Annotated in this window: 53 protein-coding genes (2 of these 53 cut by a window edge); 25 read left to right on the top strand and 28 right to left on the bottom strand. The window is 72.8% G+C overall.

Annotated features, from left to right (window positions below; all coding sequences use genetic code 11):
* The 3 genes from ACZ6W9_RS24640 to ACZ6W9_RS24630 form a co-directional block, all read right to left on the bottom strand.
* Nucleotides 1-3,525 carry the 5' portion of a protein kinase domain-containing protein gene (locus ACZ6W9_RS24640; RefSeq protein ID WP_470119812.1) on the bottom strand. 135 nt of this gene lie to the left of the window's left edge, so 3,525 of the gene's 3,660 nt are visible here — the first part of the coding sequence; the start codon lies at nt 3,523-3,525; its stop codon lies beyond the left edge, outside the window.
* 231 nt (nt 3,526-3,756) lie between these two features.
* Nucleotides 3,757-4,494: a DUF4184 family protein gene (locus tag ACZ6W9_RS24635; protein WP_470119980.1), complete on the bottom strand. Its 738-nt coding sequence runs from the start codon at nt 4,492-4,494 to the stop codon at nt 3,757-3,759.
* 129 nt (nt 4,495-4,623) lie between these two features.
* Nucleotides 4,624-5,559 carry a GNAT family N-acetyltransferase gene (locus ACZ6W9_RS24630; RefSeq protein WP_470119810.1) on the bottom strand — a complete coding sequence of 312 codons (936 nt, stop codon included), beginning with the start codon at nt 5,557-5,559 and terminating at the stop codon, nt 4,624-4,626.
* A 254-nt stretch (nt 5,560-5,813) separates the two neighbouring features.
* Here ACZ6W9_RS24630 and ACZ6W9_RS24625 point away from each other — a divergent pair, with 254 nt between their 5' ends.
* On the top strand, nt 5,814-6,152 hold the full coding sequence (locus ACZ6W9_RS24625; protein WP_389957572.1) for a hypothetical protein: 339 nt from the start codon (nt 5,814-5,816) through the stop codon (nt 6,150-6,152).
* Between the two features lie 122 nt (nt 6,153-6,274).
* Here ACZ6W9_RS24625 and ACZ6W9_RS24620 read toward each other — a convergent pair whose 3' ends face one another.
* On the bottom strand, nt 6,275-7,300 hold the full coding sequence (locus tag ACZ6W9_RS24620; RefSeq protein WP_470119808.1) for a helix-turn-helix domain-containing protein: 1,026 nt from the start codon (nt 7,298-7,300) through the stop codon (nt 6,275-6,277).
* A gap of 248 nt (nt 7,301-7,548) precedes the next feature.
* Here ACZ6W9_RS24620 and ACZ6W9_RS24615 point away from each other — a divergent pair, with 248 nt between their 5' ends.
* Together ACZ6W9_RS24615 and ACZ6W9_RS24610 are read left to right on the top strand one after the other, a co-directional pair.
* Nucleotides 7,549-7,905: a VOC family protein gene (locus ACZ6W9_RS24615; RefSeq protein WP_389957578.1), complete on the top strand. Its 357-nt coding sequence runs from the start codon at nt 7,549-7,551 to the stop codon at nt 7,903-7,905.
* A 213-nt stretch (nt 7,906-8,118) separates the two neighbouring features.
* Nucleotides 8,119-8,520 (top strand): YybH family protein, encoded by a 402-nt coding sequence (locus ACZ6W9_RS24610; protein ID WP_389957581.1) that lies wholly within the window; start codon nt 8,119-8,121, stop codon nt 8,518-8,520.
* A gap of 11 nt (nt 8,521-8,531) precedes the next feature.
* Here ACZ6W9_RS24610 and ACZ6W9_RS24605 read toward each other — a convergent pair whose 3' ends face one another.
* The gene (locus ACZ6W9_RS24605) at nt 8,532-9,632 is read right to left on the bottom strand and encodes a winged helix DNA-binding domain-containing protein (protein WP_389957584.1); all 1,101 of its coding nucleotides are present in this window, start codon (nt 9,630-9,632) and stop codon (nt 8,532-8,534) included.
* A 472-nt stretch (nt 9,633-10,104) separates the two neighbouring features.
* Between ACZ6W9_RS24605 and ACZ6W9_RS24600 the strand changes: the two genes are divergently transcribed.
* Nucleotides 10,105-10,710, top strand: a complete 606-nt coding sequence (locus tag ACZ6W9_RS24600) for an RICIN domain-containing protein (protein WP_389957587.1) — start codon at nt 10,105-10,107, stop codon at nt 10,708-10,710.
* Nucleotides 10,711-10,779: 69 nt separating this feature from the next.
* Here the strand turns inward: ACZ6W9_RS24600 and ACZ6W9_RS24595 are convergent, their stop codons facing one another.
* Complete coding sequence (locus ACZ6W9_RS24595; protein ID WP_389957590.1) at nt 10,780-12,009, bottom strand: CU044_5270 family protein; 1,230 nt, start codon at nt 12,007-12,009, stop codon at nt 10,780-10,782.
* Nucleotides 12,006-12,551, bottom strand: coding sequence for an RNA polymerase sigma factor (locus ACZ6W9_RS24590; RefSeq protein ID WP_389957593.1), 546 nt, complete (start codon nt 12,549-12,551; stop codon nt 12,006-12,008). The genes ACZ6W9_RS24595 and ACZ6W9_RS24590 overlap by 4 nt, the downstream gene beginning before the upstream one ends.
* Before the next feature lie 281 nt (nt 12,552-12,832).
* Here ACZ6W9_RS24590 and ACZ6W9_RS24585 point away from each other — a divergent pair, with 281 nt between their 5' ends.
* Nucleotides 12,833-13,453, top strand: a complete 621-nt coding sequence (locus ACZ6W9_RS24585) for a pentapeptide repeat-containing protein (RefSeq protein WP_389957596.1) — start codon at nt 12,833-12,835, stop codon at nt 13,451-13,453.
* Between the two features lie 340 nt (nt 13,454-13,793).
* Here the strand turns inward: ACZ6W9_RS24585 and ACZ6W9_RS24580 are convergent, their stop codons facing one another.
* Nucleotides 13,794-14,039, bottom strand: a complete 246-nt coding sequence (locus ACZ6W9_RS24580; protein WP_362931512.1) for a hypothetical protein — start codon at nt 14,037-14,039, stop codon at nt 13,794-13,796.
* Between the two features lie 321 nt (nt 14,040-14,360).
* Between ACZ6W9_RS24580 and ACZ6W9_RS24575 the strand changes: the two genes are divergently transcribed.
* Nucleotides 14,361-15,200, top strand: coding sequence for an LLM class F420-dependent oxidoreductase (locus tag ACZ6W9_RS24575; RefSeq protein WP_362931510.1), 840 nt, complete (start codon nt 14,361-14,363; stop codon nt 15,198-15,200).
* A 170-nt stretch (nt 15,201-15,370) separates the two neighbouring features.
* Nucleotides 15,371-16,240: a hypothetical protein gene (locus tag ACZ6W9_RS24570; RefSeq protein ID WP_470119802.1), complete on the top strand. Its 870-nt coding sequence runs from the start codon at nt 15,371-15,373 to the stop codon at nt 16,238-16,240.
* Here ACZ6W9_RS24570 and ACZ6W9_RS24565 read toward each other — a convergent pair.
* On the bottom strand, nt 16,220-17,077 hold the full coding sequence (locus ACZ6W9_RS24565) for an alpha/beta fold hydrolase (RefSeq protein ID WP_389957603.1): 858 nt from the start codon (nt 17,075-17,077) through the stop codon (nt 16,220-16,222). The two genes, ACZ6W9_RS24570 and ACZ6W9_RS24565, sit on opposite strands and share 21 nt — an antisense overlap.
* 156 nt (nt 17,078-17,233) lie before the next feature.
* Here ACZ6W9_RS24565 and ACZ6W9_RS24560 point away from each other — a divergent pair, with 156 nt between their 5' ends.
* On the top strand, nt 17,234-17,854 hold the full coding sequence (locus ACZ6W9_RS24560) for a TetR/AcrR family transcriptional regulator (RefSeq protein WP_470119799.1): 621 nt from the start codon (nt 17,234-17,236) through the stop codon (nt 17,852-17,854).
* Nucleotides 17,855-18,000: 146 nt separating this feature from the next.
* On the opposite strand, the gene ACZ6W9_RS24555 is transcribed toward ACZ6W9_RS24560, so the two are convergent.
* A complete protein-coding gene (locus tag ACZ6W9_RS24555; RefSeq protein ID WP_362931503.1) occupies nt 18,001-18,297 on the bottom strand; it encodes a DUF1540 domain-containing protein in 297 nt (98 codons plus the stop codon).
* A gap of 348 nt (nt 18,298-18,645) precedes the next feature.
* Between ACZ6W9_RS24555 and ACZ6W9_RS24550 the strand changes: the two genes are divergently transcribed.
* Nucleotides 18,646-19,197, top strand: a complete 552-nt coding sequence (locus tag ACZ6W9_RS24550; protein WP_389957610.1) for an RNA polymerase sigma factor — start codon at nt 18,646-18,648, stop codon at nt 19,195-19,197.
* Nucleotides 19,197-20,114, top strand: a complete 918-nt coding sequence (locus tag ACZ6W9_RS24545) for a hypothetical protein (RefSeq protein WP_389957613.1) — start codon at nt 19,197-19,199, stop codon at nt 20,112-20,114. The genes ACZ6W9_RS24550 and ACZ6W9_RS24545 overlap by 1 nt, the downstream gene beginning before the upstream one ends.
* Before the next feature lie 168 nt (nt 20,115-20,282).
* On the opposite strand, the gene ACZ6W9_RS24540 is transcribed toward ACZ6W9_RS24545, so the two are convergent.
* Genes ACZ6W9_RS24540 through ACZ6W9_RS24510 form a run of 7 tightly spaced genes read right to left on the bottom strand, consistent with a single transcriptional unit; the run spans nt 20,283 to nt 28,627 of the window.
* Entirely contained in the window at nt 20,283-22,289 is a 2,007-nt protein-coding gene (locus tag ACZ6W9_RS24540; protein ID WP_389957615.1) for a sensor histidine kinase, read from the bottom strand.
* A 51-nt stretch (nt 22,290-22,340) separates the two neighbouring features.
* The gene (locus tag ACZ6W9_RS24535) at nt 22,341-23,849 is read right to left on the bottom strand and encodes an amidohydrolase family protein (protein WP_470119796.1); all 1,509 of its coding nucleotides are present in this window, start codon (nt 23,847-23,849) and stop codon (nt 22,341-22,343) included.
* Nucleotides 23,846-24,664 carry an energy-coupling factor transporter transmembrane component T family protein gene (locus tag ACZ6W9_RS24530; protein ID WP_362931493.1) on the bottom strand — a complete coding sequence of 273 codons (819 nt, stop codon included), beginning with the start codon at nt 24,662-24,664 and terminating at the stop codon, nt 23,846-23,848. Before ACZ6W9_RS24530 ends, ACZ6W9_RS24535 begins: the two co-directional genes overlap by 4 nt.
* A 3-nt stretch (nt 24,665-24,667) precedes the next feature.
* A complete protein-coding gene (locus ACZ6W9_RS24525; RefSeq protein ID WP_362931491.1) occupies nt 24,668-25,234 on the bottom strand; it encodes an ECF transporter S component in 567 nt (188 codons plus the stop codon).
* Complete coding sequence (locus ACZ6W9_RS24520; RefSeq protein WP_389957622.1) at nt 25,231-26,931, bottom strand: ABC transporter ATP-binding protein; 1,701 nt, start codon at nt 26,929-26,931, stop codon at nt 25,231-25,233. The genes ACZ6W9_RS24525 and ACZ6W9_RS24520 overlap by 4 nt, the downstream gene beginning before the upstream one ends.
* Complete coding sequence (locus tag ACZ6W9_RS24515; RefSeq protein WP_389957624.1) at nt 26,928-28,088, bottom strand: adenosylhomocysteinase; 1,161 nt, start codon at nt 28,086-28,088, stop codon at nt 26,928-26,930. Before ACZ6W9_RS24515 ends, ACZ6W9_RS24520 begins: the two co-directional genes overlap by 4 nt.
* Complete coding sequence (locus ACZ6W9_RS24510; protein ID WP_470119792.1) at nt 28,082-28,627, bottom strand: Rossmann-fold NAD(P)-binding domain-containing protein; 546 nt, start codon at nt 28,625-28,627, stop codon at nt 28,082-28,084. Before ACZ6W9_RS24510 ends, ACZ6W9_RS24515 begins: the two co-directional genes overlap by 7 nt.
* 716 nt (nt 28,628-29,343) lie before the next feature.
* Here ACZ6W9_RS24510 and ACZ6W9_RS24505 point away from each other — a divergent pair.
* The gene (locus ACZ6W9_RS24505) at nt 29,344-29,703 is read left to right on the top strand and encodes an HPF/RaiA family ribosome-associated protein (protein WP_389957629.1); all 360 of its coding nucleotides are present in this window, start codon (nt 29,344-29,346) and stop codon (nt 29,701-29,703) included.
* A gap of 24 nt (nt 29,704-29,727) precedes the next feature.
* Here the strand turns inward: ACZ6W9_RS24505 and ACZ6W9_RS24500 are convergent, their stop codons facing one another.
* Nucleotides 29,728-30,462, bottom strand: a complete 735-nt coding sequence (locus tag ACZ6W9_RS24500; RefSeq protein WP_389957631.1) for an SDR family oxidoreductase — start codon at nt 30,460-30,462, stop codon at nt 29,728-29,730.
* 78 nt (nt 30,463-30,540) lie between these two features.
* On the opposite strand from ACZ6W9_RS24500, the gene ACZ6W9_RS24495 reads away from it, so the two are divergent.
* On the top strand, nt 30,541-31,149 hold the full coding sequence (locus ACZ6W9_RS24495) for a TetR/AcrR family transcriptional regulator (protein ID WP_389957634.1): 609 nt from the start codon (nt 30,541-30,543) through the stop codon (nt 31,147-31,149).
* Nucleotides 31,150-31,174: 25 nt separating this feature from the next.
* On the opposite strand, the gene ACZ6W9_RS24490 is transcribed toward ACZ6W9_RS24495, so the two are convergent.
* Nucleotides 31,175-32,830 carry an alpha-amylase family protein gene (locus ACZ6W9_RS24490; protein ID WP_389957637.1) on the bottom strand — a complete coding sequence of 552 codons (1,656 nt, stop codon included), beginning with the start codon at nt 32,828-32,830 and terminating at the stop codon, nt 31,175-31,177.
* A gap of 303 nt (nt 32,831-33,133) precedes the next feature.
* Nucleotides 33,134-33,283: a hypothetical protein gene (locus tag ACZ6W9_RS24485; RefSeq protein WP_389957639.1), complete on the bottom strand. Its 150-nt coding sequence runs from the start codon at nt 33,281-33,283 to the stop codon at nt 33,134-33,136.
* Nucleotides 33,284-35,202: 1,919 nt separating this feature from the next.
* On the opposite strand from ACZ6W9_RS24485, the gene ACZ6W9_RS24480 reads away from it, so the two are divergent.
* Nucleotides 35,203-35,403, top strand: a complete 201-nt coding sequence (locus ACZ6W9_RS24480; RefSeq protein WP_362931472.1) for an EF-hand domain-containing protein — start codon at nt 35,203-35,205, stop codon at nt 35,401-35,403.
* A gap of 225 nt (nt 35,404-35,628) precedes the next feature.
* Here the strand turns inward: ACZ6W9_RS24480 and ACZ6W9_RS24475 are convergent, their stop codons facing one another.
* From ACZ6W9_RS24475 to ACZ6W9_RS24465, 3 genes are all read right to left on the bottom strand, one after another.
* Nucleotides 35,629-36,273, bottom strand: coding sequence for a L,D-transpeptidase family protein (locus ACZ6W9_RS24475; RefSeq protein ID WP_389957644.1), 645 nt, complete (start codon nt 36,271-36,273; stop codon nt 35,629-35,631).
* A gap of 277 nt (nt 36,274-36,550) precedes the next feature.
* Nucleotides 36,551-37,666, bottom strand: coding sequence for an FAD-dependent oxidoreductase (locus ACZ6W9_RS24470; protein WP_470119790.1), 1,116 nt, complete (start codon nt 37,664-37,666; stop codon nt 36,551-36,553).
* A 642-nt stretch (nt 37,667-38,308) separates the two neighbouring features.
* A complete protein-coding gene (locus ACZ6W9_RS24465) occupies nt 38,309-39,697 on the bottom strand; it encodes a hypothetical protein (RefSeq protein WP_389957651.1) in 1,389 nt (462 codons plus the stop codon).
* Between the two features lie 264 nt (nt 39,698-39,961).
* On the opposite strand from ACZ6W9_RS24465, the gene ACZ6W9_RS24460 reads away from it, so the two are divergent.
* Both ACZ6W9_RS24460 and ACZ6W9_RS24455 read left to right on the top strand, forming a co-directional pair.
* The gene (locus ACZ6W9_RS24460; protein WP_389957653.1) at nt 39,962-40,594 is read left to right on the top strand and encodes an IclR family transcriptional regulator; all 633 of its coding nucleotides are present in this window, start codon (nt 39,962-39,964) and stop codon (nt 40,592-40,594) included.
* 280 nt (nt 40,595-40,874) lie between these two features.
* Nucleotides 40,875-41,429 (top strand): hypothetical protein, encoded by a 555-nt coding sequence (locus tag ACZ6W9_RS24455; RefSeq protein WP_470119788.1) that lies wholly within the window; start codon nt 40,875-40,877, stop codon nt 41,427-41,429.
* A gap of 102 nt (nt 41,430-41,531) precedes the next feature.
* Here the strand turns inward: ACZ6W9_RS24455 and ACZ6W9_RS24450 are convergent, their stop codons facing one another.
* Complete coding sequence (locus ACZ6W9_RS24450; protein WP_389957659.1) at nt 41,532-41,912, bottom strand: VOC family protein; 381 nt, start codon at nt 41,910-41,912, stop codon at nt 41,532-41,534.
* A 78-nt stretch (nt 41,913-41,990) separates the two neighbouring features.
* A complete protein-coding gene (locus ACZ6W9_RS24445) occupies nt 41,991-42,671 on the bottom strand; it encodes a DinB family protein (protein ID WP_389957662.1) in 681 nt (226 codons plus the stop codon).
* Nucleotides 42,672-42,732: 61 nt separating this feature from the next.
* Here ACZ6W9_RS24445 and ACZ6W9_RS24440 point away from each other — a divergent pair, with 61 nt between their 5' ends.
* Nucleotides 42,733-43,716, top strand: coding sequence for a helix-turn-helix transcriptional regulator (locus tag ACZ6W9_RS24440; protein ID WP_389957665.1), 984 nt, complete (start codon nt 42,733-42,735; stop codon nt 43,714-43,716).
* Between the two features lie 82 nt (nt 43,717-43,798).
* On the opposite strand, the gene ACZ6W9_RS24435 is transcribed toward ACZ6W9_RS24440, so the two are convergent.
* Complete coding sequence (locus ACZ6W9_RS24435) at nt 43,799-44,497, bottom strand: SDR family oxidoreductase (RefSeq protein WP_470119785.1); 699 nt, start codon at nt 44,495-44,497, stop codon at nt 43,799-43,801.
* 113 nt (nt 44,498-44,610) lie between these two features.
* Between ACZ6W9_RS24435 and ACZ6W9_RS24430 the strand changes: the two genes are divergently transcribed.
* Nucleotides 44,611-45,246, top strand: coding sequence for a TetR/AcrR family transcriptional regulator (locus tag ACZ6W9_RS24430; protein ID WP_389957671.1), 636 nt, complete (start codon nt 44,611-44,613; stop codon nt 45,244-45,246).
* Nucleotides 45,247-45,361: 115 nt separating this feature from the next.
* Here the strand turns inward: ACZ6W9_RS24430 and ACZ6W9_RS24425 are convergent, their stop codons facing one another.
* On the bottom strand, nt 45,362-46,138 hold the full coding sequence (locus ACZ6W9_RS24425; protein WP_470119783.1) for a hypothetical protein: 777 nt from the start codon (nt 46,136-46,138) through the stop codon (nt 45,362-45,364).
* A 331-nt stretch (nt 46,139-46,469) separates the two neighbouring features.
* On the opposite strand from ACZ6W9_RS24425, the gene ACZ6W9_RS24420 reads away from it, so the two are divergent.
* From ACZ6W9_RS24420 to fahA, 3 genes are read left to right on the top strand one after another with little or no spacing between them, the layout of a single operon-like run.
* On the top strand, nt 46,470-47,639 hold the full coding sequence (locus tag ACZ6W9_RS24420) for a homogentisate 1,2-dioxygenase (protein WP_389957677.1): 1,170 nt from the start codon (nt 46,470-46,472) through the stop codon (nt 47,637-47,639).
* Nucleotides 47,636-48,697 carry a serine/threonine-protein kinase gene (locus tag ACZ6W9_RS24415; protein WP_470119780.1) on the top strand — a complete coding sequence of 354 codons (1,062 nt, stop codon included), beginning with the start codon at nt 47,636-47,638 and terminating at the stop codon, nt 48,695-48,697. Before ACZ6W9_RS24420 ends, ACZ6W9_RS24415 begins: the two co-directional genes overlap by 4 nt.
* A gap of 43 nt (nt 48,698-48,740) precedes the next feature.
* Nucleotides 48,741-49,874: a fumarylacetoacetase gene (gene fahA / locus ACZ6W9_RS24410; protein ID WP_362931450.1), complete on the top strand. Its 1,134-nt coding sequence runs from the start codon at nt 48,741-48,743 to the stop codon at nt 49,872-49,874.
* A gap of 45 nt (nt 49,875-49,919) precedes the next feature.
* On the opposite strand, the gene ACZ6W9_RS24405 is transcribed toward fahA, so the two are convergent.
* Nucleotides 49,920-50,681 carry a class I SAM-dependent methyltransferase gene (locus tag ACZ6W9_RS24405; RefSeq protein ID WP_470119778.1) on the bottom strand — a complete coding sequence of 254 codons (762 nt, stop codon included), beginning with the start codon at nt 50,679-50,681 and terminating at the stop codon, nt 49,920-49,922.
* A gap of 66 nt (nt 50,682-50,747) precedes the next feature.
* On the opposite strand from ACZ6W9_RS24405, the gene ACZ6W9_RS24400 reads away from it, so the two are divergent.
* The 5 genes from ACZ6W9_RS24400 to ACZ6W9_RS24380 all read left to right on the top strand — a co-directional run.
* Nucleotides 50,748-51,326, top strand: a complete 579-nt coding sequence (locus tag ACZ6W9_RS24400) for a CGNR zinc finger domain-containing protein (RefSeq protein WP_470119776.1) — start codon at nt 50,748-50,750, stop codon at nt 51,324-51,326.
* Between the two features lie 211 nt (nt 51,327-51,537).
* The gene (locus ACZ6W9_RS24395) at nt 51,538-51,972 is read left to right on the top strand and encodes an NfeD family protein (protein WP_362931444.1); all 435 of its coding nucleotides are present in this window, start codon (nt 51,538-51,540) and stop codon (nt 51,970-51,972) included.
* A 33-nt stretch (nt 51,973-52,005) separates the two neighbouring features.
* Nucleotides 52,006-53,157 carry an SPFH domain-containing protein gene (locus tag ACZ6W9_RS24390; RefSeq protein ID WP_389957687.1) on the top strand — a complete coding sequence of 384 codons (1,152 nt, stop codon included), beginning with the start codon at nt 52,006-52,008 and terminating at the stop codon, nt 53,155-53,157.
* A gap of 302 nt (nt 53,158-53,459) precedes the next feature.
* A complete protein-coding gene (tdh, locus tag ACZ6W9_RS24385; RefSeq protein ID WP_362931440.1) occupies nt 53,460-54,488 on the top strand; it encodes an L-threonine 3-dehydrogenase in 1,029 nt (342 codons plus the stop codon).
* Nucleotides 54,488-55,294, top strand: the 5' portion of a protein-coding gene (locus ACZ6W9_RS24380; RefSeq protein ID WP_389957955.1) for a glycine C-acetyltransferase. 366 nt of this gene lie beyond the right edge of the window; 807 of the gene's 1,173 nt are visible here — the first part of the coding sequence; its start codon is at nt 54,488-54,490; its stop codon lies beyond the right edge, outside the window. Before tdh ends, ACZ6W9_RS24380 begins: the two co-directional genes overlap by 1 nt.

Raw genomic sequence — 55,294 nt, 5'->3', positions numbered from 1 at the left:
GATGCCGCCGCGTCGGATCAGGCGCAGCAGGGACCCGTCGGCGGTGAAGGCCATCTCCAGGTCGAGATACTCGGAACCGTCGTTGACCTCGATCCTCTCCCCGATCCGCTGCCGGGTGGCGGTGTCCCAGAGTTCCAGCCCCTCACCCATGTCGAGCGTGGCGAGCACGTCCCCCCGGAGGGAGAACTCCATGTCCCCGACCGGCCCGGCCCCGACGCGCAGATCGGGTGTCAGCGCGGTCGCGGTACGGATGTCCCACAGGGTCACCCGCCGGTCCCTCTCCCCGGCCGCCAGCAGCCCTCCGGCCGGGGACACGGCGATGACGTCCGTCCCGTTCGATCCGGTGTGCCCCACCCCGGTGAACTCGCCCGTCGTCACGTCGATGACGCGGCCCAGCCGCGAGTCCATGAGCCTGCCGTCGGGCAGGTAGACGATGCCGAAGACCCCGTCGTCCACCCCGACGTCGCTGATCACCCGCCCGTCGCGCGCGTCCCGCACGCTGAGCCGGATGCCGGACGCGTTGTCGAGGTTCGGGCCGTGCACCGTGGCGAGGAACCTGCCGTCCTCGCTGAAGGCCCTCCCCATCAGGGTCCGGCCGGCGGCGATCGTGTGGGTCCACAGCCTGCGCCTCGTGGCGACGTCGTAGACGTCCGTCCGGCGGCCGTTCTCCGCGAAGACGGCCACGCTCCTCCCCGGACGGTCGAAGATCACCGTGCCTCCCCCGTCCGCGACAGGGATCTCCCCGGCGAAACGGCGTCCGGGGACGTCCCACAACCGGATCCCGCCGGCCTCGGCCGTCTCGGCCGCGACCCACCGCGCGTCCGGGCTGATCCGCGTGTAGCCCAGGTCGCCGGGGATCGGCTGTCTCCGGAGCGCGGGCCGCAGGGTGAGGGCGACCACGCGGTCGCCGAGCCGGTAGCGCAGGGTCCGCCCGTCCGGGGCGAACCAGATCCCGGAGACGTCACCGGGCGCTTGGTAGCGCAGGACCAGCCGATGCGCCTGGACGTTCCACACCCGGATGTCCGGCCCCGTGAAGCCGGCCGCGAACCGGCCGTCGGCGCTGAGCCGTATCTCCGAGCCCGTGCCGAGGAGCGGTTTCATCTCCGGCCATAGCCAGTCGTCATCGTCCGTGTCCGCGTTCACGTCGGCCGCCTGTTCGGCCCGCCTGCCCGTCACGGTGTCCCACAGCTCGATCCGCTCGCCGCCGCAGACGAGGTGGCGGCCGTCCGCGCTGAAGGCGACCACGTTGAGGGTGCCGCCGCAGCCGTCCGGGAAACGGCGGTCCTCCACCAGACCGGGCATCCGCCACAGCCGGACCTTCCCGCGCCGGGTGGCCGCGACCAGCTTCCCGGACGGCGCGACGGCGAAGTCGTCCTGCTCGTTCCCCCACCCCGTACGGACGATCTTCCCCCGGTCCACGTCCCAGATCTCCCCCAGCCGGGTGACGATGAGCGAGTCCTGCTCGCCGAAGAACGGATCCGCCCAGGTGTCTCCGTCCATGACGCCCACCCGCCTGCTCCACACCTGGCGGCCGGTCCGCGTCTCCCGCACCGTGACGCGGTCGGAGGAGATGACGGCCAGCAGACGGCCGCTGCCGCTCAGAACGGCGTCCCGCATCCCCGTGGACAGCTCCGGCGCGCTCCAGGCCGCGGCCGGCCTGCCGGTCGCCACGTCGTGGACACGCACCTCCCGCTCGCCGACGGTGGCCATGACGAGGCCGTCGCCGCTCACCGTCTGCCGGGCCGTACCCGGCGTCGGCGGGGGCCGGAAGACGCCGCTCTCCGGGCGCTGGAGCGAGGACGCCAGGCTGGAACGGCTCTCCGGGCCGGGGGCGAGCCGCCAGGCGGCGACGCTGAGCAGCATGGCCTTCACCGGGTCGGTGGTGCGCAGGCCGTCGGCGGCCCGGGCGGCCTCGCGGCCGAGGACCCGGTCGCGTTCGGCGGTCACCCTGTCGCGCTGCTCGGCGGCCTGGACGCCCTGGTAGAGCGCGGCGGCCCCACCGGCCAGGGAGAGCACCAGCAGCACGGCCAGCGCCGTGGTGAGCAGCCGCCGCCGGCGGACGCGACGCCGGGTGAGCCCGCCCGCGGCGGTGAGGAAGTCGCGTTCCAGCGGGATGAGGGTCAGGTGCCGCCGTCCGGTGGCGGCCCAGCCGAGCGCCTCCTCCAGGCGGCTGCCCCGCGGCAGGTCGGCGTCACGGCGGCCGTGCGCGTCCCAGACGCGGGCGGCCCGGCCGATCTCGGCGAGGACCGGCAGCCCCTCGCGGTCGGCCTCCACCCACGACCGCAGCCGCGGCCAGGCACGCAGTACGGCGGGGCGGGCGATGGCCACCTCGCCGTCGCTCTCGGTGATGAGGTAGCCGAAGGCGTCCAGGATGCGGCGGCGGGTCTCGGGACGCTCGGGCAGCAGCTCGTCCACGGGCGCCCGCCGTACGGTCTCCAGGCCGTCGGCGTCGATCGCGACCAGCCTCAGCAGCAGCTCGGGGACGAACTCCCGCTCGTCCGGCCCGAGGGTGGCGTAGGCGTCCTCGGCCAGCGCGCCGAGGGCCGGGTCGGCGGGGCCCCGGGCGTGCAGGGCGCCGGCGCGGCGGCGGCCCGCGCCGAGCAGGTCGCCGCCAGCCGGGCCGATCCCGCCGGAGCCGTGCGCCGGACCGGCCTCCCCCGAGCCGGTCCCGCCGGAACCGTGCGCCTCCCCGGATCCGTACGCCGGACCGGCCTCCCCGAAGCCGTACGCCGGACCGGCCTCCCCGGATCCGCCGACGAGAGCGAGCAGGAGGTCGCGGACGGCGGGCCGGCGGTCGGGGTCCTTGTCCAGCGCGGTGGCCACCAGCGGACGGACGGAAGGCGGCAGCGCGCCGAGGTCGGGGTGGTGGGTCAGTACGCGGTGCATCACCGCGCCGAGGTCGTCGGCCCGGAACGGGTCCTCGCCCGTCGCGGCGAACACCATGACGCATCCCCAGGCGAACACGTCGGCCGGCGGCCCGGCGCGCTGCCCGATGAGGACCTCGGGGGCCATGTAGGCGGGGGTGCCAGCGACGGTGCCGCTCGCGGTCAGGGACATCTCCGCGGTCCGGGCGATCCCGAAGTCGATCACCCGGGGCCCGTCCGGGCCGAGCAGGACGTTGTCCGGTTTGAGGTCGCGGTGCACGACGCCGGCCTCGTGCACCGCGGTCAGCGCGGTCGCGACGGCCGTCGCCAGGCGGTGCAGGTCGTCCCCGGTGAACCGCCGCCCGGCGTGCCGCAGGCTCACGCCCTCGACGTACTCGCTGACGACGTACGGCCGGGCCGCGTCGGGGTCGGCGTCGATCACCTTGGCGGTGCAGAACGAGGCGACGCGCCGGGCCGCGGCGATCTCCTTCCGGAACCTGTCCCGCAGCGCGGGGTCGGCGGCGTGCAGCACCTTGAGGGCCACCCGGGCGCCGTCCGCGTCGTACGCCTCGTACACCACCCCCTGCCCGCCGGAGCCGATCCGTCCGGCCAGCCAGTACCCGCCGATCCGGTCGGGGTCCGCCGCGCCCAACGCTTCCATCGCGCCTCCTCGGAGGAGTTGGACGCACCCCGGGCGCCACGGGTTCGATCGGGACGCGCGGGCCCGGGGCGCCGGGCCGTACGGGGGACGGGGATCGCGCGAAGACCGGCGTCTCCCCGGGCCGTCCGCCGAACCGGCCGGGCGGTTCCGATCACGGCCCGCCGTCTTCCGCGCCGAGGAGGTCGAACGGAGGCATGACCGGGATCAACCGGGGACACGGGGCCCGGCGGGTCAGTGTGCCGCCCGGGACGGGGCCAGGCGGAAGGCGGCACAGGCCAGCAGTACCAGCACGACCGCGTCGATCGTCAGCGTCACCAGCGACCTCAGCCCCAGCCCGGCGCCCAGTGTCGCGGCCAGGCCGGCCGCCAGCAGCCCCATCGCCGCCAGCAGCCCCAGTCGCACCCCTGGGCCCGGCTGAGGTACCGGCTCGCTCAGCGGCCTGCGCCACAGCCACCAGCCGGCCCAGCCCAGCGCCGCAAGCGTGATCAGCGAACCCACCAGATGCACCCCCTCGTCCTCCAGCAGGATCGGGTCCCCGGCGGCCCCCAGCCACTCATCCAGGCGATCCCACACCAGATGGGTGGCGACCCCGACGGCGGCGGCCACCGGCCACCACGCCCAGTGCGCCGCCCGCGGCCGGCCGCGACGCCCCAGCCGCCGGGCCAGGGTCTGGGGCAGCAGAGCGCGGGCCGGAGCGGCGCACATCGTGATCACTCCCGCCAGCACCAGCGCCAGCACCACGTCGGCGGCCAGCCCGCCCGCCTGCACCCTGTGGGTGTATCCGGCATCCAGCAGCGGCCACCAGGGCCCGGGAGGGATCACCTCGATGATCCCGCCGGGGACGAAGTAGGGAAGGTCGGGGGTCATCGCCCCGGCCGCCAGCGCCACCGGCGGCAGAACGCGGCGCAACGGCACCGCGACAACCGGATGAATCAGGGTAAAAGGCACAAAAGCCAGGTTAACGGCCATATCAATCGGGCGTGGAGCCTGATGCTCCGGCATCACTCTGTGATCTCCGACGCGGGCGATCGAGGCCGGAGGGCTGGCGGCGTGGGCGACCGCCGATGAGGCCGATGAGGCCCATGGCGAGAAGGCGTGTCATGCGGACCGCCTCATCACGTGGAACCTCCTGGTGATCTCGTAGCCCGCCTTCGTGTAGAGGTGGACGGCCGGGCTGGTCTCGCCTGTCCACAGGAACCAGGACGAATGCAGCCCTTCGGCGCGCATCCTGGTCATGGTGAGGTGGAGGAGGATCTTGCCGAGGCCGGTGCCGCGCAGGCCGGGGTCGACGCCGAAGGGGCCGAAGCGCTCGGGGATGCCGCGGTAGGCCGCGTACAGGGCGAAGCCAACTATGTGATCTTTTTTCGCGATGACGATGCGTTCGGGATCGCGGTGCCGCCGGATGGCCTCGCCCCAGTCGGGGTTGAAGGCGTCGGCCGCGAAACGGATCAGCTCGGGCAGCTCGCCGACGGCGGGGCTGCGGAAGACGTACCCCTCGCGCTCGCGCTCGCCGATCAGCTCGTGCACCTCGGGCGGGGCCTGGTAGCCGACGAGAGTGCGGTCCATGGCGACCGGCGAGTAGAGCGTCCGGAAGCCGAGCTCGCCCAGCAGCCGGTATCCGCCGGGATAGAGCTCGGCGTCCGCACCCGGCAGCACGTAGTGGGGGGTGTACGACGAGAAGTCCACCTTCGTGCGGCCGAGGCCCTCCAGGAACGCCACCGCCTCGCCCACCAGCCGCCGGCCCAGGCCGCCGCCGCGGCGCTCGGGGACGACGAAGAAGAACGGGATCCATCCGGCGTCCGGCTCCAGGTCGGTGCCGGGCGCCAGGGGGATCAGGCGGCGGACGGCGTACGCGCAGCCCACCACGTCGTCCCCGTCCACGGCCACGCGCAGGCCCTCGGGGTCGAAGTTGGGGTCGAGCAGCACGCAGTCCCTGAACCAGGCGGACGTCGTCGGGTCGGCGGACATGCTGCGGTTCCAGGCGTTGACCAGCGATGTCTCATCGCCGGACCGGAAAGGGCGGACTGTGACCATGGAGAGCGGTCCTTTCACCTTTCGACACCTCTGTCACAGCCTTCCCACCGTCAACCGGTCAGGTCAAGCGGATCCATGTGAGCACTCGTACGGTCCGAACCGGGCTGACCGGTCGCCGGGTCATCATCGTGATTTTTGCCGCCGGGCCGAACTTCCGTCGCACCACGCCCATCCAACCGGTGGAGAACGGGCTTCACCGGAGGTTCCAGCGCTGACTCCAGGTGGGGCGTCCATGGAATCCGAAGGAGAATCCGATGAGGAAACTGGGAACGTACACGCTGGCCGTACTGGCCGCCGCCGGGTTCGGCCTGTCCGCCGTGCCCGCGGCGCAGGCGTCCACCACCCACCAGGCGTCCGCCGAGTCGGCCGCTTCACTGCGAGGGAGGGTCCCCACCTGCGTGGACGTCTGGTCCAAGAGCGGGAAGGTGTACAAGACCGGCTACGCGCGGAACGGCTGCAGGGGCACCCTGCACATGAAGATCGTCTGGGCGCACGGCCCGGACGGCGCCTGCCAGACGGTCCGCCCCGGAGGGACGATCTCCAGCCGCGTCCCGAGGTACCCCCGTACGTTCGACGGCGCCAAGACCTGCTGACCCGCGGCCGACGCCCGGCCCGCGACCGGTGACCGACCGGTGACCGACCGGTCGCGGGCCGGGCGCGGGCCGGTCAGGCGAGGACCGTGACCGCGGACATGTGGAGCCGTCCGGTCACCCGGTCATCCGGTCACGGCGCGGGACCATCCACGGCGTACGGCGGGAGCCGGAGCGGAGCCGCGACGTACGGCGGGAGCCTGGGTGAGGAGGCGGCGGAGCACGGCCGGGGTGTGGCCCAGATGCTCGCGGACGGTCCGGGTCAGGTGGGCCTGGTCGGCGAAGCCGAGGTCGGCGGCCAGGGCGGCGAGGCCGGGCGAGCCGTGACCACGGCGCTCCCCGCACCCGCCGTGCGGGCCGGGCCCGTCGCACCCGTCGTGCGCGCCGTACCCGGCGGGTCCGTCGCACTCGCCGCCCTCCAGTCGTTCCATCACCCGGCCGACGCGCACCCGGTTGCGGTAGCGGGTCAGTGACACGCCCATCTCCCTGGAGAACGCGCGGCTCAGCCGGTACGGGGAGACCTCCAGGAGAGCGGCCAGGGACAGGAGCGCGCCGGCCTCCGGATGGTCGGCGAGGATCGCCTCGCGGGCCGCCGCGACGACCTGGCCCGCGGCGGCCGGTCTCGTCTCCGGGGGCGCGGCGGCGCGGCCGGCCGCGGCGACGAGCCGGAGCAGCCCCTCGGCGAGCCCGTAGTCCACGTCGCCGCCCCGGGCCGCGGCGAGCAGGCGCCGGTGGGCGAGGTCCACCCGCGCGTCGACGTACACCGTCGTCCCGCCACCGGGACCACCACCGGACCGGCCGCCTCCGGACCGGCCGCCGAGGCCACCGCCGGGACCGTCCCGGAGCCCGCCGGGAAGAATGTCGCCGAGCTCCGCCCAGAGCGAGGGCGCGAGGGTCACGGACGTGCAGAGATCGCCCCCCGCGGGATGGGCGAAGCGCTCCTCCTGCCCCGGCGCTCCGAGGTAACCCACCGTCGGGTCCAGGTCGGCGGCGACCCCGTCGGCCGACCGCCGGAACCTGCCGCGCCGTACCAGGACCAGCCTCCGGTCGTCGTGGACGTCCGGCTCCGACCACCGGGTGTGGTGGGCCCGGCAGGTCACCGACGCCACGCTGAACTGGGGCCGGGCGACGAGGGTCACAGCGGAGAGCACACCGCGACGTTAGCCGGGGGGACTGACGAAACGAGCGCAAGAATCTTCAAGACGGTAACCGCCATATGGCCGACGCTGGTTATGCACGCCACGACGGCCGGTGACGGCCGGACGTGACGGCGAACGACGGCCGGCGGCCGTCCGTACGGCTCCGCCGTACGGGCCTGTCGTACGGGTCCGCCGTACGCGCCTGTCGTACGGCGGGCGACGGCCGAACACATGACCGATCACGAACCGAGGAGTCACCCATGACCGCCATCGCGGAGCCGACCGCCATCATCCTCGACTGCGCCGACCCCCGGGCGCTCGCCGGGTTCTACCGGAAGGTGACCGGCTGGGAGATCACCCACGTCGACGACGACACCGCCTACCTCGGTGACGGCCCGATCCGGCTCGCCTTCCAGCGGGTCGAGGACTACCGGGGGCCGGGCTGGCCCGACGCGGCCAAGCACGCCCACCTCGACTTCAAGGTCGCCGACGTCGAGGTGGCGGTCAAGGAACTGATGGCGCTCGGCGCGACCAGGCCGGAGTTCCAGCCGGGCGGCGGCGACTGGACGGTCCTCGCCGACCCCGAGGGCCACCCGTTCTGCGTCGCCGCGGGTTGATCCGGACCGCTCTCAGCCCCCGCCGGACCCACCCGGCGGGGGCTGCCGGTGCCGCGCACCCCGGTCCCAGAGCGCCTCCTGGCGTTGCCGCGTCCGGATGAGTTCTACCCCACGACCCGTCGGCCGGCGGTCCGGTGGAAGGACCGGCGGCCCGGCCGTCCGGCGGCCCACGAAGAGGACCGGCCGCCGACCTTGCCGAAAGGACCCGCGCCGATGACACGACGGCTCGCCGAACGCCCCGAGGACCTGCCCGCGGTGTTCGCCGAACGGTTCAACAGCGGCGACCCCGAGGCGGTCGCGGCACTGTACGAGAGCGGGGCGGTGTTCGTCCCCGAGTCGGGCGCGGCGCTGACCGGCCCTGACCTCCACGCCGCCAACGAGCGGTTCCAGTCCCCCGGGGCGCCGATCACCGTACGGCCCCGGCACGTCCACTCCGCCGGTGACGTCGCCCTGCTGGTCGTCGACTGGGTCATCGAGGGCACCGGTCCCGACGGCCTGCCGGTGCTCGTCGAGAGCACCGCCGTCGACGTCGCCCGGCGCGGAGCGGACGGGCGGTGGCGGTACGTCATCGACAGCCCCTTCGAGGGAACCCGGGCGGGCCGCGTCCGGGGATGACACGACCCGGTTCACGCGAAGACGACGTCCGGGGAGGGGGCGCCGGGGACGACGAACGCGTGGAGCCGTTCGGCCTCCCCGGCCACGGACTCGGTCTCGTCCGCCGTCAGGGGCCGGAACGGGGAGACGACGAGTGTCGTGCCGCGCAGTTCCCAGATCCCGCGCACGAAGCCGTCGACGAGGAAGGCCGGGAGCACCAGCGCCCGTCCGGGCATGACCCGGGCGCGGTCCTCGTCGCTGATGATCCGGGTGCGGTCGGCGTGCCCGAGCAGGACGTTGTCGTAGGCGGGCAGGAACCGTACCGGAGCGGGCGCGTCGTCGGCGGCGAGCGGCGCGCCGGGGAGGTCGAACAGCTCCCTGCCCTGCTCGTCGCGGAGGACGCGGAGCTCCGGGCGGAGGCGGTCGACCACCTCGCGCAGCCGGGTGATCCCGGACCACGCCTGGGCGTCCATGACACCGGCGGGCCCGAAGGCGGCCAGGTAGCGGAGGACCATCGCCTCGGCGGACGGCGCCGTCTCGACCGGCTCGCCGATCCACGCCTCGGCGAGGGCGACCTCGATCGAGGGACGGGTGCCCCATCCTCCCCAGGCTCCGGCCCGCGGGGAGGTCACCAGCGGCACCCGAAGCTCCAGGTTCCGGGTCAGCATCATGCCGTCGCGGCCCGGGTAGCGTTCGGCGAGCAGCCCGGCCAGCCTCCGGCGCGGGACGACCCGGTCTCCCAGCAGTTCCCGGCCCGTCTCGACGAGTTCCGCCGTGTCCAGCCCGGCGACCGCGGGGGCGTAGTAGGGCCCCTTCGCGGCGCGCTCGACGAAGGGCTGGATCAGCGGGCGCAGCCAGCGGAAGTCGTCCGCGGCGACCAGGTGCTGCGTACGGCGCAGCCCGGCGGAGCGCACGACGGCGCGCTCGTGCAGCAGCGACTCCAGGTCATCGTGGGTGAAGGGGTCCATCCGCGTCCAGAGCCCGACATAGGGCCAGTTGGGCTCCTGGCCCTGCAGCGCCACCAGGTGCCGCACCACCTCCAGCGCGGGCCGGGTGGTGCGGACGGCCAGGAACTGCCGGCTCAGCAGCGTTCGGTTGAGGGTACGCCGGGAGACGACGGGCACGGCGGTCATGGGACGGGGGCTCCTTCGGGATCGGCCTCGTGGAGGCCCGCCGCGCCTGGTCCGGCGCGGCGTGGCTTCGCGAGCCTAGATCCCATACCGGTCAGTTTCTTTCCGCATTGACGGAGGTTCTTCCTGGTTCTTCCTGGTTCGGCGAAGGTTCTCCGGTAGGGGCTCTCCGGCGAAGGTTCCGGACGGGGGTTCCATCGGCGAAGACCCTTGGGCGGGGGCTCCGCCGGCGGAGGCTCAGAGGCGGCCGACCCTGCCTCATCGGACCGTCGGTTTCCGCTTCTCCGCTTCCGGGGACCGCCCGCGCGGGCGGTGTTCCCCCACCGCGGCTCCCGCCGTCCCGGTGATTCGTTTCCCTTTTCACGCCCGGCCCATTCCTTGAGGCCCGGCCGGGGCGTTGCTATGGTGCGCGGGAAAGCGGGGAATGGTGAAACGCGATTTCATCGGGGGACATTCGATGCGAATACCGCGAACAATGGCCGCGAAGGCGGGGAGAACGGGTCTCGCCCTGCTCGCGGCGGGGGTGACGGCCGCGGTCTGGTCCCAGGCCGCCTGGGCGGAGCAGGACGGGATCCGGAGCGGGAACCAGGGCCGGGAGCAGGGCCGGGAGTGGCGGGGACGGGGGCAGGAGCAGGGGGGACAGGGTTACGGCCAGGCGTCCGGACGCAACGTCAGGAACGCCAACAGCGGTAAGTGCCTGCTCGTGCGCGGGGACGCCGACGGCGCGAAGGCCGCGCAGTCGGCCTGCGCCGATTATCCCGACCAGAAGTGGCGCTTCATTCTTGAGGACGCCGATTCCAGATACAAGAGATATCGACTGGTGAATGCCAACAGCGGCAAATGTCTGCTCGTGCGCGGCCCGGAGAACACCCCCGCCCTGCAGTCCGCCTGCGGCGACTACGACGACCAGATATGGGAGGTCGTCTTCGCCAGGAACGGCTACTTCCAGCTGAGGAACCTCGCCAGCCAGCAGTGCCTGGTCGTGCGGGGGGACGAGGACGGCGCCCACCCGGTCCAGGCCGACTGCGACACCGCCTACACCGACCAGTTCTGGCGGGACGAGGACGGGTCCTCGCACTGAGCCCCGCGGCCGTGTCCCGTACCGGTGGCCCGGGAGGCGAACCGACTCGCCCCCCGGGCCACCGGGCCGTCAGGAGGCGGGACCGTCGTCGGTCCAGCCGGACTCCAGCACGACGTCGGAGTTCCACACCGTGCCCGGATCCGTCCCGGCCTGGAGGCCGCCCGGCCGTACCACGACCCTCTCGGTGGCCAGCGCCTGCCCGGTCCGCTCGTCGAAGACCAGGCGGGTGCGCAGGATTCCGTCGTCCCCGGCCGCGGCCTTGCCCATGGCCGACGCCTCCGGCTCGTCGATCGTGACCGCGGTGCCCGCGCGGCCCTCGGTGTCGACGACGTCCCGGGCGACCTCGATGGACGTGAGGCCGGCGAGCATCCTGAACGCCGCGCCGCGCACCTCGGGGGTGACGGGCATGTCGGCGATCAGTCCCGTCGTCACGGTGAACAGCCAGGCGTCCCGCGACATCGGGGTGCTCGACGACTCCGTGCCGTGCCCCCTGTAGGAGCGCAGCAGCCACGCCCTGAGGGCGTCCGGCTCGGACGGCAGGGCGCGCAGGTCCCGCACGCTGACGTTGCGGCCCAGCCAGAACACCTTGTCCCCGTCGGGCAGGGCGCTGCCCGGACCCTTCTGGACGGTCCCGGGCTCGGTGGGCAGCGACAGCTTCGCCCCCTTCTTGCCCGGCACCACGACCGGGATCTCGGCCGGGGATCCGGCCTCGCGCCACGCCGCCTCGTCCTCGGGGGTGGCGGGACGCGCGCCGAGCGACTGCGAGCTGCTGTGCTGCCGCTGCTCCGGGCCGGTGGCGGACGGGGTCCAGCTCTCGGTCCGCTCCCGGTCCGCGACGGTGTAGTCCGCGCCCTCGGCCCGGAACAGGGTCCGGCGCACCGACACCGTGTGCCACCAGGCGCCGGTCCCGTCCGGCCGGCGGGCGGCCCGGTGGGCGGCGGCCAGCAGCACGGTCCGCGCGGAGAGCCGGACCTGCCCGTCCCCTGCTGAGGACCGTGAGGACTGGGAAGAGTCCGGGGACGACGCGGCCTGCCCGGTCCGCGCGGCGGACGGCGGCGGCGCCGCACCGCCGGTTCCGGTGACCGTGACGGCCACCGCGGTCACCGCGGCGACGGCTCCGGCGAGGCCGAGCCCCCACACCGGCCTCGCGATCGCCCGCCTCCCCCGCCGCGCCTGTCCCGCGCCCCTGGGCTGCGTCATGGCGCGGGTGAGCTCCGCCGTCCGGGTGCGCTCGTCGACCGGGGTGTCCCCCAGGTGCGCGGGTCGGGCGGCTCGCAGTCTGTCGATGGGATCGTTCATGACAACTCCTCGCTGAGGTTCCTCACCCGGGGCCGCGGGCTCGCCGGGTTCTCCAGGGCCCGTCCGAGCCGTTTGCGCGCGCGGTGCAGCCGTACGCGGAAGGTCGCCTGGGAGCAGCCGACGACGCGGGCCGCGTCGCGCGGGGAGAGCCCCTGCCAGGCGACCAGGACCAGGATCTCCCGGTCGTCCTCGGGCAGCTCCGCCAGCGCGGCCAGCACGCCGAGGCGCTCGGCCACCTCGTCGGCGACGTCGGCCCGCCGTACGCCGTCCCCCGTCGCCGCGGTCCAGGACCGCAGCTCGGCGCCGAACGCCTCCCGCCGCGCCTCGGCCCGCACGGTGTCGCGCAGCACGTTGCGGGCCACTCCGAGGAGCCACGGCAGAGCCGGTTCCGGCACGTCCTCCAGCCGCCGCCAGGCGATCGCGAAGGTCTCGCTCACCACCTCGTCCGCCACCTGCCGCCCGGCGCGGCTGACCACGTAGGCCCACACGCGCTGCCGGCACTCGTCGTACATGCCGGTGAACCTGCGTGAATCATCCGTCAACGCCCGGCCCCTTCCGTCCCGGATGTTCTTCTGACACCGGGAAGTGGTCCGGGCCCGCCCGTTGTTACGGGGTGCCCCGGAGAATTTCACGGCCGCGCCGGACTCCGCGCGGGGACAGGCGCTCCGTGCCGCACCGGGACGCGGACTCCGCATCCGGGTACGGACTCCGCTCCGAGCCGGATTGTCGGACCGGGTCGATACCGTCGCGAGGGCCGGTGCCGTCCCGGACCGGCGCGGGCGCGGTCCGGCGCCCGTCCCCGCGAGCGAAGGACCCGCACGTGATGGCCGACCGCAAGTACGGCGTGCCCGCGCCCGAGACCCACTCGACCATCCGGTCGGAGGACTGGGACAGCGAGGACCTCTCGGGCCGGCGATACGAACGGGTCGCCTTCGTCGACGTGGACATGACCGAGGCGACGAGCCGGGGCGCGACGTTCCACGAGTGCGTCTTCCGCGACGTGCGGTTCAACGCCTCCGTCCACTCCGACAGCGCGTTCACCAACTGCGTCTTCAGGAAATGCGTGTTCTTCGACGCGACCTTCACCGGCTGCAAGCTGGTGGGCAGCGTGTTCGGCGACTGCTCCTTCAACCTCCTGAAGGTCGAGGGCGGCGACTGGTCGTTCGCCGGCCTCCCCGGGGCCGACCTGCGCGGGGTGACCTTCCGGGACGTACGGCTGCGCGAGGCCGATCTCACCAAGGCGCGCTGTGAGGGCGCGACGCTCCGGGACGCCGACCTGTCGGGCGCCTCGCTGCACAGCGCCGACCTCACCCGCGCCGACCTGCGGGGAAGCGACCTGTCGGCCGTCGACCCCCTCGTCGTCACGCTGAAGGACGCGGTCATCGACGTACGGCAGGCCGTCACGCTCGCCCTGGCCCTGGGCCTGCAGGTCCGCTCCGACTGACCCGCCCCGCCACCATCCCCGGCCCACCGCTCCGGCGGCACCGGCCCGATCCCGTACGGCCCGCTCAGGAGAGACTCCGGCCGGAACGGCCGATCCGGCACCATCGGCTTCTCAGCTCAACCGGAGTCCGGTGGTTCATCGGTATTCTCAGAGAAAAGGGCTGCGCGCCCGTTCCGTGGTGGAATCGGGCGCGCAGCCGGGACGTTCCCGGTTCGCCTATGTCTCGTTCAGGTGTGGTGCCGTGGATACTCCGCCTCACCCGGCACCGGGTCCTGCCGTCCGCCCGGGAGTGGGAAACGGGTTCGTCCCTGTCCGCGCGTGGTCACGCGCGGAGACGGTCTCAGTCGTCGTCCTCGTCGCCGTCGTCCTGGCGAGCGTGGTGGCCGTCGTCGAAGAAGTCCTGCAGGGCCAACGCCAGGAAGAACTCGTCGTCGTCGCCGTGGCCGTGGCCGGCGGCCACGGTGAGGCCCGTGTTCCCGGCGACCGGGGCCATGGACGTGGCCTGGGCCGGGACGGCGTAGGCACCGGCGAAAACGACTGCGCCGAGAGCGGCCGCGGCGAGCGACGCGGCGGTCTTGATTTCCATGCGATCCTCCGATTTCAGGAGGACAGATTCGTCCTCATGAGTTACCGACGTCCTAAGAATGCCCACCGTCGAATACCAAAAGAAACCGCAAAGCACTTATACTTCGGCAAAGCCAGGAAGAGGTATATAAATAAGAAGTGAATTGGACATTTCACCTTATTTCAGGGTTAATCATGCTCCGTGGGGAATGAAAGCCCGGCGCCCTCCGGTCACCGGGCCGGCTCCCGGGTCCGCGCCCCGCCGGGGAACGGATCGCAGACCTGGGGAAAAGATGGCCGGGCGCCTTCCGGGGCTGGGAACGCGGCGGGTTACGTTGGGGCGATGGACTCTGGTTTCGGGTACTTCGCCACGCACGACGCGGTCGGCCCCGACGTGATCGCCAGGCTGGTCGAGGAGCGCGGCCACCAGGCGCTGTTCTTCAGCGAGCACACCCACATCCCCGCGGGGGAGAAACTGCCGGAGCGGCCCGAGGGCGGCGAGCTGCCCCGCAAGTACTGGCACACCTACGACCCGTTCGTGGCGTGCACGGCGGCCGGGCTCGCCACCACGCGGCTGCGCGTGGGCACCGGGATCTGCCTGGTGCCACAGCACGACCCGATCGGCCTGGCCAAGACGGTGGCGAGCGTGGACGACCTCACCGGCGGGCGCTTCGAGTTCGGGATCGGGGCGGGGTGGAACGACCCGGAGATCCGCAACCACGGGGTGGACCCGGCGCGGCGCTTCGCGGTGATGAAGGACTACGTGCGGGCGATGCGGGAGATCTGGACGCATGACGCGGCCTCCTACGACGGAGAGTTCGTCTCCTTCGGCCCGATCTGGTCGTGGCCCAAGCCCGCGCAGCGCCCCTGCCCGCCGATCCTGGTGGGCGGCACCGGCCCCAAGGTCCTCGACCGGGTGCTCTCGTACGGCGACGCCTGGCTGCCGAACTACTCCCCGGGGATCCTGGACCGGGTGAAGGAGCTGTTCCGGCGGGCCGGCGACGCCGGGAAGAGCGTCGAGGTCGTCATGATGTCGGCGCCCGCCGACCCCGACGTGCTCCAGGCGATGGAGGAGGCCGGGGTCGGCCGGGCGATGGCGTGGCTGCCGTCGGCCGGGCTGGACCGCGTCCGGCGCGAGATGGACGCCTTCGAGACGGCGCTCGCGGAGGCCCGCGGCGAGTGAGGGCCCCGTCCGCCCCGCCCGGCCCGTGACGCGTGACGGGCCCGGGGCGGCCGGCCGCCGGGCGCGGCGCCCATGAGCGCGGGCACCGCGTGGGACTCCCGATGCCCGCGCGGGTCCCGGTGTGGCACGCTGTCCCGGACAGCGCACGCCAACACGGGATAAATCGCGAAATGACCGATAGGGACGCCACCGTCCAGGGCAGCGCCATGGACCTGCTGGAACGGATCGGCTCGGTGGTGCTCCCGGTGGGCATCGCGCTCTACGCCCTGCTCTACCTCGGCGTCCAGCAGATGTACGGGATCTTCAACATCAGCCCCGAGCAGGCGGGCATCGACCAGGCGACCATGTTCGGGCGCCTGGTGGGATCACTGATCCTGCTGATCCTTGGAGGCTCGCTGGTCCTGGGCGCGCTGGTGGCCCTCTGCTGGCTGATGAACAGGGCCACCCTGGGGCACGCGGCCAGGCTGGCCCGCGCCGTACGGGCGCGGCCGTGGGCGGCGGCGGCCCTGGGCGCGGTGTGGTGCGGCGCGACGTACTGGGGTTTCCTCGGCTACCTGGACCTCGACGAGGGCGCCGGGCTCGCCTCGGTCGTGCTGGTCGCCGCCGTCATCGGGGCCGTCTCCTTCCTGGTGCCGTTCCGGCTGCTGCGACGCCGCCCGGCGGGCCGGGCCGGGATGCGGGTGGTGATGGCCGCGTTCACCGGCATCGGGCTCGGCTTCGCGCTGATCGGACAGCTGGAGTCGGACGCGGAGGCGCTCGCCGCCACGGGGCGGGGGAGCATCGTGCTGAGCCTGGCCGGCTTCCAGGACCAGTGGGTGGTCGCCGCCGCCCCCGGCAAGGGGACTCCCCTGTACGGCGGGACGCCCCTGCTGCTGCTCGGTGAGCACGAGGGCACCTACGCGTTCTACGACTGCGCCCGGCGGGAGACCTTCCGCCGCCCGATGGACGAGACCGTACTCCGGCGGATCGAGCTGGAGCCTGACCACGACGAGGGCTTCACCTGCGGCACGCCCGCCCCCTCAGCCGATCAGGGCGGCTGAGCGCAGGAACTCCGCGACGGCGGAGGCGACGCCCCCGGGGTCGGCCGCGTAGACGAAGTGGTCGGTCTCCAGCTCCACGAGGCGGGTGCCGGGCCGCCGCTCGACCATGGCCCGCGCGTCCCCGGCGGAGATGACGCCGCCCCGGGTGGCGCGGATCACCAGGGCCGGGCAGGCGCCCGCCGTCCAGTCGGCCCAGTGGTCACCGCGGTTGGCCTGCTCGGATGCGTGGATGTCCTCGGGGTGGAACGGCAGGCGCCAGCTTCCGTCGGGGTTCTCCCGCAGGGCGTCGGCGAAGAACGGCGCGAAGTGGCCCATCCCCTCGATCATCGCCTCGCGGGTGGGCGCCTCGTACGGCAGGGAGAGTACGAAGGCCATCGGGTCGGGGCCACCGTCCAGGCCGAGCCGTACCGGCGCGTCGATGTTGACGAGCGCGGAGACCCGCTCGGGGTGGCGGGCGGCGAGCTGGTAGGCGTTGATGCCGCCCAGTGAATGGCCCAGGAGCACGGCGCGGTCGAGGCCGAGGTGGTCGAGCAGAGCGACGACGTCGGCGACGTACCCCTCGCGCGAGTAGTCGGACGCCCGGTCCGACTCGCCGTGCCCGCGCTGGTCGGGGGCGATGACCCGCCACTCCGGGGCCAGCGCGGCGGCCACCTCGGCGAAGCTCGCCCCCTCGGACATGTGGCCGTGCAGGGCGATGAGGGGACGGCCGGGGCCGCCGAAGTCGACGTAGGACAGGCGCCGCCCGTCGATGCGGAACCCGGCCCGGACAGGGGCGGTCGGCTGAGCTGTCGGCTGGGCTGTGGTCTGGGCGGCCGGCTGGGCGGTGGTCTGGTTCATGGCTGGCCCTCTCGCGGTCTCACGGTGTCGCGGTCACGCCCCGGTGGCGTGTGACCGGAACGCTACGCCGTTTTGCGCATTTGCGCAATGCATATGCCTAATGCATTTGCGCAACAACGGACCGCCAGATGGAGGGGAGGCCAGTAACATCCCGGCATGGGAAATCGCGAGGATCTGATCGCCGGCGCCCGGCGCTGCCTGGAGGAGAAGGGGTGGGCGCGGACCACCGTCCGCGACATCTCGGCCGCCGCCGGAGGGGTCAGCATGGCGGCCATCGGTTACCACTTCGGCTCCCGGGACGCGCTGCTCATCGCGGCGCTCATCGAGGCGATCGACGAGTGGGGCACCGAGACCGGGCGCACGCTCGCCGCCTACGGCGACACGGGCTCCTCCTCGACGGAGAACTACGAGGCCATGTGGACGCGGATCATCGAGTCGTTCACCGCCAGCCGGAGGCTGTGGCTGGCCAGCATCGAGGCGGCCCTGCAGGCGGAGCACTCCCCCGAGCTGCGGCGTCACCTGTCGGGAAGCCAGCAGGAGGGGCGTCGCGGGCTGACCGCGCTGCTGTCGGGGGTCCCGGAGGAGAAGATCGCCGACGCGGCGGCGCGCACGCTCGGCTCGGTGCAGATGGCGCTGCTCTCCGGCGTCATGGTGCAGTGGCTGATCGACCCGGAGAAGTCGCCGACCGGGCCGGAGGTGGTCGAAGGGCTGCGGGCACTGGTGGACGTCATCGGCCCGCCTCCGGCACCGGACCCGCCTCCGGCCCCGGCCTCGTGACCGGCCCCTCGATCACCTTCGGGGCCGCATGACGGGCCCCGGGACCGGACGACGGGCCGCGCGGCCAGACAGCCAGGCGGCCAGGCGGCCAGGCGGTCTGGCGGTCCGGCAGGCGGGGCGGTCTGGCGGTCCGGCAGGCGGGGCGGTCAGGCGGTCTGGTAGACGGGGTCGTAGGTGAGGCAGTCGGCCCCGCCCTGTCCCGCCCCGACGGCGATGCCGGGCGCCTGGCACTCGAACTGCTCGTTGTGCCGGCAGTCGGCCATCTTGCACGCGCCGACGCGGCCGGTGCCGGCCGGATCGCCGCCCTTGACCGAGTCGGTGAAGAAGGTGTCGCACCGCGCGTGCCGCCGGTCACCCACGGTGATCGCCAGCGCGTGGCATCCCTGGTCCCTGTTGTACGCGCAGTTCTCGGCCTGACATCGGTTCACGATGGGCATCTCCATCGGAAGTCCTCCTCGCACCCTCGAAGCATCACGCTGAGTAGAGGGTTCGTACCGAAAAGCGGTCTCCGCCAAGCCCGGTGCGGTCCCAAATCTTCGCCAGCCACCGTTCCGCCGCTCCGCCTCCCGTCCGGCCACCCCCGTCCGGCCGTCTCCCGTCCGGCCGTCTCCCGTCCGGCCGTCTCCCGTTCAGCCGCCTCCCGTCCGGTCAACTCCTGTTCAGTCGCCCCTGTCCGGCCGCTCCGCCCGACCCCCGGAGTACCGCTTTTCCCGGAAATATCGGTGGAGGCGTAACACCGCGCCGCACCCGGACAGGTGCAGGGTGACGAGTACCCGGCGAAAGGCGACAGCGTGGGTTCCCCTGACCCGAAGGGACGCTTCGAGGAGATCTACGAGGCGCACTATCCCGACCTGCTCGCCTACGTGCGGCGCCGTACCGGCTCCCCCGACGACGCCGCCGACGCGCTCGCCGAGACGTTCACCACGGCCTGGCGGCGGATGCGCGACATCCCCGACGGCCACGACGCGAAGCTCTGGCTGTACGGGGTGGCCCGGCGGGTCCTGGCCAACCGGCGGCGCGAGGAGACCCGGCGGTCCGCGCTGGCCGTACGGCTCCGCGCCGAGCTGACCGTCTGGGCCGAGGACCTCGTGGAGGACGACGCCGTCGGCGTACGCCAGGCGTTCATGCGCCTGCGCCCCGAGGACCGGGAGCTGCTCGCCCTTGCCAGCTGGGAGGGCCTGAGCGGTGAGGAGATCGCGAAGGTGCTGGGATGCTCGCACGGCGCGGTGCGGCTGCGGCTGCACCGGGCCCGCAGACGGCTCGCCAGGGAGCTGCACGCGGCCGGGTTCGACGTGACCAGGTACGGCTCGCGCGCGGTCGCGCTGGTGAGAGGGAGGATCTGATGCCCGACATCGACCGTCTCGTCGCCGGGATCGCCCCCGACCCCGGACCCGGCATGACCCCCGGCGCCAGGGAGCTGCTGGACGAGATCACCGCCATGCCGGTCCCCGCCGCCGGAGGGCTCCGCCGTCGCCTCTCCACGGGCGTACACCGCCCGCGCGTCACCGCCCCCCGCGGCCCCTCACGGCTCCCCCGGCGGTCCGCCATGCCGCTCGTTGCCGGGATCGCCGCGGCCGTGACGATGCTGAGCTGGGCGCTTCCCGGCCTGTTCGGCACCGCCCCGGCCTCCGCCACCCTCGACATCAAGCAGGAGGGCGACCACTACGTCATCACGGTCAAGGACCTCTACGCCGACCCGGGGATGTACGAGCGCGAGCTCAAGGCCCGCGGACTGGACATCACGCTCATGCTCGTACCGACGTCTCCGAGCCTGGTCGGCCAGATGGTCGTGCTCAACGGGGGACACGAGGGGATACGGCAGGGGCGGGTCATCCCCGAGCAGGACGCCATCAAGACCATCGACGCTCCGGGGGACTGCGTCCGGTTCGCGGGCTGTTCGATCGGTCTGAGGGTGCCGGTGGGGTTCAGGGAGAAAGGCGAGATCTTCCTCGGCCGGAACGCCCGTCCCGGCGAGACCTACAAGATGCCGCCCGGCATCGACATGCCCGGCGAGCCGCTTCACTGCGTGGACTACGTCAACAGGAGCGTCGACGAGGTGCGGGCGATGCTGCGGGCACGCGGCGTGGAGCCGGAGTTCACCCACTACGGCGCCGAACGGGGCGAGAAGACCTCGACGCCGGGCGACTGGTACGTCCACGACGGCGTCATGAGCGCCGAGGGCAGGGCGCGCGTACTGGCCGTCCCCACACCGAACGGCGCTCCCCGCCCGATGGACGCCCGCTGCCCCGAGGGCTCCTGAGCCGGCCGCCCGAAGCACTCCGGCCTCCTGAAGGGCTTCCTGAAGGCGGGGCCTCCGGCGGACCGGTCCCTCCCCTCTCCCGGACGCGTTCCCGGCGGGTGAGCGGACCGGTCTCCGCCCCCGGTCCCTGCCTGGCCGCCGCACTCGCCGTACGGGAGGCGGCGGAGGTCATTCGGCGACGGGTGCGGCGGTGACCTCTCCCCGCGTGGCCGTTCCGGGCGTGTTCTCCGCCGGCACGGCCGTCGGGGACCCCGCCTCCTCGGGGCCCGCTTCGGAGTCTGCGGCTCCGGAATCGGCTTCGGGGCCGGCGAGCATGGACTGCGGGATGAGGACGATCGCGACGGTGCCGCCGAAGGGTGAACGGCTGAGCGTGACCCTGATGCCGTGGCGGGCGGCGAGATGGCCGACCACGAACAGACCGAGCTGCTCGCCGTCGACGGTGTCGAACCGGGGCGGGTGGGACAGGCGCTCGTTGATCTCGGTGATCTCGTTCGAGGGAAGGCCGAGCCCGCGGTCCTCGATCTCGATCGCGAAACCCCAGCCGACCGCCTCGCCCCGGACGTCCACCCGGGTGGTCGGCGGGGAGAACACGGTCGCGTTCTCCAGCAGCTCGGCCAGCAGGTGGGTGACGTCGGCCGTGGCCGACCCGGCCAGCCTGACGTCCGGCATGGGCTGCACCTCGATCCGCCGGTACTCCTCGACCTCGGCCACGGCCCCGCGGACCACGTCCACGAAGGAGACGGGGTGACGCCAGGAGCGTCCGACCGTCGCCCCCGACAGGATGACCAGTCCCTCGGCCTGCCTGCGCATGCGGGTGGTGAGGTGGTCCAGCCGGTAGAGGTCGTCCAGCGTTTCGGGCCGGGTGGCCTTGCGCTGCATGGCGTCGAGCTGGGAGAGCTGGCGGTGGACCAGCGACTGGGTGCGTCTGGCCAGGTTGCGGAAGACCCGGTTGAAGCCGTGGCGGAGCTTCGCCTCCGCCACGGCCGACTCGACGGCCGTCCGCTGGACGCTGGCGAACGCCCGGCCGACGTCGACGATCTCCACCGTGGTTCCGCCGGTGGAGATGGCCGGGGCGTCGGCCTCCACGTCCACCGACTCACCGGCGCGCAGCCGTTCGACGACCCGCGGCAGCCGTACCTCGGCCAGCTCGACGGCGGCCCGGCGCAGGCCGCCCAGCTCCGCGGCGAGGCCGCGGCCCAGGCGCGCGGACAGCACCACGGCGCCGATGATCGCGGCGAGGCCCAGCCCTCCGGCCAGGACGATCCGCAGGATGATCCCGCCGGCGGCGTCGTCCGCGCGCTCGTTCAGCGCCCCCGACTGGGTGATCACGAGCCGGTCGAGCTCGTCGCCGACCGCGGTGACCGAGGAGGGCCAGGCGCCGGAGTCCCTGGGGAGCTTGGACGTGTCGACGATCTCGTCCTCCAGGCCGGTCAGCCGGCGGTGGACGGCGGAGTCGAGCAGCGTCTGGAACGGGGCGCGCAGCTCGTCGTCCAGGGTCGACGTGCCCTCGACGAGCAGCAGCCGCCGGTTGGGGGCGAACGCCTCGATCGCCTCGTACTCGTCATGGGCCAGTGTTCCCGTACGGATCGCGCCGGAGACCAGCGCGTCCTCCCGGGAGATGAGGTCGCGCGCGTGCGCGATCCGCTGGAGCCCGACGGCCTGCCGGTAGAGCTCGACCTCGGAGATGGTGACGAGCTTGTCCTGGAGCCGGTAGACCGCGTCGACGATCCGGCTGAACGCCTGAACGGCTTCCAGCCGGTCGGAGGCCCCGGCGTCGACGTCGCGGCGGACGGAACGCAGTTTCTCGGTCTCGGTGACGACCCGGTCGATCGCCGCGGCCAGTTCGGGCGTGGTGACCGCGTCGGCCTCCTGGGAGGTGGCCCGCAGGCGGAAGTCGGTGACGGCCTTGTCGGTCCGCCGGCGGACGTCGGTCAGCGTCCCGGGGCGGGGGGTGGCGGTGCTGAGCACGATGGCGGAGAACCTGCGCTCGTTCTGCACGCGTATGACCAGCTCGGTGGCGGGTTCGGAGATCTGTTCGTACAGGGTGGTGGCTTCGCGCAGGGTGAAGAAGTCGCCGACGACGTGGCCGGTGACGAACGTCCAGAGCGCGATGAGCGCCACGATGGGCAGGCTCAGCAGCGAGTAGAGCTTGAAGCGGATGGTCTGGGATGCCATGTCACCACGCCCGGAATATGAGCAGATACAGAGAAAAATCGGAAATTGACATCAGCCGGCGCCCGCCGGCTGGAAATCCGTGACCCCGGCGTCCGCCGCCCCGGAACCCACCGCCCCGGAACCCGCGGATCCGTGAACCGCCGGCCCGTGACCGGCCGGCCCGTGAACCGCCGGCCCGTGAACCGCCGATCCGTGAACCGCCGGTCCGTGATCGGCCGATCCGGAACGCGCCGCGTCCCAGAGCGTCGCGCCGCCGACGACCGTGGCGACGCAGCGGCCCGCCCCCTCCTCCACCAGCGCCCGGTACGGCTCCCGCCCGGCGGCGACGTCGAAGACCGCGAAGTCTGCCGGGCCGCCCGCGGAGAGCCCCCCGGTGATCCCCAGGGCGCGGGCGCCGCCCAGCGTCGCGGCCTCGACGAGCCGCCGGTCCAGGTCACCGGCCCGGTAGCCCTGCCGTACCGCGAGGTCGCGCAGCGCCGCCACGTCGTGGAGCAGGTCCAGTGAGGGGGAGGACGCCAGCGAGTCCGTGCCGACCGCGATCGGGTTGCCCTCGGTGAGCAGGGCGGCCACGTCGGGCCCCTCCTCGCCGAGCGTCCGGTTGGAGCGCGGGCAGAGCGCGACGGCGGTGCCGCGCCCGCGGAGCAGCGCCCGGTCGGCGGCGTCGAGATGGACGCCGTGCGCGACGTGGCAGTCCGGTCCGAGCATGCCGAGCGCGTCCAGGAAGGCGGCCGGCCCGAGCCCGGTGCCGCCCTCACGCAGGATCGCGAAGTCGAACCCCAGCTCCCGCACCATCCGCGCCAGCGGCCCGGTCCCGGAGACCGTGTACTCCCGTTCGTGCCTTCCCTCGGCGAGGTGGACGTGCAGGCGCATGCCCCGGGAGCGGGCGAGCCGGGTCACGTCCCGCAGCGTCCCGGTGTCGAGGGTGTAGGGCGCGTGCGGGGACACCCCCAGCGGCGGACCGGCCGCGTCGAGCAGGGCGGTGAACCGCTCGCGCCCCGACGCGGCCCAGTCGGCGTCGGTGTCGCCGAGGGTCTCCAGGTACGGCAGGCCGCCCAGCCCCGCGTCGCGCAACGCGTGCGCCGCCGCGAGGTCGGTGACGACGTCGGCCGCCGAGGTGGTGCCGGACCGCAGCAGCCATCGGGCGCCGTCCCGCGCGGCGGCGGCCCAGCCGGCCGGTCCGGCGCAGGCCGCGCCGGAGGCCCCGGGCTCCGGGACGGGAGAGGCGGCGGGAGGATCCGCAGAGGTCAAGGAGGTCGAGGAGGCCGAGGAGGTCGAGGAGAGGGCGTGGTAGACCTCGTCGAAGGCCGTGGACCATTCCTCGAAGGAGGCGTGGGCGCGCCGCCCCACCTCGGCCATGTGCGTGTACTGCAGGTGGGTGTGCGCGTTGACCAGCCCGGCGACGAGCATCCCCTCCCAGCGGGTCTCCGCCTCACCGGGCCACGCGGCCAGGATCTCCCGGCGCGGGCCGAGCGCGGCGACGCGGCCGTGCCGTACGACCAGGGCGCCGTCGCGGACGAAGGGGGCGCTGACCGGGAGGACCAGCGGCGCGGAGTGGATCACGGAATCCACACCTCGCCGAACGGTCCCCACACCTTGGCGGCGGTCATCACCGCGGCGAGCGCGGCGAAGGCGGCCAGGACCAGGCGGTCCGCGCGGTCGAATCCGAGCTCGCGCATCCAGGTGCGGTGCTTGGCGCCGAAACCGCGCAGGTCCATGGCGTTGACGGTGTCCTCGGCGTCGACGAGGGCGTTCACCGTCACCGGGACGACGATCGGCCGCAGCGAGGCGAGCTTCCTGATCGGGTTGCGGCTGCGGCTGTGGTCGTAGCCGCGCACCCGCTGGGCGTCGATGGTCTCCCGGATCGCGACGGCGGTGGACGGCAGGAAACGGAACGTCAGGTCCACGCCGTAGGCGAGGCGCTGTGACAGCCGGAGCCGGGCGAAGGCGACGCCGAAGTCGGTGGGGGCGATGGCGAAGGCCACGGGGAAGCCGACCGCGGCCAGCGAGCCGTAGCGGACGAGCAGGTCGGCCGCGTAGGACAGCGTGACCACGCGGACCTCGGTCCCGGTGATCGGCATGGCGAACAGCGCCTCCCCCGCCCCTGACCGGGTGTCCGCGGGGGTGAAGACGCTGTTCACCAGCACCAGCATCGTGGTGAAGAACAGCACGAAGAACCAGTTGGCCCTGACCTCGCGCCACGGGATGCGCGCGGCGCGGTAGTAGACCAGGGCCACCGCGGCGCACAGGAGCATGCCCCGCAGGTCCGCGATGTTCGCCACCGCCACGAGATAGAGCACCGGCACCAGCAGGAGCACGCGCGGATCACGCCGCGCGAGGAAGGAGCCCGCACCCAGATACCGTGGCGTGACGTCCATCGGCTAGCGCCCGGCCCGCTTGGCGAGCGGCTCCCAGGCGGCGTCCAGCGCCGGGGTCAGGATGACGACCGCGAGGCCGTTGGTCAGCAGTGCGGGCAGGTAGTTGGAGAAGAGGAACGTGTCGAAGCTCGTGTTCGCGATCAGGAACATGTCGGTGATCACGAACAGCAGGCCGATCGCCGTCGCGGCGAGCGCGCCCAGGGCGGTGACCACGATCCGGACGAACTCGTTCGCGATCGGCGGGATCGCGGCGAAGATCAGCCCGGCCACCGCGCCGACCAGGCCGTTGGCCACGCTCCAGTTCCAGTACGTGAGGCCGCCGCCCTGGATGAGGTCGATGATGAGGTTTCCGACGAAGCCGGTGAAGAAGCCCGCGATGACGCCGAACCGCTTGCCGAAGAACGGCACCAGGGCGAACGCGGGCCGTACGGCGACGTTCTGGGTGCCGGGGATGACGATGCTGATCAGACCGAGCACGGCGTAGAGCGCCGCGCCGACGGCGCCGAACACGACCGTTCTGGAGTTGACCGCCCACTGCGACGAGCGCGGTGGCAGTGCCTCGGTGCTCATGGGTGTGTGCTTCCTTCCTGGTGGGGGGTGAGGCGCGCGAGATCGAACGGGTGAGGGACCGCTTCCCCGTCCCGGACGCGGTCGCGGACGGCCCGGACCAGGCTCGTCTCCCGGAGTCCGGCACGCGACCACAGTCCGGAGTCCCCGGCGAGCGCCGCGGGGGCGGCGTCGGCGACGATCCGGCCCTCGTCGACCACGACGACGCGGTCGGCGGAGGTCAGTGCCAGGTCGACGTCGTGGGTGATGAAGTAGACGCTCTCGGCGGCGTCCAAGACCCGCGTCATGAACCGCGTGGTGCTGAGCAGGTCCTGCCCGGCGGTCGGCTCGTCGAGGATGAGCGTGCGGGGCCGCATGGCCAGGGCCAGGGCGACGGTGAGACGGCGTTGCTGGCCGAACGAGAGGGTGCGCGGCGCGCGTTCCATGACGTCGGCCTCGTCGTCGAGGAGCATGGCGCGCAGCACCTCCCGTGAGACCCGCTCGATCTCCTCGGCGGACCGGCCCAGGTTGCGCGGGCCGAACGCCAGCTCGTCGCGGACCGTCGCGCAGAACAGCGCCTGCCCGGGGTTCTGGAACACGTAGCCGAAGGTTGTCGCCAGTTCCAGCGTCGACCGCTCGGTGACCGGCGCGCCGTCCACCGTGACGTCGCCGCGCAGCGGTTCCAGGAGCCGTACGGCGGCGCGCAGCAGGGTGGACTTGCCCGCCCCGTTGCGTCCGAGGATCGCGACCCGCTCACGCGGTCCGAGCGCCAGGTCCACGCCGTCGAGCACGGTCCGCGCGCCGTATCCGAGGGCCGCGCCCCGGTAGCCGAGCCGCGCGGCCTCCCCGTCCGGCGCGGAGCCGGGCGCCGTGGTCCCGCGGCCGGGCCCATGACCGGGCGTGTGACCGGGCGTGTGACCGGAAGCCGCGGTCTCCCGGCCCGGGAGGGCCGGCGCGGCGGGCAGTTCGGCGGCGCGGGCCACCAGCGTTCCGAAGGGCAGCTTCACGTGCTCCACTGGCGCGGTGGCCAGGAAACCGGGCACGTCACCCGAGTACCGGACACGTCCTTCCGCGAGGTAGAGGACCCGGCTGGGCGCGAAGCGGAGGATCTCCTCGACCCGGTGCTCGACGACCAGCGCGGCGCCGCCGTCGTCGACGAACCGGCGCAGCTCCCGCATCAGCCGCAGGCTCGCCTCCGTGTCGAGGTTGGCCAGCGGCTCGTCCACCAGGATCACCCGGGGCCGCATCACCAGGACCCCGGCGAAGGCGACCATCTGCAGCTCACCGCCGCTCAGCTCGGCGGTGGGCCTGCCGAGCAGGTGCCGGATGCCCACCCGCTCGGTGACCTCCGCGATGCGGCGGCGGATCTCGGGCCTGGGCAGGCCCAGGTTCTCCGGGCCGAAGGCCAGCTCGGCGTCGACGACGGTGCCGACGATCTGCTTGCGCGGGTCCTGCAGCAGCGTGCCGACGACGGTGGACAGCTCCCTGACGCTCTGCGCGGCCACCGGCCGTCCGCCGACCACGACGTCGCCGGTGACCTCGGCCCGGTAGGCGTGCGGGATGAGCCCGTTGAGCAGCCGCAGCAGCGTGCTCTTCCCGCCGCCCGAGGGACCGCTGACCAGGGTCAGGTCCCCCGGGCCCACGGCGAGGTCCACCTCGGAGAGCACCTCCTGGCCGGTGGAGCGGTAGCGGACCGAGGCGCCCGCGACCTCGACGATCACAGGCCCTTCCCCAGGAAGTCCCGCTGGGACGCGGACGGCTCGTCGAGGGCGACGCCCAGCGCGCACAGTTTGGCGCGGGCGATCCGCTCGTCGAGCTCCTCCGGCACGGGGTGGACGGCCGGCTCCAGCGCGGGACCGTACGCCAGCAGGTGTTCCAGGGCGAGCGCCTGAACCGACAGCGACAGATCCATGATCTCGATCGGGTTCCCCTCCGCAGCGGCGCAGTTCACGCACTCCCCGTCCGCGAGCACGGTCACGCCCGGCGGCGTCTCCGCCACCTCGACCTCATCCGGCACTCCCCCGGCGACCGCGACCACCGTGCCGGGCCGCATCGCCCGCAGGTGCCCGCCGGTGATCGTGCGCGCGACACCGGTCGCGGAGAACACCAGGTCGGCCTGCGCGCACGCCTCCGTCAGCGGGAGGACCTCGTGGCCGTCGTGGTGGGCGCGGAGCGCGGCGAACGGGTCCACCTCGGACACCAGGACGCGGGCTCCGAGCGCGCGGGCGTAGCGGGCCACGCCCTGGCCGACGTGGCCGTAGCCCGCCACCGCGCAGACCGACCCGGCGAGCCGGAGCCCGGTCAGGTCCGCCGCGGCCATCACGCACGACTGGCCGGTCCCGTGGACGTTGTCGAACAGGTACTTCGAGCGGGCGTCGTTCACGGCCAGCACGGGTATCCGCAGTTCGCCCCGGGCCGCCATCACCCGCAGGGGGCGCAGGCCGCTGGTGGTCTCCTCGGCCGCCCCGGCGAGGTTCCCGACCAGGTCCTCGGCATGGGCCAGCCGTACGACGCGGGAACCGTCGTCGGCCAGGGCGTCAGGTCCGGCGCGGAGCACGCGCCGGGCGAAGCCGAGGTCCTGGGCGGGCGAGGCGTCGGAACGCGCGAGTACGGAGATCCCCTCGGCGGCCAGGGCCGCCGCCACCTCGTCGTCGGTCTCGCCCGCCGCGCAGGTCACGATCACCTCGGCCCCGGCTCCGGCGAGGGCCAGCGCCAGGTTCGCTGTCTTGGGCTCCAGCACGAGCACCAGGCCGATCCGGCGGCCGGTGAGATCGAGCCGCCCGGTGACCGCGTCCAGCACCGGCATGAACCGCCGGGCCCAGGCGATCCGGTCCGCCCCGCGTGCCGCCAGGGAGGCGTCCCTGATGTCGGTCAGCACGCCATGTCCAGCACGAACACCTCGCGGGCGGGGTCGAGGCGGTAGGCGGTGACGCCGTCGCGGACGCGCGTCCCCCGGAGTCCGGGCGGGATGCCGGTCGCCGCGGCGGGGGTTCCGGTTCCGTCCGCCTGCCGGGTTCCGGCCTCGTCCGCCTGCCGGGTTTCGATCCCGTCCGCCTGCCGGGTTCCGGTTCCGTCCGAACGTCCCCCGGCGGAGACGCTCCCGACGGCCTCTCCGGTGCCGGGAGGCGGGCCGGCGAGGACCAGGATCGTCCCGTCGCGTAACAGGGAGAGGTGCCGCTCACCGGCTCCGATCACCATGTCGGCGACGGCCACGGCCTCCTCCTCCGGCAGGACCCGATGGCCGTCGAGGGCGGCCGCCGGGTCGGTGAGGAGGGTCTGCGCGCCCATCGCGCGGAGGCACGCGGCCAGTTCCGGCTCCCGCCCGAGGACGGCCACGCGCCTGCCCGCCATCAGGAGATTGGTGAGCCGGAGGATGGTCTGGATCGCGGTCTGCGCCGTGCGATGCCCGTCGATCATCTTCCCGGTCCCTGATCAGATCTTTCGCAAGATCCGATTAAAGGGGAGAGCCGAGGGCGGTGACAATGCTCTTTCCCTTATTTCAGGATTTTTCCCTGAAAAAGATCAATTCGGCAACGCGCAGGTCACCGCCCGGTGTCGCCCGGCCCCGTTCCCGATGGAGTTCCCGGCGGAGACGTCCCGCGATGCACGGGCGACCTGGAGGTTCGCGATCCCTCCCCCTCCACGGTCGCCGATCCGGTGTTCCCCGGCGGGAGGTGACCGGCGTCCGGCGGGCGTTCGGGGGCCGTCGCCCCCACCGGGCCCGTGCCCGCGCCCGGATCAAGCAGTGATCATGAATGCCAGGCCGAGCAGCACGATGACGGGGATCAGCCACACCACGGCTTCGACTGCGAACTCCTTGTACACGGCTGATTTCTCCTTTTAGGTTCTGCTCAATGCCTGGTTCCGGTCATGCGAAGCATATTCGCCCGTCAGGACGACGCCGTACCGGACCCGGACCGGCCCGGCCCCCGGGGACGCCCCGCATAGTCCGCCGACGGCCGGGTACGGCCAGCACAACCGTCGGCGGCAGGGTGCGGCCCGGCCGGGACGACGGGGTCCGATGCGGAAAACGGGAAGGGCCGGGACCGCGGCGACGCACGGCGCGGCGCCGGGAACGGCCCCTCGGCCGCCGGACCACATGACGAGAAGACACCGAGCTGGTAGGAGGATCCATGACGATGAAGAGCGCGGGCGAGGAGCAGGTGAACATCGTCGATGAGCGGCTCTATCTCGGCACGGGCTTCGCCGACGACGAGCGTCCCGGCATCGTGGAACGGTTCACCCCGCTGGAGAAGCGGCTGCGCTCCCATCCCCTCGGCTCGGTGGATCTGCTGCTGAACGTCAAGAACCGCGACCGGGCCGAGCAGAAGGTCACCCTCGAGTGCCGGCTGGCGGGCACCGACCCGCTGGTGGCCACCTCGGGCGAGGAGGACATGACCTCGGCGCTGAACGAGGTCCGCGACGACCTCATCCAGCAGCTCGACAAGCTCAAGACCAAGCGCGACCCCCGTCACCAGCAGCGCCGCCCCTGACGCCGCCGATGGAGCCGGCTCCGGTCAGAGGCCGGAGCCGCCGGTGGCGTCGAGGGTGGAGCCGGTGACCCAGCGGGCGTCGTCGGAGGCGACGAAGGCCACCACGTCGGCGACGTCCTCGGGCGTGCCGACCCGGCCCAGGGCGGCGTGGCTCGCCGCGAACGCCTCGGCCTCGGGGTCGCCGCGCAGCCAGTCGGCGTTGATGTCGGTGTCGACGAACCCGGGGGCGACCGAGTTCACCGTGATCCCGCGCGGCCCGAGCTGCTTGGCGAGGGCCTGGCCCATCACCTCGATCGCCGCCTTGGTCCCGGAGTAGGCGATGGTCCCGGGGAAGGCGATCCTGACCACCCCCGAGGTGATGTTGACGATGCGCCCGCCGTCCCGCATGAGCGGGAGCGCCCGCTGGACGATGAAGAGCGGCGCCTTGACGTTCACCGCGTAGACCCTGTCGTACAGCTCGGGCGTGAGCTCCTCGATCGGGACCGAGGCGTTGATCCCGGCGTTGTTGACCAGGATGTCCAGCCCGTCGATCTCCGGTTCCAGCGCGGCGAAGAGCGTGTCCACGTCGCCGGGCACGCCCAGCTCGGCCCGTACGGCGAAGGCCCGGCCCCCGGCCCCGGTGATGTCCGCGACCGTCTCCTTCGCCGCCGCCTCGTCCCTGGCGTAGTGGACGGCCACCCGCACGCCGTCCCGTCCCAGCCGCAGCGCGATCGCCCGGCCGATCCCCCGGCTCGCACCCGTCACCAGAGCTGTCCTCATGTCGCCCTCCTCGTTTCTGTAGCGCTCGATACAGAAAGAACCGTAACACGATTCTTTAACGGTCGCTACACTTGGGGCATGGGAAGGCAACGCGAGTTCGACCGGGACGCGGCGCTGGAGAGCGCGCTGCTGGAGTTCTGGCGGCACGGCTACGAGGCGACCTCGATCGCCTCGCTCACCGCGGCCATGGGCATCCGCCCGCCCAGCCTGTACGCCGCCTTCGGCGACAAGCGGCGGCTGTTCGACGAGGTGGTCGAGCGCTACCAGCGCACCCACGGCGCCTTCACGTCGCGGGCGCTGCGCGAGGAGGCGACCGGCCGGGCCGCGATCGCCCGGTTCCTCCGCACGGCCGCCGCGGAGTACACCGACCCGTCCCACCCGCCCGGCTGCCTGGTGATCAGCGCGGCGGTCAACTGCGGGCCGGGGTCGGCGGAGGTGGAGGGGGACATGCGCCGCCTCAGGGAGGCGGGCAAGGCGGCGATCGCCGAGCGAATCGCCGGGGACGTCGCGGCGGGCCGGCTCCCGGCGGACACCGACGTCGGCGCGCTGACGACCTTCTACGCCGGCGTCCTCCAGGGCATGTCCACCCAGGCCCGCGACGGCGCCGGCCGCGAGGAGCTGGAACGCGTCGCCGACCTCGCCATGCTCGCCTGGCCCCCGGAAGGCCGTGACCCGGACGCCCGGTGATCCCAGGCGGGCGTCCGGGCCGGGGTCACCGGTTCTTGGCCGAACTGTCCTCCGGCGCCGCGTCGCGCGGAGTGGCGCGGAGCCAGCGCGTGCCGTACGGCTCCAGCGTGAACGCGAGCTTGCCGCTCTTGGGGAGGTCGTGCGTGCCGTCCACCAGCAGGTCGACGAGCGTGTCGCAGTGGTCGAGACCCTCCAGGACGAGCTCCACGTTCGCCTCGCGGCCCGCGAAGTTGTGCACCGCGATCACGGCTCCGCCCTCGGCGTCGGCCCGGTGGGCCAGCACGGCGGCGTCGTCCCCGGTGTCCAGCACCTCGTAGTCGCCCCAGGCCAGCTCGGGGCACTCCCGGTAGCGCTCGATCAGCAACATGATCCACCTGAGCAGCGAGTCGGGGTCGCGGCGCTGGTCGCTCACATTGACGTTCCGCGGGCCGAACTTCCCGGTGGGCGAGGGGACCGAGACCTTCGGGTCGGGTGAGAAGCCGCCGGAGGGAGACCACTGCATCGGGATCCGGACGGCCATCCGGCCCTCGCCCTTCAGGTTCTCGCCGAGACCGATCTCCTCGCCGTAGAAGAGCACCGGAGTGCCCGGCAGGGAGAACAGCACGCTGTAGGCCAGCTTGAGCCGGCGCGGGTCCCCGTCGAGCATCGGCGGCAGGCGGCGGCGGAGCCCCCGGTCGTACACCTGCATGTCCTTCGTGGGGCCGAAGGCGTCGAAGACCTCCTGTTTCTCGGCCTCGGTGAGCTTGTCCAGGGTCAGCTCGTCGTGGTTGCGGACGAACATGGCCCACTGGGAGTCGTCCGGTTCCTTGGGCCGCTCGCGCAGGGCGGCCGCCAGCGCCCGGGGGTCCTGGCGGGCCATCGACAGGTGGAACCGCTGCATGGCGATGAAGTCGAAGCACATGGTGACCTCGTCGCCGTTGCCGTCGCCGAAGTACCTCATCAGGTCGGGGTAGGGCAGGTTCACCTCGCCGAGCAGGATCGAGGTGCCGTCGCGGCGGTTCATGAACGCCCGCAGGTCGGCGAGGAACTCGTGCGGGTCGCCGGAGATGTCCTCGATCAGGAACGGCACCGCGTCCACCCGGAACCCGGACAGCCCCAGCTCCATCCAGAAGCCGAGGATGCGGGCGATCTCGTCGCGCACCTCGGGGTTGGCGGTGTTCAGGTCGGGCTGGAAGCGGTAGAAGCTGTGGTAGTAGTACTGCCCGGTCTTCTTGTCGAGCTCCCAGAGGCTGTCCTCCTTGTCGGGGAAGACGATCGCCTTGGGATCGAACTCCTGGGGCTCGTCACGCCAGATGTACCAGTCCCGCTTGGCCGAGTCGCGGCTGGAGCGGGCCTCCTTGAACCAGGGGTGCTGGTCGGATGTGTGGTTGACCACCAGGTCGGCGATCACCCGGATCCCCCGGTCCCTGGCCGTGCGCATGAACTCCACGAAGTCGCCCAGGGTGCCGAGCCGGGGGTCCACCGAGTAGAAGTCGGTGATGTCGTAGCCGTCGTCGCGGTCCTCGGTCGGGTAGAACGGCATCAGCCAGATGCAGGTCACCCCGAGCCGGGAGAGATGGTCGACCTCCTGGGCGAGCCCCCGGAAATCGCCGATGCCGTCACCGTTGCCGTCCTTGTAGGTCTCGACGTCAAGGCAGTAGACGACGGCGTTCTTCCACCAGAGGTCGGCTGTGTAGGTCATTCGCATGCATCCGCACTACCCTCGCTTGGCCCTTTCATGAGGGAAGCGCGGGACCGCGGAGCACGGTCCCGCCCGGAGGGCGCCGGCCACGGGGTACGGCCCCGCACGGGAAAGCCGGGGACCCGGGTCCGCACGGGAAAGGCGCGGGCCGTGAAGCCCGCGCCTTCCTGTTCGTCCGGTACCCGCCCGCTCCGCCGAAGCGCCGGTCACATGTGCGACCCGTCGGCCGGAGGGCCCTTCGCGGGGCCCTCCGGCGTCTCTCACGACCGGCGGACCGGGATGATCCCGCTCAGGACGGCGGGATCAGCACAGCGGGACGATCGTGGTGGTGCAGACCGCGCCGATCGGGTAGGCACGGACGACCCCTACGACGGGACGGGTGTAGATCACCGGCCGGGTGTACACCAGCGGCCTCGGATAGACGACCTGCTTGGGCGGGTAGACCACGGTCACGCGCCCCCCAGGTCCCTGCGGACCGGACACACCGGGCGTTCCGGCGGGCCCGGGCGGGCCCTGCGGACCCTCGGGTCCGGGCGGACCCTGCGGACCCTCGGGTCCGGGCGGACCCTGGGGACCTTCCGGACCGATGTCGCCCTGGGGGCCGACCGGACCCTGCGGACCGATCGGGCCGATGTCGCCCTGGGGGCCGATCGGTCCCTGCGGACCGGCGGGACCGGGCTCACCGGGCAGACCCGGCAGCCCCTGCGGGCCTTCCGGACCCTGCGGACCGGCCGGGCCAGGCTCACCCTGCGGGCCGGGCAGACCGGGCTCACCCTGCGGACCCGTCATGCCCATCGGACCCATCGGGCCTTCCGGACCCTGCGGACCGGCGGGACCGGGCTCACCCGGAGCACCGGGCAGACCGGGCTCACCCTGCGGGCCGGCCGGACCGGTGTCACCCGCCGGACCCTGCGGACCCGCCGGACCGGGCTCACCCGGCGCACCCGGCAGACCGGGCTCACCCTGCGGACCCGTCATACCCATCGGACCCATCGGGCCCTCCGGACCCTGCGGACCGGCCGGACCCGTGTCACCCGCCGGACCCTGCGGACCCGCCGGACCGACATCACCGGGCAGACCCTGCGGACCAGCCGGACCAACCGGGCCCTCCGGACCCTGCGGACCAGCCGGACCGGGCTCACCCGGCGCACCGGGCAGACCGGGCTCACCCTGCGGACCCGTCATGCCCATCGGACCCATCGGGCCCTCGGGGCCGGCGGGGCCGGCCGGGCCGGGGAGACCGGGCTCGCCCTGCGGACCCGGAAGTCCGGGCAGACCCTCCGGTCCGGGCTCGCCCTGCGCACCCTGCGGGCCTTCCGGACCCTGCGGACCGGCCGGACCCTGCGGACCGACGCCGCCCTGCGGACCGACCGCACCCGCCGGGCCGACCGGGCCGGCCGGACCCTGCGGGCCCGCCGGACCCTGCAGACCGGTGTCACCCTGCGCACCGACCGGGCCCTGCGGCCCCACCGGTCCGGGCGGGCCCTGCGGACCGGCCGGGCCCTGGGGTCCGGGAGGACCGGGGGGAACGGCACAGAGCGATTCGGGAAGGCGAAGCCACCTGCACAGCAGGATGTAGTTGCCTGCCGCCACGGGCGGAGTGGGAGCGACCGTCGGTGGGGTGGGGGCGGGAAGAGGCACCGCCGTTCCCCCCGACGGAATACAGAACGTGTGGAAGGTCACCATGAGCGGGCTGTCGCCGCAGAAGGGGTCAGGATCCGCCTTGCTGCTCTGCACCTGCTTCGGCACCTGCCTGGGTGCTGTGGTGTCGGCGAACGCCGGAGCGGACGCCTGAGTGAGGACGGCCCCGGCGAGTGCACCGCTCGCCAGGACGCTTTTCATAAGGGTAGCCACGACGTCTTCTCTACTCTTCCCACGCTCGCAAAAAACCCGGTACGGGCACTTTTGAATCATGGCGGGGAATCAGGAAACAGTGCCCCCCGGAATCGTTTGACGCACCTGACGAGGAGAGCGCGTTTCTTTACCCATCACCCCCACAAAACGTCGAATAAAAGCAGATGTCCTTAACATCCCAACAGCACCGCCAAATGCCTTATCACGCTCGATGCCGACAACATCGATGAAGCAGCTAAAAAGGCGGAAAGCCGTACATCATTCCAAAGTGAAAGGTAACCGGAGAAGCAGGGGGAGCACCGGCGTCCCCGGCGGGAGGGCCTCTCGGCGGGGCCCCGAGGGACTCTCCCGAGGCTCTCCGGGGGAAGTCCCCCCGGAGGCTTCTCCCAGAGGCTTCCGGTGGGTTTTCCGGCGGATCCTCCGGGGAGTGGACCGGGGACCGCGCTCTCCCCAGAGCCGCGGCCGCCCGCTAATGTGCTTGACGCCCGATCCCCCGCTACCGAAAGGCGGACGCGCCCATGACGGACGACTACGCGACGACTTTTAAGATCATCGACGTCGACGGCGACGGCCTGATCTCGGTTGAGGAGTTCACCCGCCTCATGGAGGTGCTCGGCCAGCCGGTCACCCCCGAGGCGGCCCGTGCCGCCATCGCCAAACTCGACCAGGACGGCGACGGACGCATCTCGCTTGAGGAGTTCGCCGGATACCTCCGGTAGGGCGGGCGGACGCGCCGTCCCACCCCGCTCTCCACCGGCCGTGCCGGGCGCGGATGAGCGCCCGGCCCGTGGATCCCCCTTGCAGGCCACGACGGGCCAGCCACGGACCGGACGCAGGTCAGGTCCATTCCCGGCCCTCCGGGCCGTGACACCTGCCGGAGTCACCGTCCGTCGGCGGCGGCACGCCCGTTTCATCTCTTTCTCGGAAATTTCCATCAGCCGTTTTCAGGTGCGCCCGCTTTTCGGCCGTTCACGCGCGAGCTCGGGCCTGCGGACGTAGACGGGGTCCCCGGGCCGGATCATGTCGTAGATCGGCCTGGCGTTGTGGAGTGGAACGCGGATGCATCCGTGCGACGCCGGGTGCCGGGGCACCTTCTCGGAACCGTGGAAGCCGATCTGGCCGTTGAAGTAGACCGTGTAGAACTGGTCGCCCAGCGGCCCGCTGGTCCACCCGGGCGTTCGCAGCCAGGCGCGGAAGTCGCCGGTCGGCGTGACCGCCACCCCACAGTGGCCCTTCTCGCAGTAGTGCTCGCCGTTGCCGGTGGAGATGTGGGTGACCAGCTCGGGCCTGCCGTTCCGCCATACGGTCAGCAACTGGCGGCGCAGGTCGATCTCCACCCGCGTGGGACCGCCGGACGGCACCAGCGGCCTGATCCGTGCGGGGTGGGCGAGCGCGCGCCAGGTGGGGCCGTCCACCTCGTCGACCGGGGGCAGCCCGTTCGCCTTCTGGAAGGCCCACACGGCCGCGCGCATGGCGGGGCCGTACGTGGAGCCGGGCGGCCCCGCGGCGAACCCCAGCCGGCTCAGCCTCCGCTGGACCGCGAGGACGATCGTCCCCTCCGCCCCGAACCGCAGGACCGGGAGCCTCACGGCGGCGCGCCCGCGGCCGGAGGGCGGTCGCCCCGGATTCACCGGCCGTCCCGGCGGGGCCGCCAGGGCGCCCGGGGCGACCGGTGAACCCGTGGTGCTCGCGGGACCCGGGGGCCCCGCGGAGCTCCCGGGCACCGGAGGACGCGCCGTCGCGACGTCGCCGGGTGCGAGCCGGAACGGCAGGACCGCCGTCAGCAGGAGAGTCGCATTCACCGTCAGCAGACAGTTGATGGTCTTTCGCATTTTCCACGCCCATCCACGCTAAGGGGGAGAACGCTCAGAAGGAGCGCGAGTACCGCCGCTCCTCCACGGCCATGCGCACCAGTCCGACGGCCTCCCGGGCACATCCCCAGGAAAAGCTGAATCCGGCGCCGCCGTGCGCGAAGTTGTAAACGACCTGGTCTTCCTCGTCCCATTCCAGGCAGACGTTCTCGCCGCGGAACGGGCGCAGTCCGACCCGAACCGGCTCGTCGGGATCGATCCTGGCGCGGCGCAGCGCGGGCATGAACGCGAGGCACCGCTCGTACATCTCACGGATGGGGGCGTGGTTCTCCAGATCGATTCCGGTGTCCCACTCGTCTTTTTCCGCCAGCCCGCCGAGAACGAGGAGATCCTGGTTACGCGGAACGATGAAGACGATGTCCTGCTCGTCGTGGCGCTCGTCGTGGGAGACGCAGTGGGCCTCCTCGATCCGGGGACCGCGCAGGCCCCCGTTGCGGACCCGGACGAGCGCGCCGCGCAGCGGGTACATGGGGACGCCACGCAGCTCGGCGGTGCCGAGACCCGCGCAGCAGACGACCAGTCCGGCGCCGAACCGCTCGCACAGCTCGGCCTGCCGGGCCGCCAGCGGGCCATCGACGCGGTGCCGCGCCACCCGTACGCCGTGACGGACGACCTCGCGCATCAGCCACGCCATGTACTGGTCGGTGTCGATCACGGGTGCCAGGTGGGAGTAGGCGTCGACCACGCCGTAGCCGGGGCTCACGCCGTTGCGCCCGGCGAGCGCCGGGTCGCGGAGGAAACCGCGGACCTTCCCGGCGAGCTCCCGCATCTTGTGCAGATCATGCGGGTTCTCCTCGACACGGTGCCGGAAATAGAAATTGGACCTTCGCATGGCCACTCCCGGCACCTTGGCACGGGCCATCTCGTCGAACATCCGGTACGAGGTGACGCACCAGTCCTTGGACCGGGCGAGCGATATCTCGTCGTGATGGTAACCGCACACCGCCGGCGGCCACTCCCACAAAGCCCCCGCGACGACCGACACGATGTCGGGCGCGAATCTGTCCGCGACGACGGTGACCCGGAAACCCTCTCTGGCCAGACACAGGGCGGTCGTCAATCCGCTTACACCGGCCCCGACAACGAGTATTCTCTCCGAATTCGCGCGCACCTGGGAACGCCTTCTTCCTGAATTCACCCGGATCGACCGGTATCTCGGCACGGCCGGCCGTGAAATGGCCGCCCCGCCGTAGCACTCAAACGACTCCAAGGGTAGATCCGGGCGCCGACGCCCCCCGGAGCGTCGGCGTGCCCGGGAAATCCCGCGAACGACCACGGAACCAGGACGAATGATGAACGATCAGGGAGATCTCCTGGACCGGACGCGGGTAGCCCCGGCGGCCGCCGAATGCTCCGATGACGGCCGGTCGACCCCGTTCCGACCTCCACGGGCCGATCGCGCCGATCGGCCCGGCGGAAGGTTGACGCTTTTTTGGCCCGGCCGCAGGAATGACCCGCGCCCGACCCGGGCGCAAGGGGGGAGATTGCCTGTGTTGCTCGGCAGGCTCGCCTATTCGCCCCCGGTGGGGGCGATGGACGGAGGCGGCCGGACGGGTCTCGCTTGTGCGGGAACATGATGGCAAGGAGGGGTTTGGGCCCCGCATGACGGACGCCCCGCCGGAGAACCGGCGAGGCGTCGCGGATCTTTCTCTGATCGGTCGCGGATCGGTCGTGGATCGACCGCCGACCCATCGTCCGGATCAGCCGTCCGGGGGTCCACCGGAACGGCGCCCGGACGGTGACCGGGTGGTCGTCAGGCGGTGGTGAGATACACCTGGCTGACGACCTCGGCGAGCTTCTTCAGGTCCCCGGCCGCGTCGGTCTCGGGCGTGGCCGGGTCGTAGACGGCCGCGATGCGGCGCTGGATCGGGCCGAGCTTCTTCAGCTCGTCCCAGGCGGTCAGCCGGTTCACCGCGCCCTGGGCGGTCCGGACGCGGGTCCAGAGGTTCACCTGCTGGGCGGCGCCGTCCTTGACCGGCGCGGACACCCGCGTCGCGACCTGCTCGGGAGCGACCTGGCCGACGAGGCCGGTCTCCTCCGCGGCCACCTGGGTCAGGACGTCCCAGGCGCGGGCGCGGACCTGGATCCACTGGTTGCGGTGCGCCTGCGCGGCGTCGATCTTCCAGGTCTGGTAGCCGCCGTACAGCAGGCCGGTGTCCAGGGAGATCTGGTCGATCCGCGCCGCGTTCACGTAGCCCTCGACCTTCTCGGGGGCGAGCAGCGGGTACCGCTTGGTCATCTCGGTCTTGCAGGCGGCGTCGGCGCCGCAGGCGAGCTCGGGGACGACCGTGTGAACGCCCAGCCGCTTGCCCGGGGCCGCCTGGCGCAGCGCGGCCGACGCGCCGGTGACGAAGGCGCTGACCTCGGCGTCCGTCGCGAACGTCTTGTTGTAGCCGAGCTGCGAGGTGAAGCGGATCCCGGTCACCTCGGGCCGCGCGGCCAGCGCCGCGACGCGCTTGACGGCCGCGGCGAAGTTCGCCGGGCCCGCCTTCCAGTCGTCGGCCAGCTCGGTGTCGAGCCAGACGCGCAGCCCGCCGCCCCGGGCGGCGGTCACCGCCTGACCGGTGGGGGTCTGCGCGGCCGCGGTCACCTCCTGGGCGGTGGGAGCCTGCACGGCGGGCTGGGTGCCCTGGGCGCCCTGGGTGGTCGCCGGGGTGGCGGCCGTCGTCTTCGCGCCGGTGCCGCCGGGGCCGGTGAAGCTGCCGTCGTCGGGGCCGGTCACGCTGCCGTCACCGCCGATCCCGTGCCCGTCGGTCGAGCACTGCTGGCCGCTCTCGCACTCGGGGGCCCCGCCGTCCTCGGCGTCCTCGGGAAGGGGGGAGCCGTCGTCGCCGACCGCGCCGTCTCCCTGGAGCTCCGCGCAGTAGTTGCCGGGGGCCGAGCAGTCGATGAACTTGCCCTGCAGCGGGGTGGCGTCCTTGAGGTTGGCGTTGTCGTTGTTCATCCAGAACCTCGCGACGTCGAGGGCCTCGTCCGGCTTGGCCAGCCAGTGGCACACCACGTACGCCGGGGCGTCGGCGCTCATCAGATCGTTGCAGCTCCGGGGATCGTCCTGGGAGTAGGCGGCGACCGCGGGGGTCACCGCCCCGATGACCGTGAGCACGGCGCCGACGGCCAGGGTTCGCCGCAGAGTGAGTCGCATTCTTTAAGCTCCCGGGTAAAGCCGGTCAAAACGATCGTTTGGCACTCTATCCGGATCATCCTTGTCTCAACAGGCTTTGTCAGGAACTCATAGAGTTCCCCCAGGTCCCCCCGCACCCCACCGAACCCGTCCCGCACCGCTGAACCGTCCGGGCCGTCCGGCCGGTTCGGGCCGTTCTCCCGCCGCACCGCCTCGCCCCGCGCCCGCCGCCCGGCGACGGGGTACCGATAATCGAAGCATGATCTCCGTACGGCGGGCCCGCTGATGGCGGCCGAGTCCTCGCAGACCCTGGAGCGCGGGCTCCGGCTGCTCCGCCTGCTGGCCGACGGCCGGCGCGGCCGCACCCCCACCGAACTGGCGGCCGAGCTGGAGCTGAGCCGCCCGGTGGTCTACCGCCTGCTCACCACGCTCCAGAACGAGGGTTTCGTCCGCCGGGGCGGTGACGGCCGGGTCCACCTGGGGTTCGGCGTGCTCGTGCTGGCGCGGGCCGTACAGCCGCTGCTCCGCGAGGGCGCGCTGCCGACGCTGCGCGGACTCGCCGAGGAGGTGGGCGCGACGGCGCACCTGACCGTGGCCGAGGGGGACGACGGCCTCGCGGTGGCGGTGGTGGAGCCCTCCTGGACCGACATGCACGTCGCCTACCGCGAGGGATCCCGCCACCCGCTCAGCCGGGGCGCGGCCGGGCACGCCATCCTCGCCCTGCGGCAGGGCCGTACCGGCTATGTCGTCACCGAGGGACAGCTCCAGGAGGGTGCCCGCGGCGTGGCGGCGCCCGTCACCGGTCTGCCCTGGCTGGAGGCGTCCGTCGGGGTCGTCGCCTTCACTCCGCTCGATCCGGAGGCCGTCGGCCCCCGTGTCGCCGCCGCGGCCGCCGAACTGGGCCGCACCCTCGCCTGAGAAACGCGGCGGGACGCATGTCGGAACGTGGCGGGCCGGCGGAATCCGTGGGATCCGTGAGATCAGTGAGACCCACACGGGGCCCGCTGACCTGTCGGCCGATCCCCCGGATCCTTCCCAGGGGACGGTGATCCCCAGGGTGAATGCCCTTTCCGCCAAGAATTCTCCGCACGGAAAGCCGTTCACCGCAGCAAAAGACACGGGCCAGACGGCTTATAGGAACATGTTATTATCCCGCAATTCCATTGACCGGATAAAGAAGATTTGTCATATTGTCGCAATGATCCGATCTCGTCCCCTCGCCGGAGCGGTTCTCGCCTCCGTCCTGCTGGCCGGTTCCGTCACCACCGCGGCCACCGCCGCCGCCACGCCGGTCCCCGCGACCCCCGCGATCGCCACCCTCCCCGCCGCGTCCGCCGTGTCCGCGCTCGTGCCCACCGGCGCGACGGCCCGGCCGTCCAACGGCAAGCTCCTCTACGCCCGCCTCAGCGACGGCCGGGGCGTCCTGAAGATCAAGAACGGCACCACGCGGGACGGGGTCGTCACCCTCGTCCGCGGCAGGACCAAGGCGATCAGCCTCTACGTCCGCGCCAGGTCCACCGCGAAGACCAGCGTGGTCGAGGACGGCACCTACCGGGTCTACTTCACGACCGGCTACCGGTTCAGCGTCTCCAAGGGCAGGTTCACCCGGGGCGCCTCCTACCAGCGCTTCGACAGCCGGCTGAAGTTCACCACGACCTCGACCAGCGCGACCAGCTGGACCCTGACCCTCAACCCGGTCAGGGGCGGCAACGCCCGCGCGAGGCACATCAGCCCCAAGGACTTCCCCGCCTGATCCCCGCCCCGTCGCGGCCGAGCGGGTGCGCGCCCCGAACGGGCCGCACACCCGCTACCGCGCCCCACATCGCGGAAGCCCGGGTGCGGCGGCCCGTCCGGATCAGGCGATCGGTTCGAGGAACTCAAGGCGGTTTCCGTGGGGATCCTCGCTGTAGAAGCGCCGCATCCCCGGGAAGTCGTCGTCGAAGGTCACCGGGTGACCCGCCTCCGTCAGACGCCGGGCCCACCCGTCGAGATCGTGGACCAGCAGGCCGGGGTGCGCCTTGCGTGCCGGGCGGAAGTCCTCCTCGACGCCGAGATGCAGCTCGATGCCGTGCCCGCGGAACCAGCAGCCGCCCCGCGCGGCCAGGACGGGAGGCTTGGGGATCTCGGCCAGACCGAGCACTCCCTCGTAGAAGTCCCGCAGGACGGGCTCGCTCCCCGGTGGGCAGGCGAGCTGGACGTGGTGCAGCATCACGACTCCCTGAAAGTATCTTGACATCAAGCTACTTTGTCCTGGATCGCTCCGCCATCCACCGCCCCGCCCGGTCGTCGCTCCGAGGTCGTCGGTTCTTCGGGGTCAGGAGGGTGCCGGAGCCCCCAAGGTGTCGCGGTGGCGGTAGAGGTCGCGCAGGAGCAACGCCTCCGCGCCGTGGTGGATGACCTCGCGGTTGATGTGCAGCACCAGCGCGGCCATGGGGTAGTCGGCGAACGGCCCCTCGGCCGGGCCGCAGGGCCGGGCCAGGCCCTCGGCGCCGAGCGCCCGCACGCCGTCCGCCCAGGCGGCGTACGCCTCGTCGAGCTGCCTCAGGGCCTCGCCCGCCGTACCGGCGTAGGGGAAGGTCGCGTACTCGGCGGCGGGGCCCCCGAAGTGCGCGGCGGTGCGCGCCCCCAGGACGCCCACGATGATGTGGGCGAGGCGCCAGGCGATCGTCGTCACCGGCGGCGGACTCGGCTCGGGGATCGCGAGGTCGATCGTGAAGTCCCTGTTCCCGACCGCGCCGGACACGTTTCCGACGACGCCGGCCGCGGCGCCGTCACCGTGGGGACGCGCACCTCCGGTGGCGCCGGGGGCGGCGGCGGCTGCGCGGGGCCGTACGCTCCAGCAGCCGGCGACCGGCTCCCAGAGGTACTCCTCATCGGTCAGACCGTCGAGACGGGGCCGGAGGTGGTGACGCCAGTGCCATTCGAGCTGGTCGAGGAGCAGGTCGTTCCAGTCCGGGGTCGTATCGGGATGAGTGGTCGTACCGGAATGGGTCATGGCAGGACGATAGAAACGATCGGGGACCGTATCGGTCCTCGATCTCTGGCAATCTCGGCCCATGTCCCACACACCGGCGCTCGACACCTCCGCCAGGCTGCTGAAGCTGCTGTCCCTGCTGTGGTCGCGCCGGGACTGGCCGGGCGCCGAGCTCGCCGCGCGGCTGGGCGTCACCCGCCGCACCGTCCGGCGCGACGTGGAACGGCTGCGCCTGCTCGGCTACCCGGTCAGCGCCACACCGGGGGTGGCGGGCGGATACCGGCTGGAGGCCGGGGCCACGCTGCCGCCGCTGCTGCTCGACGACGAGGAGGCCGTCGCCGTGGCGATCGGGCTGCGCCTGGCGGCCGGCGGCGCCGTCACCGGGCTGGAGGAGACCTCGGTACGGGCGCTGGTCAAGCTGGAGCAGCTGCTCCCGGCGCGGTTGCGCCGTCGTCTGACCGCGCTGCACGCCGCGACCGTGCACCTGCCGGGCCGGGCCGCGGCGGTGGACTCCGCGGCGCTGTCGACGCTCGCCGGCGCCTGCCGGGACCGGGAGCGGCTGCGGTTCGCCTACCGCGACGCCTCCGGCGCGGCCGGTGACCGTACGGTGGAGCCGTACCGGCTCGTCCACGCCGGGCAGCGCTGGTATCTCGTCGCCCTGGACCTGCTGCGCGACGACTGGCGGACCTTCCGGGTCGACCGGATGGACGCGCTGCGGCCGACGGGCGCCCGTTTCGTCCCGCGTGACCCTCCCGACGCCGCCGCGTTCGTCGCCGCCTCCGTGTCCACCGGCCCCTACGCGTTCACCGCCCGGGTACGGCTCGCCGCCCCGGCGGACGCCGTCGCCGGGCGCGTGCCGCCGACGGTCGGCGTCCTGGATGACCTCGCCGACGGCACGTGCCTCCTGACCACCGGATCGGACTCCCTGGACGCCATGATCGCCCACCTGATCCTCATCGGCGTCGATTTCGAGGTGCTGGACCCGCCCGAGCTGGCCGACCGCGTCCGCGCCGCGGCCGCCCGCCTCACCCGCGCCGCCCCGGCCCGTCCGCCGGATGACCCTTGACGATCATGACGATACGGGCGGCTTCCGCGCGTTCTCCCGCGATGTCGTCATGATCGGCGAGGGGGACGGGTGATGCCCGGGGTCAGCGGCCGGTCGCCAGGCCGAGGCCGCCGTTGACCGGGACGACCTCGCCGGTCATGAACCCGTTGGTCGCGACGAGCAGGACGGCCTCGGCGACGTCCTCGGGCCGTCCGACGCGCCCCACCGGCAGGGCCGCGGCGTGCTCGGCGAACATGGCCGCCCGCTGCTCCCCCGGCAGCCCGTACCACCACGGGGTGTCGATCACGCCGGGTGAGACGGCGTTGACCCGCAGCGGGGCCAGCTCGACGGCCAGCGGCGGGACCATCGCCTCCAGCGCGCCGTTGATCGCGGCCAGGCCGGCGGTGCCGGGCAGGGCCGCCCGCGCCGAGGACGCGGTGAGGAGGGTGACCGAGCCGTCCTCGGTCATCCGGGGCAGCGCCGCCTGGAGGATCCGCAGATGCGGCCAGACCTTCCGCTCGAACCCGTCGCGCAGGCCGTCCAGATCGAGGGAGGCGAACGGCCCCGCGCCGGAACCGCCGCTGAGGGCCAGCACCAGGTGGTCGTATCGGACGTCCTCGGCGAAGAAGTCGGCCACCTCCTCGGGCGAGCAGCCGTCCACCCGCCGCGCGGTGACCTTGCCGCCGATCCGCCCGGCCGCCGCGCCGAGCCGGTCGGCATCGCGGCCGGTGATGACCACCTCGGCATCCCGCTCGGCGAAGAGCCTGGCGACGGCCTCGCCGATCCCCGAGCTGCCCCCCATGACCAGTGAACGTGGTCCGGACAGCGACATGGGTCGCCCCCTTTATTTGTCGATACTCATCGTCTCGACAAATAATTACCGAGACTACAAGTCTCGTCAAGTAGGATCGGGGCATGCAGACCGGCGGCAGTGACCAGACCACCCGCCGCCCGCACACCGGGCGGCGGCGCAACGAGGCGGCACGGCGGGCGATCCTCGACGTCGTCGTGGACCTCATCGGGCGGGACGACGACGCGCCGGTGACGATCGACACGATCGCGGCGGCGGCCGGGGTGGGGAAGCAGACCATCTACCGCTGGTGGCCCTCCAAAGGGGCCGTCCTGCTGGAGGCGATGACCGAGCGCGCCGACCTGGACATCCCACCACCCGACACCGGGACGCTCGCCGGCGACCTGGAGGCGTTCCTGCGCGCCACGTTCCGTCTCGCCGGGCAGGCGACGATGGCTCGCCTGCTACGCAAGGTGATGGTGGAGGCGCAGCTCGACCCCCAGATGGGCGAGGCGACGCGAGCCTTCCTCGCCCGGCGGCGGAGCGCGCTGCGCGGCCTGTTCGAGCGGGCCGCCGAACGCGGTGAGGCCGCCCCGGGCGGCGACCCCGACCTGCTGGTGGACCAGGCGTTCGGCGTGCTCTGGTACCGGATCCTCGTCGGGCACGCCCCCCTCACCGAGGCATCCGCCACCGAGCTGGCCGGCGCCCTGGCAGCACAGGCCGTACGGCGGGCGCACGGCGAGCCGGACCCGCCGCGCTGAAGGCGGCGACGCGCCACCCCGCCACCTCCGGATCGCCGGAACCGTTGTCACCCGGCCGTCGGCTCCACCGCACGCCCTTCCCGCACCGCTCGGCCGGGTCCACCGCCGGCGGGCCTCACCGCAGGGCGGCCCACAGCCCGGCCGTCCCGACGATGACGTCGAAGACGACGCACCACTCGGCGAGCGACCGCGCCACCACCCGCCCGTCCCGCCAGAGGAACGCGTCCCCGACGCCGTGGCCGAGCAGGCCGGCCGCCATCAGGAACAGGCCGAGATCCGGGGAGAGGTACGCGGCGCCCAGCGCGACCGCGACGCAGCCGAGCGCCACGGGCAGCTGCGCGGCGCGCAGTCCCGTGCCGCGCAGCCGTCCGTTCGCCAGGCCCGCCGCGGCGGCCAGGAAAGCGGCGGCGATCAGAACCGGCCGGGGGTCGACGCCGATCATCCGCGTCAGCACCACCACGGCCGTGAAGGCGATGATCACGCTCCAGGTGAGGCCGGGGCGGCCGATCACGGTGACGGTCAGGTACCCCGCCGCCAGCAGGGGCAGGATCACCGAGAACTCGCTTCCGCCCCCGAGGTCGGAGACGAGGACCGCCGCCACGGCGATCGCCAGCCAGGTGGGCCAGCGTCGCGCGAACGCCGCCGCCGCGCGGGCGAGGGGGCCGCGCGCGGGCCGGCCGGTCCCGGGCGCGGACCCGGCGGCTCCGGAGGCGGGCCGATCGGTCCCGGGCGCGGACCCGCCGACCCTGGGCGCGGACCCGGCGGCTCCGGGGGCGGGCCGGTCGGTGCCGGGTTCCTGTCCGGGGGCCGGTTCCCGGGCCGAGGGCGGATCCGGCTCACGGACCGGTTCCGGGGCCGTGACCGGGGTGTTGCCGTAGGTGTGTTCCGTCACGGTTCGACGATGGGACGCGGCGCGTTCCCGTCCGCACCCGGCGGCGCGACGGGTCCGGAAACTTGGGGAACACGTCCTTACGGCACCGGCCTCCCCCGCCGGGGGCCACCACCCACGATCGAGCGCCTCGCCCGTGCCCTGCCGTCGGTCATGGTGATACGGCCGGCTCCCATGGGGAGGCCCGGTGACACCCCGGCCGGGCGGGGATCCCCGGGTGCGGCGGGGATGTTTGACAGGGCCCGGCCGGGTGACGGAAGGTTGTACGTATAAAGGACAGTAGTGTCCGATAAGCGGACATTCTGTGTCACCCTCTGCAGGCTCGGAGAGGCGCATGCCGTACTACCGCATGGTGGGAGAGGTTCCCCGCAAGCGACACGTGCAGTTCCGGCGGCCCGACGGCGGACTGTACGCCGAGGAGCTGATGGGCGAGGAGGGCTTCTCCAGCGACTCGTCCCTGCTCTACCACCGCCACCTGCCCACGGCGATCCTCAAGTCCGAGGCGGTCGAGCCCACGGCGGCGACGGCGCTCGCGCCCAACCTGCCGCTGTCGCCCCGGCACTTCCGCACCCAGGACCTCCCGGTGGGCGGCGACCTGGTGACCGGGCGCGGGCTGCTGGCCGGCAACGCCGACGTCCGCATGTCGTACGTCGCGACCGAGACTCCCAGCGAGCTGTACCGCAATTCCATGGGCGACGAGTGCGTCTACATCGCGAGCGGCCGGGTCCGGTTCGAGTCGACCTACGGCGTCATCGAGGCGGGCGAGGGCGACTACGTCGTCGTCCCGACCGGGACCATCCACCGCTGGGTCCCCGAGGGCCGGGTCACGGCCTTCACCATCGAGGCCGCCGGGCACATCCGGCCGCCCAAGCGCTACCTGTCGAAGCACGGGCAGTTCCTGGAGCACGCCCCCTACTGCGAACGCGACCTGCGCGGCCCGCGGGAGCCTCTGATCGTCGAGGGTGAGGAGGTGCCGGTTCTGGTCCGCACCCGCGGCGGGCTGACCCGGCTGGTCTACCGCAACCACCCGTTCGACGTGGTCGGCTGGGACGGCTGCCTGTACCCGTACGCGTTCAACATCAACGACTTCGAGCCCATCGTGAAGGGCATCCACGCCCCGCCGCCGGTGCACCAGACGTTCGAGGGCCCGAACTTCGTGATCTGCTCGTTCTGCCCGCGGCCGCTGGACTTCCACCCCGAGGCCGTCCCGATCCCCTACAACCACCACAACGTCGACTCCGACGAGCTGATGTTCTACGCGGGCGGCGACTACACCGCGCGCCGTGGCTCGGGCATCGACGTCGGCTCGATCTCGCTGCATCCGGCCGGGTTCACCCATGGCCCGCAGCCGGGCGCCGTCGAGGCCGTCATCGAGGCCGTACGGCAGGGCCACACCCGGACCAGCGAGCTGGCCGTGATGGTCGACACCTTCCGTCCCCTCGACCTGGGCCCGGCCGCCCTGTCGGTCGAGGATCCGGCCTACGCGTGGACCTGGGCGCGATGAGGCTCTTCGCGGACCTCGTCGACGACGCGGGACTGTTCCCGCCCACGGCGCTGCCGATGGCCGACGCGCTCCGGCGGCACCGCGACGACCTGGCCGCGGGCAGTCCGGTGCTCACCCACCGGTTCCTGTGCCCGGCGAGCCGCCTCGCCGAGCTGCGCGCCCATCTGGAGGGGGCGGGGTTCCCCGCCGCGGGCTCCCCGGCGGGCGGAACCGGGCGGGCGGACCGGGCCGAGCCGACGGACCGGCCGGGGCGGGCGGGTCCGTCCGGGCAGGCGGACCAGGCCGGACGGACGGACCAGGCCGAGCGGGCGGACCAGGCCGAGCGGGCGGACCAGGCCGAGCGGGCGGACCAGGCCGAGCGGGCGGAACCGGCGACGGAGCCGATCCGGCTCGGGCTGATCCTGGACGTCCCGGAGGTCCCGCCGCACGACGGCCTCGACGGACTCACCGTCGAACTGGTCGAGGTGCCGGGCGGCCGACCGGTCGCCCTGGACATCCCGGCGCGGCAGTTCGTCGAGGTCACCGCCGCGCAGCCGCCGATCGAACCGCCTCCCGGGGTCGGGCTGAAGATCAGGTGCGGCGGCGCGACGGCGGCGGCCTTCCCCACCCCGCAGGAGCTGGGCGCCTTCATCACCCACTGCGCCGAGCGCGGCATCCCGTTCAAGGCGACGGCGGGCCTGCACAACGCGGTCCGCCACTTCGACCCGGCGCTGGGCGTCGACCGGCACGGCTTCCTCAACCTGGTGCTCGGGGTCTGCGCGGCGGCCGAGGGCCGTGACCCGGTCCCGGTGCTGACCTCGACCGACGTGGGCGAGCTGGTACGGCTCGCGCTGGCCGTACCGGACGGCACCGCCGAGCGCGCCCGGAGGCTGCTGGTCTCCTACGGTTCGTGCAGCACGGGCACACCGATCGACGACCTGACCGCCCTGGGGCTCATCGGCGCGTCACCGGCCGCGACGGGGTACGGGACCGGGATGGCCGGCGACGGAGGAACGGCCGGCGCGGCCGCCGATCCGACGACGGCGACCGCCGGTCCGACGACGAAAAGGGTCCGATGACGAAGGAAACGGGTCCGATGACGAAGGAAAAGGAGAAAGCGTAATGTCCTGGGGCCTTTCCAACCTGCCCTACGGGGTCTTCACCCGGAGGGAGGGCGAGACCCCGCGCGTCGGCGTGCGGTACGGCGACCACGTGCTGGACCTCGCCGCGGCCCTGCACGACGAGGTGTTCGCCACCGGGTCGCTCAACGCGTTCATGGCCCGCGGCGTCACCGCCTGGCGCGAGACCCGGGCGCTGATCCAGAACCGGCTGAGCGACGACCCGGCGGTCAACGCCTACCTCGTCCCGCTCGCGGAGGTGCGGATGCACCTGCCGTTCGAGGTGGCCGACTACGTCGACTTCTACTGCTCGCTGGAGCACGCCTCCAACCTCGGCCGGATCTTCCGCCCGGACGACGAGCCGCTGAAGCCGAACTGGCGGCACCTGCCGGTCGGCTACCACGGCCGCGCCGGGACCGTCGTGCCGTCCGGCACCCCGGTCGTGCGGCCCTCCGGCCAGCGCGGCGCCGGTGTGTTCGGTCCCTCGGCGCGGCTGGACATCGAGGCGGAGCTCGGGTTCGTCGTCGGAACGCCGACCGGCATGGGCGAGCGGGCGGGGCGCTTCGAGGACCATGTGTTCGGCGTGACGCTGGTCAACGACTGGAGCGCCCGCGACATCCAGGCGTGGGAGTACGTCCCGCTGGGCCCGTTCCTCGGCAAGTCCTTCGCCACCTCGATCTCGCCGTGGATCACCCCGCTGGAGGCGCTGTCGGAGGCCCGGGTCGCCGGGCGGGAGCAGGACCCCGAGCCCCTGGACTACCTGCGCCGCGAGCGGCCCTGGGGACTGGACCTGACGCTGGAGGTCCGGCTGAACGGCGAGGTCGTCTCCCGCCCGCCGTACCGGGAGATGTACTGGACGCCCGACCAGATGCTCGCCCACATGACCGTGAACGGCGCGAGCCTGCGCACCGGCGACCTGTACGCCAGCGGCACGGTCTCCGGGGCGGAGCCGGACCAGCGGGGGTCGCTCATCGAGCTGACCTGGAACGGCGCCGAGCCGCTCAAGCTGGCCGACGGCTCGGTCCGCTCGTTCCTGGAGGACGGCGACACGGTCACGATCTCCGCGACCGCCCCGGGGCCGGGCGGCGAGGCGATCTCGCTCGGAGAGGTGTCGGGCACGATCCGGCCGGCCCGGTAGGCCCCCGGCAGGTCCGGGCAGGCGCCCGGCGGACAGGGGGCGGGTTCAGCCGCGGACGGCGCAGACGAGGCGGTTGTGGCCGCGCTGCCAGAGGGTGCCGACCTCGGTGAAGCCCGCGTCCCGCAGGGCGCCGGCGTGCTCCGACAGCAGGGAGGACTCCGAGCCGTGGTGGCCGGCGCCCGCGGTGGTCCGGGCGGCGTCGAGCGCGGCGAGGCCGGGGTCGGCGGCGACCGCCTCCCACCACTGCCGCCAGTCCTCGGGGCGCTCGCCGGCGAACGCGCGCTCGGTCTCCCGGTCGTGCACGGCGCGTTCGAGGCGGGCGAGGGCCGGGGTCACGTCGTCGGTCTCCAGGTGGTCGCCGTTGAGCAGGATCCCGCCCGGACGCAGCACGGTCGCCACCTCGGCGTACATCTTCGCCAGGTCCGGCCCGGAGATCCAGTGCAGGGCGGTGGTGCTCACCGCGGCGTCGGCCGGGCCGTCCAGGCCGAGCGCGGTGCTCCAGCCGGGCGTGCGCAGGTCGAGGCTCACGAATCTCAGGTGCGGGTACGCCGCCCTGCCCAGTCCGAGGAGCAGCGGGTCGGCGTCGACGGAGACGACCCTCGCCCCGGGCAGCCGCTCCACGAGGCGGGCCGACAGCGAGCCCGGACCGCAGCCGAGGTCGATGACCACCGGGTCGGGGCGGCCCAGCGCCTCCACGGCGTCGATCAGCGCGGTGAAGCGCTCCTCCCGGTCGGGCAGGTAGCCCTCCTGCTGGCGGTCCCAGCGCGCGATCCACTCCAGTGCGGCATCGTGGGTGAGCACAACCATCTCCCTGTGACTGTCGAATAGGATTTGGACAGTTACAACGTAGAGCACGAAGGTGTAACCGGTCAATTGGATTTCAACAGTCACACAGATGCGATCGTCCGGGTGGCCGTGGGGCTGGTCAACGCGCTGACCCCCGGGGAGGCACGGGGCCGCCCCCACCCGGCACCCGCCGATCCCGCCGCCGCTGCCGCCGCCGCCACCGAGGGCGTGCGCACCGGTCACCCGGGCCACCGCGAGGTCACCGAGGCCGAGGCCGCCGAACTGGCCGGGATCGCCGCCCGGCTGCGCGAGGTCTTCGTCGCCGTCGCGGCGGGCGACATCGACGCCGCGGCCCGGCAGGTCAACGCCCTGCTGGAGGAGACCCGCGCCCGGCCGCTGCTCCAGCGGCACGACGGTGAGCCGTGGCACCTGCACTTCCACGGTCCCGGCGGCACCGTGGCCGGAGACTGGGGGGCGAGCTGCGCCACCGGCCTCGCGATCGTGCTGGGCGGCGAGTTCCACGACCGTCTCGGCGTCTGCACGGCGCCGCACTGCGACCGGGTCTACGTGGACGTCTCCCGCAACGGCACCCGCCGGTTCTGCGGCACCGCCTGCCAGAACCGCGTCAAGACGGCGGCGTTCCGCGCCCGCAACAGGGACTCCTGACGACCCGCCCGGCCGGACGGCCGTACCCGCAGGTTCGCGCCCGGATCGGGTCCTTCCGGCGGCACGCCCCGATCGCCGCCCACGTGGGATTTTCCAGCGATCACGGTCCTGACGATCCGTCGGTCTCGTCATACCGTAAAGGCTCGTCATACCGTAAATGAAGGAACCTCTCGGGCGTCCCAGGCGTTGTAACAGGTAGGAGGGCTGGCGTATGGACGAGTGGACCATCTGGTTGATCCTCGCGGTGGTGCTGGGCATCGCCGAGATCTTCACTCTGACCACCGTCCTCGGCCTGCTCGGCGCCGCCGCCCTCTTCACCGCCGCCGCCGCGGGGCTCGGCCTGCCGGTGGCCCTCCAGCTCCTGGTCTTCGCGGCCGCCTCCGGTGCGGGGCTGCTGGGAGTCCGCCCGATCGCCAGACGCCATCTCCGGCAGCTCCCCCCGAGCCAGCGGTTCGGGGTCCAGGCCCTCGTGGGTAAGACCGCCTACGTCCTGCGTGAGGTGAGCGGCCGGGACGGCCGGGTGCGGATCGGCGGTGAGGAGTGGTCGGCCAGGGCCTACGACGAGACACTGGTGATCCCACAGGGGGCGGTCGTGGACGTCATCGAGATCGAGGGCGCGACCGCACTCGTCTATCCCCGAGAGTGATCCTCTGACCGACTCAGATTCCCGGATGTGACCATGGACCCATTGTTGCTCGTCGGCCTTCTCATCGTCCTGTTCGTGGTGTTCACCGTGGCCCGCTCGGTGCGCATCGTCCCGCAGGCCAGAGCCCGCAACGTGGAACGGCTCGGCCGATACCAGACCACTCTCAAGCCGGGTCTGAACTTCGTCATCCCGTACATCGACCGCGTCTACCCGATGATCGACCTGCGCGAGCAGGTGGTCTCCTTCCGCCCGCAGCCCGTGATCACCGAGGACAACCTGGTCGTCGAGATCGACACGGTCCTGTACTTCCAGGTCACCGACCCGCGGGCCGCCGCCTACGAGATCGCCAACTACATCCAGGCGATCGAGCAGCTCACCGTGACGACCCTGCGTAACGTCATCGGCTCCATGGACCTGGAGATGACGCTGACCTCCCGCGACACGATCAACAGCCAGCTCCGCGGCGTGCTGGACGAGGCCACCGGAAAGTGGGGCATCCGGGTCAACCGGGTCGAGATCAAGGCGATCGATCCGCCCAAGACCATCAAGGACGCGATGGAGAAGCAGATGCGCGCCGAGCGGGACAAGCGCGCCGCGATCCTCACCGCCGAAGGCCAGCGGCAGTCGCAGATCCTCACCGCCGAGGGTGACAAGCAGAGCGCGATCCTGCGCGCCGAAGGTGAGCGCAGTGCGGCGATCCTCAAGGCCCAGGGACAGTCGCAGGCCATCGACGAGGTCTTCCAGGCGGTCCACCGCAACGACCCCGACCCCAAGCTGCTGGCCTACCAGTACCTCCAGGTGCTTCCCGAGCTGGCCAAGGGCGACAGCAACACGTTCTGGGTGATCCCCAGCGAGGTGACGTCCGCCCTGCAGGGCGTGTCGAAGGCGTTCACCGAGGCGCTGCCGCAGTCGTCCGCCACCCGGCAGGCCCCGGCCGTCAACGAGGCCGCCGAACGGGAGATGGCCGAGGCGCAGAAGGCCGCCGCCGAGGCGGTCGCGGAGGCGTCCGAGGCCGACACCGGTCCCCGCCAGCTCGGCCCCGGCGCCCCGGCAGCCGCCGACCCGCTGACCGGGCTGAACGAGGAGCGTCCGGCCGCCGCCGTCCGCCGCGACGGCGGGGGGACCGACGGGACCGGCGCCAACGGCACCGGAGGTCAGACCGGTCCCGCCGGCCCCGGCGTCTGATCCCGCGCCCGCCCCTCTCCCCTCTCCGGGTTCCCGCCCGCCGTACGGCACCGCAGCGCCGTACGGCGGGCGGTGCCGTACGGCGGGCGCGTACGGTGGCCGGCGCGGCCTGCGGGGCGCGCACGGCGAGCGCGCGGCGGGCGCGGGCGGCGGGCGGGAATGGCCGGGGCGACACCGGGCAGGGAGACCCCGTCTTCTCCGAGCGTGAAGCAGCGCTGTGAGCGGGTTTAAGAAAAGCGCGATGGACACCTCCGGAGCCGGCCGGGCACAGTGCGTAAGGTCGTAACCGAGGGGGGATCCGTATGAAAGCGCTGGTCAAGGCGGAGGCCGAGCCCGGACTGTGGTTGATGGACGTACCCGTGCCCGAGGTGGGGCCGGGCGAGGTGCTGATCAGGGTGCTGCGCACCGGCATCTGCGGCACCGACCTGCACATCCGGAGCTTCGACGCCTGGGCGCGGCAGACGCTGCGCACCCCGCTGATCGTCGGGCACGAGTTCTGCGGCGAGGTCGTCGAGGTGGCGCCCGGGGTCGAGGACGTCGCGGTCGGCGACTTCGTCAGCGGCGAGGGCCACCTGGTCTGCGGCAGGTGCCGCAACTGCATGGCCGGGCGGCGCCACCTGTGCCGCAACACCGTCGGACTGGGCGTGAACCGCGACGGCGCGTTCGCCGAGTACCTGACGCTCCCCGCGTCCAACGTCTGGGTGCACCGCACGCCGGTCGACCCGGACGTCGCGGCGATCTTCGACCCGTTCGGCAACGCCGTGCACACCGCCCTGACGTTCCCCATGGTCGGCGAGGACGTCCTGATCACCGGAGCCGGGCCGATCGGCCTGATGGCCGCGGCGGTGGCGACCCATGTGGGCGCCCGCAACGTGGTCGTCACCGACCTCAGTCCCGAGCGGCTGGAGCTGGCCCGCAAGCTCGGCGTCTCCCTCGCGCTGAACGTCGCCCAGACCCCGATCGCCGAGGGCGTGCGGCGGCTCGGCATGCGCGAGGGCTTCGACGTGGGCCTGGAGATGTCGGGCCACCCGCAGGCGCTCCGCGACATGATCGCCAACATGACGCACGGCGGGAAGATCGCCATGCTCGGGCTGCCCGCCGAGGAGTTCTCCGTCGACTTCGCGACCATCGTGACCTCGATGATCACCCTCAAGGGCGTCTACGGCCGGGAGATGTACGAGACGTGGTACGCCATGTCCGTGCTGCTGGAGAAGGGCCTCGACCTCTCCCCCGTGATCACCGACCGCTTCTCCCACCGCGACTTCGACGCGGCCTTCGACACCGCCGCCAGCGGCAAGACCGGCAAGATCATCCTGGATTGGACCGCCTGATGTTCGACAACGTCCGCGACGACCTGCGCGCGACCCTCGACGAGATCGCCTCCGCCGGGCTGCTCAAGCCCGAGCGGGTCATCACCACCCCGCAGAGCTCCGGCATCGCCGTCGCCGGGGGCGGCGAGGTGCTGAACTTCTGCGCCAACAACTACCTCGGCCTGGCCGACCACCCCGAGGTGGTCGCCGCCGCCAAGGACGCGCTCGACCGCTGGGGCTTCGGCATGGCGTCGGTCCGCTTCATCTGCGGCACCCAGGAGGTGCACAAGGAGCTGGAGGCGCGGCTGTCGGAGTTCCTCGGCCAGGAGGACACCGTCCTGTACAGCTCGTGCTTCGACGCCAACGGCGGCGTGTTCGAGACGCTGCTCGACGACCGCGACGCGGTGATCTCCGACGCGCTCAACCACGCGAGCATCATCGACGGCATCCGGCTGTGCAAGGCCCGCCGCCTGCGCTACGCCAACCGCGACATGGCCGAGCTGGAGGCCCGGCTGAAGGAGGCGTCCGACGCCCGGCGCAAGCTGGTCGTCACCGACGGCGTCTTCTCCATGGACGGCTACGTCGCCCCGCTGCGGGAGATCTGCGACCTGGCCGAGAAGTACGGCGCCATGGTCATGGTGGACGACTCCCACGCGGTCGGCTTCGTCGGCCCCGGCGGCCGGGGCACCCCCGAGCTGCACGGCGTGATGGACCGGGTGGACATCATCACCGGCACCCTCGGCAAGGCGCTCGGCGGGGCCAGCGGCGGCTACGTCGCCGCCCGCCGCGAGATCTGCGCGCTGCTGCGCCAGCGTTCGCGCCCCTAC

Source organism: Streptosporangium sp. NPDC053982 (assembly GCF_055585205.1).
The sequence above is the reverse complement of the archived record's forward strand: the minus strand, read 5'-3'. Positions and strand labels throughout refer to the sequence as shown.

Coding starts and splice junctions, on each gene's coding strand:
- ACZ6W9_RS24505 (WP_389957629.1), top strand. CDS start 29,344: ATGACGATGAAGAGCGCGGGCGAGGAGCAGGTGAACATCGTCGATGAG.
- ACZ6W9_RS24405 (WP_470119778.1), bottom strand. CDS start 50,681: ATGGTTGTGCTCACCCACGATGCCGCACTGGAGTGGATCGCGCGCTGG.
- ACZ6W9_RS24585 (WP_389957596.1), top strand. CDS start 12,833: ATGGCCGACCGCAAGTACGGCGTGCCCGCGCCCGAGACCCACTCGACC.
- ACZ6W9_RS24630 (WP_470119810.1), bottom strand. CDS start 5,559: ATGGTCACAGTCCGCCCTTTCCGGTCCGGCGATGAGACATCGCTGGTC.
- ACZ6W9_RS24580 (WP_362931512.1), bottom strand. CDS start 14,039: ATGGAAATCAAGACCGCCGCGTCGCTCGCCGCGGCCGCTCTCGGCGCA.
- ACZ6W9_RS24560 (WP_470119799.1), top strand. CDS start 17,234: ATGGGAAATCGCGAGGATCTGATCGCCGGCGCCCGGCGCTGCCTGGAG.
- ACZ6W9_RS24565 (WP_389957603.1), bottom strand. CDS start 17,077: ATGAACCAGACCACCGCCCAGCCGGCCGCCCAGACCACAGCCCAGCCG.
- ACZ6W9_RS24440 (WP_389957665.1), top strand. CDS start 42,733: ATGTCCCACACACCGGCGCTCGACACCTCCGCCAGGCTGCTGAAGCTG.
- ACZ6W9_RS24445 (WP_389957662.1), bottom strand. CDS start 42,671: ATGACCCATTCCGGTACGACCACTCATCCCGATACGACCCCGGACTGG.
- fahA (WP_362931450.1), top strand. CDS start 48,741: ATGTCCTGGGGCCTTTCCAACCTGCCCTACGGGGTCTTCACCCGGAGG.
- ACZ6W9_RS24595 (WP_389957590.1), bottom strand. CDS start 12,009: ATGAACGATCCCATCGACAGACTGCGAGCCGCCCGACCCGCGCACCTG.
- ACZ6W9_RS24530 (WP_362931493.1), bottom strand. CDS start 24,664: ATGGACGTCACGCCACGGTATCTGGGTGCGGGCTCCTTCCTCGCGCGG.
- ACZ6W9_RS24435 (WP_470119785.1), bottom strand. CDS start 44,497: ATGGGGGGCAGCTCGGGGATCGGCGAGGCCGTCGCCAGGCTCTTCGCC.
- ACZ6W9_RS24490 (WP_389957637.1), bottom strand. CDS start 32,830: ATGACCTACACAGCCGACCTCTGGTGGAAGAACGCCGTCGTCTACTGC.
- ACZ6W9_RS24450 (WP_389957659.1), bottom strand. CDS start 41,912: ATGTCAAGATACTTTCAGGGAGTCGTGATGCTGCACCACGTCCAGCTC.
- ACZ6W9_RS24480 (WP_362931472.1), top strand. CDS start 35,203: ATGACGGACGACTACGCGACGACTTTTAAGATCATCGACGTCGACGGC.
- ACZ6W9_RS24510 (WP_470119792.1), bottom strand. CDS start 28,627: ATGATCGACGGGCATCGCACGGCGCAGACCGCGATCCAGACCATCCTC.
- ACZ6W9_RS24455 (WP_470119788.1), top strand. CDS start 40,875: ATGATCCGATCTCGTCCCCTCGCCGGAGCGGTTCTCGCCTCCGTCCTG.
- ACZ6W9_RS24525 (WP_362931491.1), bottom strand. CDS start 25,234: ATGAGCACCGAGGCACTGCCACCGCGCTCGTCGCAGTGGGCGGTCAAC.
- ACZ6W9_RS24570 (WP_470119802.1), top strand. CDS start 15,371: ATGACCGATAGGGACGCCACCGTCCAGGGCAGCGCCATGGACCTGCTG.
- ACZ6W9_RS24465 (WP_389957651.1), bottom strand. CDS start 39,697: ATGCGACTCACTCTGCGGCGAACCCTGGCCGTCGGCGCCGTGCTCACG.
- ACZ6W9_RS24605 (WP_389957584.1), bottom strand. CDS start 9,632: ATGACCGCCGTGCCCGTCGTCTCCCGGCGTACCCTCAACCGAACGCTG.
- ACZ6W9_RS24625 (WP_389957572.1), top strand. CDS start 5,814: ATGAGGAAACTGGGAACGTACACGCTGGCCGTACTGGCCGCCGCCGGG.
- ACZ6W9_RS24415 (WP_470119780.1), top strand. CDS start 47,636: ATGAGGCTCTTCGCGGACCTCGTCGACGACGCGGGACTGTTCCCGCCC.
- ACZ6W9_RS24390 (WP_389957687.1), top strand. CDS start 52,006: ATGGACCCATTGTTGCTCGTCGGCCTTCTCATCGTCCTGTTCGTGGTG.
- ACZ6W9_RS24600 (WP_389957587.1), top strand. CDS start 10,105: ATGGCCGCGAAGGCGGGGAGAACGGGTCTCGCCCTGCTCGCGGCGGGG.
- ACZ6W9_RS24460 (WP_389957653.1), top strand. CDS start 39,962: ATGGCGGCCGAGTCCTCGCAGACCCTGGAGCGCGGGCTCCGGCTGCTC.
- ACZ6W9_RS24545 (WP_389957613.1), top strand. CDS start 19,197: ATGCCCGACATCGACCGTCTCGTCGCCGGGATCGCCCCCGACCCCGGA.
- ACZ6W9_RS24395 (WP_362931444.1), top strand. CDS start 51,538: ATGGACGAGTGGACCATCTGGTTGATCCTCGCGGTGGTGCTGGGCATC.
- ACZ6W9_RS24575 (WP_362931510.1), top strand. CDS start 14,361: ATGGACTCTGGTTTCGGGTACTTCGCCACGCACGACGCGGTCGGCCCC.
- ACZ6W9_RS24500 (WP_389957631.1), bottom strand. CDS start 30,462: ATGAGGACAGCTCTGGTGACGGGTGCGAGCCGGGGGATCGGCCGGGCG.
- ACZ6W9_RS24610 (WP_389957581.1), top strand. CDS start 8,119: ATGACACGACGGCTCGCCGAACGCCCCGAGGACCTGCCCGCGGTGTTC.
- ACZ6W9_RS24430 (WP_389957671.1), top strand. CDS start 44,611: ATGCAGACCGGCGGCAGTGACCAGACCACCCGCCGCCCGCACACCGGG.
- ACZ6W9_RS24555 (WP_362931503.1), bottom strand. CDS start 18,297: ATGGAGATGCCCATCGTGAACCGATGTCAGGCCGAGAACTGCGCGTAC.
- ACZ6W9_RS24635 (WP_470119980.1), bottom strand. CDS start 4,494: ATGGCCGTTAACCTGGCTTTTGTGCCTTTTACCCTGATTCATCCGGTT.
- ACZ6W9_RS24615 (WP_389957578.1), top strand. CDS start 7,549: ATGACCGCCATCGCGGAGCCGACCGCCATCATCCTCGACTGCGCCGAC.
- tdh (WP_362931440.1), top strand. CDS start 53,460: ATGAAAGCGCTGGTCAAGGCGGAGGCCGAGCCCGGACTGTGGTTGATG.
- ACZ6W9_RS24495 (WP_389957634.1), top strand. CDS start 30,541: ATGGGAAGGCAACGCGAGTTCGACCGGGACGCGGCGCTGGAGAGCGCG.
- ACZ6W9_RS24420 (WP_389957677.1), top strand. CDS start 46,470: ATGCCGTACTACCGCATGGTGGGAGAGGTTCCCCGCAAGCGACACGTG.
- ACZ6W9_RS24540 (WP_389957615.1), bottom strand. CDS start 22,289: ATGGCATCCCAGACCATCCGCTTCAAGCTCTACTCGCTGCTGAGCCTG.